This window comes from Brucella pituitosa (assembly GCF_003049685.1).
In the GTDB taxonomy this organism is placed as follows: Bacteria; Pseudomonadota; Alphaproteobacteria; order Rhizobiales; family Rhizobiaceae; genus Brucella; species Brucella pituitosa.
Genome location: NZ_PYSY02000006.1, coordinates 1 through 57,671, shown reverse-complemented (window position 1 = coordinate 57,671; position 57,671 = coordinate 1). Strand labels below are relative to the sequence as shown.

The following is a 57,671-nucleotide window of genomic DNA, read 5'->3' as shown; positions in this document are numbered from 1 at the left end:
ACATTGTCACGACTGGCCAGGGTTCGCACGGCATCTTCATCCAGAACGGTCGCCAAACCGCCAGCGGAAGCTTCGAGGATTTCCAGCGCCAGTCCGGTGCGAATATCATCGACCATACCGGCATCCTGACAGGCGGCTCTGGTAGTGGTACGGCGATCCGGGTCGAGGGCGGTGGCACGACCACCATCAACCTGCGTGCCGGTGCGATGGTGAGCGCAAGCTCTGGCAATGCTATCCAGACCTCCAGTGCCAGTGATAGCCTGACGAATGCCGGCGTTTTGATGGGTAATGTTGACCTTGCCAGTGGCGGAACTCTGGAGAAGAACACATTCAAAAACGAGAGCTCTGCGCTCTACGTCAGCCAACCGGGCAACGGCATCGTGAACCTCGGTCGCGGAGGGGAGTTCCAGAATTTTGGGGTGATTGATATCGGCGGCGCAAGCAAGCTTGGTGTTTTGAATATCAATGGTGGTGATGCTTGGCTGGCCGGTGTGGCGCGCGTAGACATCGACAGTTCTTCAGCAGGCAATCAGAAAAACGACTGGATACAGGCGAACGGTGGTGCCACGATTGACGGTTTGTCCTTCCAGCCGAATTTCATCGGTGTTCTGCCGACCCCTTACACGCTAATCTCCGGAGAACTGGTACAGCACAAACCCGCACAGTTCAGCTATAGCGCGGCCTCGCCAATCTCCTGGCAGACGCATTCATCTACCAGCAGCATTACCGTCTCGCCTTCGGCTAATTTCGCAGCCGCAGCCTCTGGGATTGCGCTGACCACGTCGGAACAGCGCTTCGTGAATTCGCTGCAGGACGTCTGGAACGCTGGCACGGGCTCCACTTATGCGTCGCGTGTGTTCGGTGGCATGGCTTCGGTATCGTCGCCGCAGGAATATGAAGCGGCACTCGCCTCTGGCTCGCCCGAAGGTCAGCAGCAGGCAGCTATCGTGCAAAGCACGATGGGTAGCCGCGCTTCGCTGAAGGGTGCCCTAAGCTGCCCAGCGTTCACCGACAACAGCGTTATGATCAACGAGACCGAATGCGCCTGGGCCAGAATCTCCAGCGCGCATTGGAACCAGTCGGAATCGGCAAGCAGCTTCGGCTATTCACAAGACAGCTTCAGTTACCGCATGGGCGCACAGTGGGAGTTTAAGCCGAACTGGTTCATAGGTGCCAGCGGCGCCTATACCTCAAGCATCGGGCATTCCGAAGACGGATACACCGAGACGGAGTCCGATAACGGTGACATCGCGATCTCCCTGAAGCATCAGATGGGTGCCTGGTACTTTGCCGGTGCCGCTCATCTCGGCTATGGTCGCGTGACCACCGACCGCATTTTCAGCATGGGCAACGATCTCTGGTTTGCAGAAGTCGACAGCGACGTGTGGACCGCCGCCTTGCGCGGACGTATCGCCTACGAATTGGCGTTCGAGCAATCATACTTGCGGCCTTACCTCGACATCGATGTCATCCACACCTATGTGCCGGGCTATGAGCTGAATGGCGATGGAGGTCGCTTGGCGGCGGACGCGTTAAATGACTGGACGTTCGCTCTCTCGCCCGCGGTCGAGTTCGGCACTAGGATCGACATCGCAAAGGGCTGGCTGCGACCCTATGGGAGCGTCGGCGTTACTTATCTCCTCGACGACCAGGTAGACCAGAATTTCGTGTTTGGCAATGAAAACGGCGACGGCTTTGAGTTCGTCTCGACATCTGCGGCGCCGGATTTATTGGTTGATGTCGGTGTCGGTCTTCAGCTTTACGTTGATGATCGTTACGAACTTCGTGGAGAGTACAATGCCCAGATCGGCAAGAATTTTCTAGGACAAGAAGGGAGCGTAAGGTTTGCTGTTAAGTTCTAATCTGTTCTTGCTGCCCTACGGTCGATGGGATGGATAATCAATCGGCGCTTTAGGGCGTTTCTCTGACTGACTGAATCGAGTGGCTTTAAGAAGCGAGGTGGTGGTGTCACGTTAAGTCTTGATGGTATTGCCAAGTTGTTTGGGCAAGGCCTTGAGCAGCTTGCATATGTGTTTTTCAAGCGGTCATTACTGTGGTGTATTCGGTCTACACGCAGAAAGCATCTGCCCTTGCATGGCGGTAGGAGATAGCGGTGAGATTGTAGCGGCGGGGACGGAAGATTGTGTTGATTTGGTCGTGGTCCGACAAAAGCCGTTGAACCTGACGCGGCGATTTAGACTGCCCCATGATTTCCCCCCGTTTTCGGCTCAGGCGATGCGAACTTTCAATTCTGTTGTTCAAGCCCTTATGAGCACGATGATCGGCATTCGGCGCGATAGACTTTATCTGCTTGACATAGCTGCCCAGCTTGTCCGTCACGACGACACGGAGCTGACCGAATTGCCTGACCAGTCTTGAGAAGAAACGCTTGGAGGCCTTGGTAAGAGGTTTGTGACATTCAATGACAAGGTAATGTTTTTGGTCATCTCATAGCGAACCATTGCATCGGCAAGCGTGTAGCCTGGTATTGGCTTATCTATGCCTGATGCGCTAGTCGATCCGGTGTATAGCACACCACCTCCAACGGTCAGTCAGTCGACGCCCAACTGAGTCACATCATAAGTCATCCAGATAGCAGCCTGATGATAGGGTGTGTCTTCACTGCGCTGGCCAAGTTCCAAATGTTCTTCACTCTTGGTGATCCGGGCATCTGTGTACGAATATGAGCCCACCATGGTCAGTTAATCAGTCAGCTCGGCTTTGGCCTCAAGCTCAAATCCACGCGCTCGCCGCTGACCGATCTGTGTGAGCTCATCAGCAAGTGTACGGGTGACGATATTGTTCTGATCAAGCTGATAGACGGCTGCGCTGAACAACATATTCGTGCCGGGCGGCTGATAACGAATGCCAGCCTCAATCTGTCCTCCCGTCATAGGCGAGAAATTCATGTCTTCGACATATTCAGATACCGAGATCGGGAAGAAGGATTGCGCATAACTGACATAGCGAGCCAGTCCATTCTCAGCTTCGTAAACCACCCCCGCGCGCCATGTTGTCTTTTCAGAGGGTTGTGTTGCAGAAATTTGATTTGAACGGAGCACGGCTACACTCTGGACATACTTATGCAGCGAGTGTTTCGAACTGTTGTTTGATAGAGAGTGCTTTTTGATATTCAAAGACGCGTTGCTGCTTACGCATCATGTGAATGAGTTCGATACCAGAGAGCGTGATCCTCGCTGCGATTTCTGCCTTGAACCCAAGAATGGAGCGTGTGCGTCGTTTGATGCGGCGATGATCCTGCTCAATCATGTTATTCATATATTTGCTGGAGCGAATGACAATCGTTTTGCCATCCTGTCTGAGCCGGTTTTCCACATCACATTGTAGAATAGCATTCCTGTTGGTCTCGCTTCCATCAATGGTAATGCACACTGGTCTTCCGTGGCGGGCCAATGCCTTGCGTATAAAGCGTTTGGCAGCGCTGAAATCACGTTTCTTGCTGAAATAGAAATCAACCGGATCGCCATTGCTATCAATCGCACGATATAAGTACAGCCACTCGCCTTTGACCTCGATCTAAGACTCGTCGAGGTTCCATTTGCGTGTGACCTGACGCTTCTTCCGATTGAAACGCGCAAGCAATTTTGGGCTGAAGCAAATGACCCAGCGATGGACGGCTGAATGGTACAGATCGATACGACGTTCCGCCATCATCTCCTTGAGATTGCGCAGGCTCAGATTGTAAGCCAGGTACCACCGGACACACAGAAGTATGACTGACTTATCGAAATGGCGACCTTTGAACATCTAAAATACTCGGCTGACTAAAAGCCGAGATACTATCAGTCCATCCGTTGATGAAAAGTTTGCAACACAACCAATAGGATCTCTTGCTTTTAGCGTTCTTCAGAAAATCGGGATCCGTACACTTGCAGCATCAGACGCGGGAGTAATTGAAGCGCAAGCACATATGGCCCATGAAACTGGCATAAAGGCGGAGCCAAGGGGAGCGTTGGCTTTGGCTGCAATTTCTGAAAGTGAACTTCCGAGGCAGTATGGCAGGCTTTGGGTGATCGTATGTGGCGGCAACGTTTGAAGTCAGCAGAATAGCGCGTTCCTTATTCGTTCGACCTAAGACCAGATGAGCGATTTTTCGCGGCAAAGCCGCTAAGTTTTCCTTGTTGAGCCAATATTGGTTTTGAAAGGAACGACCATGGAGAAAATAGTTTATGTAGGCCTCGACGTCCATGCTGATACGATTGCTGTTGCCATTGCAAATGACGGGCGGAATGGGGAGATCCGTTTTCACGGTGTGATCGACAATACCGCTGATAGTGTTCGGCGTCTTACCAAGCGCCTTGTCGCAACAAATACGCATCCCACCTTCTGCTATGAAGCCGGTCCATGCGGATATGGTTTACATCGATTGCTGACGAAGCTTGGTTTTGATTGTGCTGTCGTCTCTCCGGCCATGATACCACGACGTACTGGTGATCGGATCAAGACTGATCGGCGAGACGCCGAAATGCTGGCGCGACTGTGGCGAGCAGGCGAGTTGACCCCAGTCTGGACGCCGGATGAAGGACAGGAAGCTATGCGAGACCTGATCCGGACCCGCAAACAGTCTCTGGACGCGCTGAAGATTGCGAAACAGCAACTGCAAAGCTTCCTGTTGCGACATGGCCTTCGCTACACTCGACCGACCTACTGGACAAAAATGCATTGGCGCTGGATCAATGATTTGCGCAAATTCCGCTTTCCGCACCAGCAACTGGCTTTTGAGGAATTGAAGCGAACTATTCGGCAGATTGAAGAGCGTATTTCCACATTGGATAAAGCCATTGAAGATGCGGTAAAGGACTGGCGCTTTGGTGATCTGGTCGATGCTCTGCGATCATTGCGCGGCGTCAACACAACTATCGCTGCGACCCTGGCCGCGGAGATAGACGATATCAGTCGCTTCGAAAATCCCCGCCAGCTCATGGCCTGGCTGGGACTGGTACCCAGTGAACATTCCAGCGGCAGTACAGTCAGACGCGGCCGTATTACGAAGACGGGAAATGCGCTGGCTCGAACCATGATGGTTGAAGCAAGCTGGTCATATCGCCACCCGGCTCGAGAAGGACAGCCATACCTGAAGCGCTGCCAGCATCAACCTCAGGAGATTAAAGATATCGGATGGAAGGCACAGACGCGTTTATGCAAGAGATACCGGGACCTTTCAAAAACCGGAAAACCGCAACCTCGTGTTCTGACAGCTGTTGCACGTGAACTTGCAGGCTTCATCTGGGACATTGCGCGGCACGTACCGATCCAAGCCAGGTAATCTGCAACTTGCCAGACTTTTCTGCCTGTGCAGTATGCTGAAGATGACGACCAGAGATCAGGGAACCCTCGACGTACGTTGGGATAAACATCCGTCCTTAGAGAGAGGCAAGCCCGCATCGAATATGGTCAGGCGGTAGAATCCGCGGATGAGAGTATGATAACCATCGGTTCGGCTCGTCATCTCCAGCACCGTGCACAGGCTACTAAGTTGACCACCCTCGTGAAAACGGGGTAATTTAAACGCGGCCGGAAAACCTAAATCGCTCATGAGAACGTACAATTTTGAACTAATCTTGTAGCGACCCCTTCTGTAGTCCTTGCAGCTATGGCGATTTCAAACTTGCGATTAAATTCAGGTATCTTTTGCAGATAGGCTCTTCAAGTTCCCGAAATTTTCGTTAACGGATATCAAAATATTTATTAAAATTTCAACAAGTATAATTCATGATATAATATTAATAAAAACTATTACGTCTTTTATACAAATATTCATTTAAACTCATTAAACTTCCATATTTCCATTTAGAAGTATCGCATAATAACATTTACTCCTTTACTTTAATGTACACACCTTACAAAACTATAAATCAACTATTTAATTAAACTTCTTCCATTGGACTGAGGTTACAATCGTTGCAAACTGACTAATTTTTATGAAAATATTTGACAATACAGATTATTCATTACATTTACTCTTTATCCAAAATTTTGTCATTGTTGTTCCGTGATTTTCTACGAGGTAATTAACAAGTGAAAAGCAGACCGAGAGCCAAATTAAAAAAATCCGAAATAAACCCGAATACTATCCAGTATGCATTACGTAAGGGCAATGTACTAATTATTAAGCCTTCCAAATGCAAATGTGAAGAAATCGGTATAGAAGACGGTGAAATTTATATCGATTTCCTAGAATCCGACAACGACGAGCGCGCTATCCAAATTGCGATTTGTTGGCTACCTGTCGGTGCGCAGGAACATCAGGGCTGCATCGCAAACCTAAATTACAACGACATTGTTCGAATTTTTGGAAAGTACACACTTTTCATACAAAGATGCGAGCAAGAAAAGCTGATTGAATGGATTGCTCTGCATACGACTCATAAACCTATTTAGATAGCCATGGAAAAGCTACCCCAACTGCATCATGCCGGCGGTGAGGGTATCTGATTAAGCTGCTTCCTGCAAAAGTTTATCAAACACCTCTGCGGGTGTCTTAAATCCAAGACACTTGCGCGGGGTCGCATTGAGCTTATGGGCGAGGGCGGCTAACTGAGCCTGGCTGACCTGCGCCAGATCCGTATTGCTGGGTAAATACCGTCGGATGCGCTTGTTGATGTTCTCAATAGGGCCTTTTGGCCAGGGTGAGTTGGGATCACAAAACCAGCTTCTTGCCCCATTCCATCCTCCAAAGCCCTATAACCCATAAACTCGGAACCACGATCAAAGGTAAAACTGCGGCGTGCATGATAAGGCAGCGCTGCAAAGGCCTGAATGATTTTGTTCATGATAGGCTTTGAGTGCCGACTGCTGTTTTTAATGATGACGCAGTAACGACTTTTGCGTTCAACAAGTGTCATGACATTGGCTTCTCCGAGGTCACGATCAAAGATGATCAAATCACCCTCCCAATTGCCGAATTGCAGACGATTGCCAATAAAATCAGGACGTTGATGAATGCGAAACGCTTCTGGAATGCGGGAGCTGCGCGATCTTCTGGTGCCGCGTGGGCAGCGCTTTGTGCGCATCTCGGCCAGATGCTCATACAGCTTTAACCCATATTCTTCCTTTGAGTAAATGAAGCGATAGATCGTTTCTGCGCATAGACGTATCGCGCTCAGACCATGGCTAATCAGTCGGCCGCAGATCTGCTCTGGTGACCAGTGTGCTTCCAATTGTTCAATGACGAACTTGCGCAGCTCTGGTAACGTCTGAGCTTGCGCAACCGCGTTCTGCGGTCTTTGCTGATGTTGTCGGCAACAACACTATGATAGTAAGCGTACGCTAGTCCCCACCTTCCAATTACAGTTCTAATTGTCTCATTAGACTTTTGAGATGATCAGGACGGAGTTTCTCCATGGATACTACATTGGAGGTTCTGCGAGTTGGTGGCAGAAGCCGCGGGAACCGAAAGTGGCCGGATGAGGTGAAGGCGCGGATTGTAGCAGAAACGCTGCTGCCTGGCGCTACGGTGAGTTCTGTTGCACGTCGGCACGGTTTGCCTGCAAATCATGTATCGACGTGGCGGACTCTTGCAAAAAAGGGGCAGCTGGTGTTGCCTGCGCCAGAGGGTCCGGTGGAGTTTGCAACCTTAATGGTTGGGTCGACCACTCAGGCAGCGTGCATTGATGTTGATGTTCCCTCACGTCCGGAAATAGTCGCGGGCGCAGTGGTCATTCGTCTGGAGGCTGGCGCTTCGGCGGATCGGATCGCATCGGTGGTGCACGCCTTGGCTAACTGCCCATGATATTTCCTTCCAACCGGGTACGGATCATGGTTGCGACGAAGTCCATCGACTTCCGTAATTATGCGCTGACGATAACTATGCGGAGTCGGAGACGCCGATTGGCGCAGCGGTCGGCATTTCTACATCCATCGACTCCACATAACCATGCGCTATCGCTTAGCAAGCATAGCGATTAGTTGATCCGGCGGGCGGAATTTGCCTGGCTTGATACCAAGCGGCACCAAAGCGTCGAGCATCTCGAGTTTTTCGCTCGGATCAGCGCGCAGGTAGATCTCGGTACTCTGGAGAGAGGTGTGACCCAGCCACAGCGCTACTTTGCGAATGTCGCGCGTTGCCTGAAGCATGTGCATTGCGCAGCTGTGGCGCAGCACATGGGGCGATATCGACCTCGTCGCCAGCGTGGGCGCGACGCTGACAGCAGCGACGGCGTGCTTTTCGAGGATGTATTCGAAACCGGAGCGCGTCATCATCCTGCCAGCGTTATTCAGGAAGAGTGCCGTGTCGCCATCCTTCGGTCTAACCGCGATCCAGGCGCGGATTGCGGCGGCAGTCTCCTGCCAGAGCGGAAGCACGCGCTCGCGTCTTCCTTTGCCGATGATACGGATGCTAGCCGGTGGCCGCCCGTCGAATTGTTCGAGGGTGAGACCGACGAGTTCGGACACGCGCAGCCCGCCAGCAAAAGCCAGATGTAACATGGCCCGATCGCAAATGCCTGAGGAGGTTCGCCCATCCGGAGCATTGAGCAGCGCTTGCACTTCGGTACGCGAAAGCGAAGTGACGAGCGCCTCGTCAATCTTCTTCATCGGAATGGCGTGCACCCGAAGAGCCTGATCCAGCACCGCGGGTGCTCGATGTTCAAGATAGCGGAAGAAGGACTTCACAGCAGCCAGCCTGGCGTTGCGCGATCGGGCCTTATTGCCGCGCGTTTCTTCGATGTGCTCGAGAAAGGCGAGAATTATCGGTACGTCGATATCTTCGATCTGTAGCAGACACGGTCGCTTGCTTAATCTTCCTGCGGCGAACGTCACCAGCAGTTGGAAGCTATAGGCATAAGCATCGCAAGTGTGAACGCTTGCGCGTCGTTCCCGGGGAAGATGCTCTCGCAGGAAAGCGGTGAGGTGCTGGGCAAGCTGGGTCATGCTGTTACTCCTCGATGCAATGCCTCGCCGGCTGCCGACATATGCGCCATCAGTTCCGGCGTTGACTGAAGATACCAGTATGTATCGGTCACATGGGCATGTCCCAAATAGGCGCTCAGAGCAGTAATATGCCGCGCCACCGCCTTGGAATCGTGCGCACAGCGTTCGAAAGAGCGGACGGCGAACGTGTGGCGAAGATCGTGGATCCGCGGCCCTGGCGATCCTGCAGCGCCTCGCAAGCCGATTGATCGCACGATCTGCAGGAAGACTGTTATTACCGTCGGATAAGCGAGCGGCGTTCCCTGATGCGAAATGAAAAGCGCATCGCTCTGACTTGCAGCATTCACGCGGGTCGCGAGGTACCTGTCCAAGGCGCGTCGGGTCGTTGTGTGTAGCGGCAGCAACCGGCTCTTCTTGAACTTAGTCTGAGCAATGATCAACCCGTCGTCTGTCACGTCGGGTAATCGTATGGCGATCGCCTCCGAAACACGCATGCCGGTCGCTGCAATCATCCCGAACATAGTAGCATAGGTGAGAGATCGGATTGTATTGTCGGGGCCAAGTCGCTGAGCGGCGTCGATCAACCCCCTAATCTCTCCGGGACTATAAATATACGGCGTGCGGCGTTTGCAACTGGCGCGACCGAAAAGATCAGCAGAGGGAACTTCGTGGCGCGGATCTTCAGCATGCAGCGAGAGCGCGAAACGACGGACGGCCAACAGGCGGTTGCAACGTTGTTCGCGTGAAGGCGCCTGTAGCGCCCACTCGTGCACACTTGCTGTCGTTATAACGTTCTCACCGCGATGCTCGGCAAACGCGACGAAGTTGCGCAATAGAATGCCTGGCGTCCGAAACTTGAACCCCAGAGCCTGGTGCAGCGCCACATGATCGGCGAGGAGTTCACTCAGCATGGGAGCTCTCCTGGCCAGGGCTGGGCAACCTGCTCCAGCATCGCGACATCGACCTTAGCGTAATGTGCGGTCATATCGAGCGAACGGTGGCGCAACACCGCGCCAATAGCTTCGAGTGTGGCGCCCGAACGGAGCATTGAGGTTGCCGCGGAGTGGCGCAGCAAGCACGCTCCAGACGACGGAGAATCGGAAATGCCCGCACGTTTTAGCGCCAGCGCCACGATCGTGGAGACATGACCGGAATGCGCAAACGACCGGTAGGGGGCAATCATTGTAAGAAAAACCGCCTCTTGAGGAACGCACGGCCGTTCCTGCTCAATGTATGCTAGAAGTGCATCGCCGACGTCTTGCGGTAATGGCAGCCGGACTTGTCGGCGCGCTTTGCCGCTCAGGCGCAGCATACCAGACGTCCATTCGATATCGTCGAGCCTCAATCCTGCCACGTCCCCGGCCCGCAGTCCCAGACGAGCCAGCAGGAGCAGCACTGCACGGTCCCGCAGGCGGCCTTTAGCCAGTCGATCGCATGATGCAATGACGCGTTCGACGTCGGCGGCTGCCAGATACCGCGGCAACGACGAAAGGCGCCACTGCAATACCGGCGGAATGGCGTGATCAAGGTTGGGGCGGCACAAGCCAGCACCCGCGAGGTAGCGAAGATAACTACGCAAGGCGCTTGTTAGGGTCCTCAGATCAGCCGGCCCGGTGCGCTCGCGCCACTCTCGGACGACATCACGGATCAGGCTAGCATCATAGTCGAGGGTCGCTGTGCCGAGCAACGGCAACAGCTTATGGAGGTCGCGAAGGTGACGGGTGATCGTTCGTTCCGCCAGTCCTCGGTGGATGCGCAACCAGCTCTGATATCCATCAAGCAAGGGATATGGCGACGCGATCTTCAAAGGTGGGCATACGACACCTGCTCTTTGCAGGAAAAAAACAAACCTCCGGACACGACGCGAGTATTTTGGCGAAATCCGCGGCCACTCCCGCCCACCGGGACATCGACACCGATGTTCGGCAAAGCTACGAACGATATTATCATCGATAACGTCGATCGAGATGCCCGCTTTGCAGAGCCAAGCTGCGAAATGACGAGCCGACGCTGTGTAGCCCTCAATGGTCAGCGGCGCATATCTCTGAGCGGCAAGCTCTTCCGCGAACCGATCGATCCACGACGAAAACGGTCCGGGATCGAGGAACCGGTGATTACGATTATTGGCATCCATCATACTACGCTCTCCTCACAAGTGAACTCATAGGGAGGGAGCATAGTTATGTGGAGCGTTCGCGCGTGTTCAATTTATCTAAGTATCTGCGCAGACAACACAATCCATAAACTGGCAATGACGACTCCGCATAGTTATCGTCAGCGCATAATTACGGTTATGTGGAGCTCCTCATAACCGTAAGGGGCATGACGGGTTAGCGGCACTCGTATCATCGGTTCTGCGTGAGAACCCATTCACGGGTACCGTATTTGTGTTCCGTTCACGCCGGGCGGATCGGTTGAAGCTGCTATATTGGGACGGTACCGGGCTGGTGATGGCTTACAAACGGCTGGAGGATACGAGCTTCACCTGGCCTGCGGTCAGAGTCGGATTGATGACGTTGAACCATGCGCAGTTCGAGGCGCTTTTTTCCGGGCTCGACTGGCGCAAAGTCAAGGCTCTGGAAGCCAGAACGCCAGCTGCGGCAGAATGAATCAAGTATCTGGATTTACGTGTTTTTACGGGGTTCTGATGGTATCTTTGGCCTATGCAGATTACTCCCGACCTTGATCTTTCCGCCATTCCTGACGCGCAACGCGCGGCGGTTCTGGCATTGATGGAAGAGGTTGCGGTGCTGAAGGATATCACCCGGCGGCAAGAGCATCTGATCGCCGAACTCAACCACGCTTTGCATAGAAAACGGTCTGAAAAGCTGTCAGTAGACGAGCGGCAGTTAGCATTCGAGGATCTGTCCATCGCGCTCGCGGAAGTCGAGGCAGAGAAAGAAGCGCGCTCCAACAAAGCTAGTGACGGAACGACGAGGCCAGCTCCCAGGCGCACCATTGGCAATTTGCCTGCTACATTGCCGCGTATTGAAGAGATTATCGAACCGGACAGCCTGATTTGCCCCTGCGGGTGTGGTGTGATGCACAAGATCGGTGAAGATCGCAGCGAGCGTCTCGACATCGTGCCGGCGCAGTTACGCGTCATCGTTACTGTCCGCCCGAAATATGCCTGCCGGATTTGCACCGACGGGGTGACTCAAGCACTTGCTCCGGCGCACCTGATCACCGGTGGTCTGCCCACGGAAGCAACGCTGGCCCATGTCCTGGTCAGCAAGTATGCGGATCATTTGCCATTGTATCGCCAGAGCCAGATACTGGCACGGGCAGGCCTTGATCTGCACCGCGCCGTTCTGGCTGATTGGGTCGGCAAGGCTGCGTTCCACCTGAAACCGATGGTCGACCGACTAGCCGTTCATCTGAAGCGGTCTGGCAAGCTGTTTATGGATGAAACCACCGCCCCGGTGCTGGATCCGGGGCGTGGGACAACGAAGACCGGATATTTGTGGGCACTGGCCCGCGATGACAGGTCATGGGGCGGCGAGGACCCGCCGGGTGTAGTCTATTTCTACGCCACAGGTCGCGCGGGCGAGAATGCCGAAGTCTTCCTGAGCGGTTTTGACGGCATTCTGCAGGTCGATGGCTATCAGGGGTACAATCGGCTGACCAAACCTTCTCGAAAGGGCGGTAGTCCCATTCGGATGGCCCATTGCTGGGCGCATGCAAGGCGCAAGCTGAAGGAGGTCTTCGACCGCGACGGCTCTGAGATCGCCGCCGAAGCCCTGCGCCGGATTGCGGAGTTCTACGCTATCGAGGCTGATATACGCGGCATCTCACCCGGCCAGCGCCTGTCCGCACGCCAGACCCGCACCACGCCTTTGGTAGTCGCCTTCGGTGAATGGCTTCAGACACAGCGTTGCAACGTATCCGCCAAATCTCGTCTGGGAGAGAAGCTCACCTATATCCATAACCAATGGGAAGGCCTGCAAACCTTCTTAACGGATGGTCGCGTAGAGATCGACTCCAACAGGGTTGAAAACCTCATCCGGCCTATCGCTCTCAATCGCAAGAACGCGCTCTTTGCAGGTCACGACGAAGGCGGCATCGCTTGGGGCCGCATCGCTTCGCTGATCGAAACCTGCAAAATCAACGATGTCGAACCCTTTGCTTATCTCAAAGCAACACTCACTGCCATCGCAGCCGGACACCCCCAAAGCTGCCTCGACGACCTGCTTCCATGGAACTTCAAGACGTCAAGCTAAGACACAAGTGGTCCGCAGCGAACGCTTACCTATGATAGCCATTATAGTCTGAAATCTCGGCATCCCGAAAGCTGTTGCGCTTGATCTCGCGATAGATCGTCGAGCGATGACGGCCCATCAGCCGCGCAATATCGCCGAGAGGGAGTTTAAGCTGTTTCAGCTCAAATAACCGGCGACGTTCCGCTAAAGTGATCTGTGAGTAGCAATTTGACATCCAATTTCCTCCATGGCTAACCACATGAATTCATTGGCATGTTGCAGTTTAAAACAGAATGTACCCCCTGTGTGAGGTCATGCTGAAGCGCGACTTTTGCCGTTTGTGCTTACGCAAAACGATGTCTGTTTGCGATTAATTTTTGCCGAAAGACTTCTGCAGGTGTTTTGTAACCCAAACATTTGCGCGGCGTATTGTTGAGGCGATGACAGATGAAGGCGAGGTCTCGATCACTGAGGGTGAGCGGATCAAGATCTCGGGGAAGCCATCGTCTTGTGCGTCTGTTGGTGTTTTCAACGGTGCCTTTCTGCCAGGGTGACTGCGGATCACAGAACCATGTTTGCGACCCGATCCCATTCTGCAGATAAGCCCATTCTGTGAACTCAGTGCCACGATCAAACGTGATGGAGCGACGGGCTATTTGGGGCAGGGGTTGGAGTACCCTAATCACCCCATCCATCACTGGTCGTGACTGACGATCATTGTTGCGCAACAAAACCGTAAAGCGGCTCACCCGCTCGACTAGAGACGTCACATTGGCCTTGCCGAACCTCTTGCGAAACTGGATAAGGTCGCATTCCCAGTGTCCGAACTGCTTGCGTCTGGCAACCATGTCTGGACGATAAAGGATGCTCAGTTCTGGTGGAAAGCGGCGTCCATGATGACGCCGGGCATGACGTGGGCGTCGTTTGGCACGACGTTCCGGCAGATATTTCCAAAGCTCTTCTTTTCGACCGTCGGTCGAATACACAAACTGATAGATCGTTTCATGACTGACAGAGATTGGATGGCGTTCCAATCGCATTCTCCCTGCAATCTGTTGCGGCGACCATCCATCGCTGATGTGATCGATCACGGACTGCCGTAGCTCATCATACCGGATCAGCTTACGTTGCTTTGAACGCCGCTCGCGGGATTTCTGCTCGGCAATCGTGCAGTAATAGCCGTTTAAATCCTTGATCTCATCATCGTGAAACTGATTGCGCTTGAGTTCACGAAAAATGGTCGAGCGGTGCCTTCCAAGCTTCTCAGCAATAACGTCAACGGAGAGCTTTGCGGTGCGCCAGCGCGCTATTCTGCGGCGTTCATCCAGATCAATATGCGCGTAGGTGCGTTCCATGACAGGTTCCTTGCATTGGATAACTCATTGTTATCATTTGCAAGTCGCACTTCAAACTAGAACCCACCCCCCTACAAGAAAAAGTCAGATAAGCATAATTATGGAACTGATTGATTCCAATTTATTATTAGTGCAGAAAAGGCAAACCACAACAGGGGCTATAATATGTCACTCACAAATTTTCTTGCGAGACAAACACAGATTAAAACTTATACACCGAAGCATGATGCGACTGGATTCTTCCTACAAGAAACATTAAGATTTATATCAATCGCAGGATCATTGAAATATTCAAATATAAACCTTAATCTTTCAGCCACCGTAGATGATCGTTATTTTTCACATATACTTCTTAGATCACTGCTAGAAAACTATTTTACTAATATCTGGTTGTTTGATGATCTAACATTGACATCAAAAAAATATAATAAAGTGCTCGAAGGTTTTGCGCACGACTACATTAAACTTATTAACGACCTGAATGGCAACCCAACGTGGAAACCATTTCTCACTGGAGCGGGTTCAAAGCTGGAGCCGTTATCGTCGCTTACGGTCTCAGGTATTAAAGGAATGCCTGTAAGTAGCATGCTCGCAAATATGAAGCGTTACGCAGGCGCTCGCCCTGACTATTTGTATCCACTTTACAGGATTACGAGTTTTGATGTCCATGGCAGGTCGCTCTCTAATGTTATGGAAGCCAGTTTTAATAAAACTGGTCTCGTGTTCCCAATTTTAGACGTTGATACTGCAATCGATGCGATTGCTGTAGATTACGAAAACGTTTTAGATGACTTAATAAATAATAGCCTCATCTAAAAGAATCTCATTCTGGAAACCAAAAGCCCTACCCACAAGGGCTTTAATTCATTCAAATATATGATTTCAATATCCCTTACTCGTGACCCCCAGCCACATATAGATTACGGCACGTCGTCCAGCTCCACATCGCCCGTTCCGGCCTTCTGGAGCAAGAGACCGAGCTACGGCCGACCGAAATCATGACCGACACGAACAGATATACCAACACAATCTTCGCATGTTCTATCTACTCGGCTACCAGTTCGGCTCGCGTATCGTCGATGTCGTAGGCACCCGATTCTGGCGTATCGGTACCACGGGCGACTCCGGCATCTTCAACGATATAGCCTCGAACAGGATCAACATGTTGCTGATCACCGAGCACCGGGACGATCTGCTACGACTTGCTGGCTCCCTCAACCTTGACGTTGTTCTGGCCGCAGGCCTAACCCGTCTTGCTCTGTGAGCATTGCAGTAATGAAGTATTCAATTTCGTTCAATCTTTCTCCCCGATCCCACAACCTTCTGCGCACGTGGCGTGCAAACGAGCAAAGCACTTTTCCAATTAGAGTTTAATTCTTCCCAACGCTAACTGAAAATCTATAGTTACTGCACTCCAAACACATAATATAGTAATCGCATGTTTTAAGCGAAAACAACCTGCGTGAAACTAAGTTATGTAAACATACCGAACATGTATTATTTGCAGTTCATTAAATTCATCGTTAGGCACGAACTCAAAAATTCGAAATACAGAAAATATCGCCGTTATGATTCCCACTGCCGCCATTAAAAGAAATAGCGCTCGAAATGATCTTCCAACGGTCCATTGAGAACCAAAGTAACCCTTATACTTGTTTACTTCGTAAAATTTACTTGGCTCTTCGGTGAAGATCATTGCGCTTTTTAAATCAGAACTTTCGATAAGACAATATTTTTCCTCAGCATTTTTTACTAGAAAAGACATCCTCTGATCTAATTTCCAGAATATCCAAGATACAAGAATGAGGAGAATACCCAGCGAGCCTGAAACAAATAAGTAATTCGCCTGCGCTGATGCCCCAACGGATGCAATAATTAATCCGGCAATTGCCACAAAATAATTAAAAAGCGTCATTCTTTGCTTGGAATGAATTTCGAAATATCTCCACGCATGTTCTACCTCTATCGCTTTAATTGACAAAGCTGTTTCGCTCATTTCCGTTCTACCCGCCCGCACAATTAAGAAAGTTTCTAAGCGTCTTCCGACGAAGCTTTAGCAATCATACGTTGGATTTCCCCCCTATCGATAGTTCGATGGAGAGGTTTCAAGGCCGCCTCCGCTGCATCAAGCAAAGCAAGTCGATTCTCGGGCAGCCAATGGTTCCAAAAGACCCGCACAATGAAGTAGCTCGAAAGAGATACACGTAAAAAGGGCACGTTCGGCAAAGCAGTGACGGCTTTTATAAGTGAATTCTTCTCGCGACTAGCATCAATTTCCGCAGCCCAGATCCGCGCAATCAAATGTTCCATAGCATCTTCGGATTCAACACTGGACACACTGGATCGCAACACCGGTTGGCTTGCTAAATTTCCAAGTTGCTCCAGAACTATGCGCATTGGATATCCCAACAGCGAGAACTCATACGCATCGATGACGGCATCAATTAGAACTCTATGCTTCTCAGGCACAGGATCGTTCGCCGGAATATCAAACAAAGAGCGGATACTCTCGTCGGCCTGCATGTCAAGCTTAAGCTGATCAAATGCCTTTCGCGGGAAAGTTCGCAACATTCTGTCAATTAACAGACTGCCTACTTCCACAATTTGGCGAGACAATTTGCGTTTTGGGTCTCTATCAAGTTTCTCAGAGCCGGCGCCTAACAGAACGATAGCGACACTCCAAATCCTAAACAGCTGTCTCAAATTTGAACTGTTGGATGTTACGTCACTATCTGATTCAACGTCTCGGGTCTGCTTGACTTGTCGTGCTTCGCTTTCGATCTTTTCAGCTACATCTAAAATTCTCTGTTTCTCGGCACTATTAGGTCGATTTCCAACCACGTCCGCGACTGCTTTCTCCAATTGATCCTGAAGGGCTTTAATACGCTTGGGATTATCAATGGACGCAGGTCTAATTGAATTCGAAAGGAGGATATTCTCTTCTTCATTCAGCGAGCGCTCACGGACGAAACTGTCATGCATCCTTTCCATGATGCTATCCGCGATCTGAACGCTCACATTCAATTCGCAGTAGATATCAAACGTGGGGTAATCGAAGTCATCACTATCGACGTCAAAATATATAATTGCATCATCTGGCTTATCAGCAAGATCTTGCGCTAGCAGATAAGACTCGATGAATGGTAGTGAAATCCTTGCATATCCCTCTTCATCGAAATGAAGAATGCCTTTTTCTTGAAACGAGCCAATAAAAAGAATACTGTCTATCTCAAAATCTTTCTCTTCTGCAAATTTATTAACAAACTCTATTAAGGAGGTATTATCAAATCGCTCTTTTAGGAATTCGCTATGATAGACGAATTTTTTTAGAAATGTTTCCCTTGTTGTTCGACTCAGAACAACGTCATCCTTGTCACCCGCCACAACAAAACTAAGGAAGCCACCAACCGCGAGTTGTAACAGCTCCGAACGTCTGTTTGCTTTAAGTAGGCTAGTAAGCACGTCATTTCCGAGCGCTGCAAAGTAACTAGGATGTGCATTAAGGTCGAATTTCTTAAACATATCTTGTAGTCGAAGCGTCAAGACGCCTGCTTGCTGATCCTCCAAATTGAAGGCGCGCTTGAAGAAGGCAGATAACTCTGAGAATGAAATGGGACAAAGTTCAAATTTTTCAGCAGCCGCTCCGATTAGTAGAGGAGTGCTATCCGTCAGATTAGCGCCCTGCTTATTCAGTATAATGAAGTGCGCAGTTGGGTACTGCTCCATCTGCGAGCGAAGAAACTCTGCTCGGGTACGGGAACCAGCATCGAAATTATATATGACAAATGTTAAAGTCGAATTCTGGTCACTTATCAGGGCATTAATATCTGCGCTCGCTTGCTTCGCAAGCGAGCCAGTAGGAGGTTTAATCTGACCACCGTCTATTACGATCGGAACAACTTGCTTCTTCTCTATCTCGATAAGACTTAATTCGGCTGCGATAATCCATGGCAAACTGTTGTCCGGATATGACTTTGGAGTCGTCAAAAATAACACCGGATGCTTAGTGACGGCCTCCAGTATATTTACCGGATCGAAGTTTTTTAACTTTGGATTGACGGTCGCATTCGAAGCCGCATACTTAACCCTTGGCAAGGGAAGTCTATACCCCCTCGACTTTCCCTGATACTCCGGTGAAAGCTGGGTCAATTGCTCGTGAACTTCATCTCGCACGCTGTCCAATGCTGCAGGAACTAATTGCATTCGCGCCAGCGCATCATCATTGGCCTTGATGACGCCATTATGCGCATCCCGACGATTGGTCAGGAAGCGTATAAATTGCGAATTTTCGAACTGAACTTTTACGAAACACATCACGTTATCAATCGCGATTTGCCGTGCCTTGTTACTTGTTTGCTCTTCTAGCTTGTTCTTATTCTTATCAGCATAATCGCTGATACCTCGTATAACTACAGCTGGAACAGATTTGCGTTCGGCTGATGCAAATACCCCTCCTGCCTCGGTTTCAATTGCAAGTAGCTTGCGATCAAGCGTCGAAACATTGCTCTTATAAAGATCGCTCTTTGAGACTGAGCCACATACAATCGACCCTTCGTGCAGTTGCGGAATGCCAATTTTTTCGTTCTTGTTTCCTCTCCCAATAAACTCCCCAGAGATCAGTTCTGCTGCTCTATAGTATTGGTTTGTCTGCCACGACTCGTAGTGAGGCTTAACGTCATCGGAAAGTGAAATATACTTGAGTGAAAAAGACAGGTGAGTATCAGTTTTGTACGGAATGGTATTATAGTCAATTTTAATTTTGCCTTTGCCCCCGTCGGAAACCTTCGTGTTTTCGACAATGTCGTAAACTGGACCGCTGAAGCAAACATCCCCTATTCCAACGTCAGGAGCGAGACCACCGGCAATACCTATAAGAGCGATTATTCCGATGTTATACCGACCAAGCAACATCTCCGTGGCCCGAGTTGCTGCTGCTTTACCCATAGCGTCTTGTAATATCGCGGCCCCTGTTAGGCCATGGCCCAAATCAAGCTCCACCCAAAACTGAGTTCCGTCTACAAACTCTTGTTGCTTCTTGAAAACTGTAAGAAGGTGGTCAAACTCCTCTTTCAAAGGAATGATAAAAGCAATGTCGATATATTTCATAAAAACCCCCGCTATTTAGCTCACTATTTTGTAAGGCATCGTGATGATTCGCAACCTTCATATGCGTTTCACACTGCATTGCCGCTGTCGCTCGTGGGAAATCGCACGTACGCCGCAAAAACATACATGATAGGAGCGTTTGAGCATTGGAATAAGAAGCACCGTTACCTTCGAATTATCGTAAGAATTTCCTTAACCGCTCATGTCTGGAAGCATTTTGAGAGCTTTGAGGATTTTGCGATACTCATATCCATCGTTTGCTTAGCTGCCCTTTGCAAAGAACGCGACAGCAGACTCTGGGCAACCGGGGTGTTTTTTCCGAATATAGCGGGCGACTGCATCGAAAGAATAGCGGGACATAATCGAGCTCTAGCTTTCGACTAAAGCATGTTCAGGAAAAGTTACAAAAAGGTATCTGCTTCACTATCAGAAATTAAATGGCGGATTTTATCTCGATGTCCTTATGAATAGCCCGCCTATCGTCTTGATTTGCACTGATAGCTCGTGAACGCAGCGACAGTCGAAACTTATAATTATTGGGAGTCAGTTTTGGGCTGTCGGAGCTCAAGCACTACCAATCAAAGACTCCAGGATTCCCCATCATCTTCCGACCGCTCGGCACGTGCCTGTTCAGTGAGAGCTTCTTCCTCTTTTAGACGAGCAATTTCTTCGTTCTTGAGGAGCCGTTGTTCCTCAATATCGATCGCTTTGTTAAAGGGCTCGGTATCGTAGCCTTGAACACGAAGCGCTTCGCTGTAGGAGACCAGAACATCAAACGCCTGCCATTCATCGATAGCAAATCCTCTATCCGCGAAAACACCGCTATTTGCTCGATGAAGCTCGTCCATGCTATCTTCGCCGAGAATTAAATTCATACCTTTGACAATCTTGTCGCTAAGCTCATCAGGCAACGGCTTTCCAGCAACCGATGCCAAACTTTCCAAGAAGCCAGTCGCATCTTCCATCCATTTCTCGTGACGGTCCGATGCTTCAATGAGTGATGCCTGCAACTCTGCAGCCCTCTCGTCAGCGTCGTCCGAACCGGACGGGGTTTCGAGATCCAATCCATGGTGTTTGGCGATCGCAAGACGATCACGTGAGACCCAATGCTGCTCAAGGCCAAAAGGTAGAGTTTCAATCTTCATGCGAGCATTGAACTCATCCTGATCAATCCCGTTATCCGCGAGCGTGGAAAGGATTTTAACCGGTGTTCGGCTCGCAATCTTATGGCGATATGCGTCAGAATAAATTGAACCGCTGGAATCTTCTTTTAAAGAGCCGTTTTCCACCCCCTGCACCATACAGTGAAGTTGATCATAGTGCTTAAATGAACGTTCTTCCAAGGAGGGCCGTTCAGAAGCCTTCTCATGCGCCAGCTTTTCGATCTTGGCTTCGATCTTGGCAGCAATTGAAAATACAGTATCTGTATAGCTCTCAAAGGCGGAACGAATGGCTTCAGAAGTTGTCGGCACTTCGACCTGTCCAGGATCTACATAGTCTCGGAAACACGAAACGTCTTTACCTTGGTTTAGCGCGCTTGCTGCGCCCCTAAGGGCTACCGCCATCGAAGCGAAACCTTCTCCCGTGCTTTCAGCAAAGTTCTCATATTTGCTAATCTCGTCACTCAACAAGATCACTCTGCGCCCCAGCTTAGAGCTGTCTTCAGATGAAAAGCCCGCCGTCTCCGAGCTTTGATCGAAATCACCGTACTCTTTTCCGTTAAAACCGATCCGCCAATCATTACGATGAACCGTAATGGTTTGACCGCATTCTGTAGGAACCTGCACCGAGCGTTTGCCCTCGTGCTTGATCCGGATTGTATCGCCACGCGAGGCTCTGCTTGCCGCTAAAACGGGTGAGAGCCCGACACCCCATACCGTGCGCTCCCCGAATTTCGTATCAAGCGTGATAAAAAAGCTAAACGAGCCCTTTTCTCGACCTTTGAATGGCGCCTCACCGCAGTCTAACATTTTTCCTTCAATTCCACGCATTGCCGTGTTGCGGCTGTCCTTGGCATAAGCTGAAAAACCCCGTGACAAACGCGACGAATTATTCAGTTCAATGCCATACTTCGCGCCGTGATGTACAAGACTGTCCTTGAAGCGATCATAATTGAACTCATGATCCCGGGCGAGATAGAACCACTCTCCTTCAGCATTCCGCCGATTGACGATAATATGACCGTGCGGGTTTTTCGTATCGTTATGAACTGCAGCGATGTATTCAAAACGAGCCCGCCCCTGAGAGATCAGCTCTTCGCACGTGTCACGAATGATATATTCCACAGCACCTATATTCGTACCAGCTGGAAAGCTCGCGACCATGTGCATCGTGTGCTTTCCATCTTTCGCGGTTTTCTCGAAACCATCAGCCCAACGAGACGCGATGTCTTTTGTTGAGGCCGTATCCAGTTCACGCTGCCCATCGACCTCACCGGAAGGGTCGATGATGCGGGTGGCCTTTCCCAGTACATAATTCATCTGCGCAGACAGGCCGATAAAGCCGCTGGCGAAACCAGACTTAACCGTTTTAAACATAACCTGTGGGGTCGAACGAATATTGGCCATGTAATGAAAAACGTTTCGGCGGTAGCACCCCCCAGACTGAGCTCCACCTCCGATCGTTTTAAAATATTCGTAGCGATTGATCCCCTGGATGGCACTCACGCAGGCTCGTCCTTGTCCAGCAAGTCCTGAACCGTCGTAAGGCGTCGGCGCCCGGAACGTACGAGCAGTTGATCAACAGAACTCGCTTTGCTCATGATGAGCTTTTGCATGTCGCGGATTGCACCAACATGTTCCGAGCTGGGTTCTCCCCTGCCCTGAAGAATTGCTTCCCGGTTAATCTGATGAACCACTTGATTGAGATTGGTACCGATCTTCTTCAGTTCATTCGAGAGCTCAAGAGCTGCCGCAGCTATCTCGCGATCGGCATCAAAGAAGCCAGCAGCGCGTCGCAATACGCGCCGCGATAAAGCTGCAACGCTTTCACCTCTGTCCGAAGCCAGTGACCTGAGCGCAGAATAATCATCTGCAGATAAGCGGGAATACACCCGGACATCGCTGCTCTGCGCAGCCTTTGACGGAAGCGAACGTTCCAGCTGCCGGTAAACTGTCATGCGGGAAACGCTCAGCCTCTTGGCGATAGCTGAAACAGAGATGCCCGCACGATGATCGCCAACGATTGCCGCGATCTGAGCATCGCTTAACCGCGTTCCGTTACGGTTTGTAATGTGTAACACTGACAAGTTACATTTCCTGCTTAATAGATAATTTCTTACCACCCTTCGTAAACCAAAATTTCAATTCATGCAAAGACTTATGCCGCGCTTTGCGCGGCATTCTACTACGATGCCGGCGGCATCGCTCGTCCGCGAGCTGGAACGCGCAATTCAACAAGCGCTGTAGAGGAAGCGAGCGGACACCCACCTTGACGAAATTACGTTTGAAAAGGCCAAGATTAAACGGTGTGACAATCCGTTAAACGCAGCTCCAACAGCTCTACAGCGCTTGTTGAATTGCGCGATCTGTCTCCGCTCCGGGTCGCGAATACCGGACAAGCGTTAGAGCTGATTTGACCGGACCATTGAGGTGTCGCGTGCAATTACGCGGCGGGAAACGCACGAAAAGCCATTCCGAGCCGCCGCGCGTTAATTGGAACGGCGCATTGGATCGTCGTCTTACGAAAGCTCAAACAGTTGGGCCTGATAGTCCCCGCAATCGAGGAAAAGCTCCCACAACGCGAAAGCTGGTTTGAGTAACCGAAAGTGTTGCAAAAATGTTGGATTGTACATCTAACATGTAAACATCTAACACGTAACGATGTAACTAAATGTCTGACGGATAAATGTCTGACGGATAAATGTCTGACGGATAAATGTCTGACGGATAAATGTCTGACGGATAAATGTCTGACGGATAAATGTCTGACGGATAAATGTCTGACTATCTTTTGAAAAGTGCTTGCAGGCTATAGCATGTCAATAGCCAATTGCTGTTCAGGCTGAAATAGCGCTCTTGCTGCATCGAGCCCAGTTATAAACTGACTCCCAACCATCACCAAATTCCGCGAACTAGTCTGCCAAAATTGAAATAATAATTATGCATCGCTATCAAAAAAAAGCGGTCATCGTTCCAATATGAAATCTATTCGAATGTGATCAAACGGGCAGAAAACGAACCCGTTGTCATCTCGCTCAACAACACCCAGTTCAACCAGACCTTCAACATCGTCTGAAACCGTATCCCCGTCGATGTCGTCGCAAGTGGCTAGCTTAAGATCAGACAGTGAGCCGTTCAGCAACAGCGCATGAACAATGGCCCACTGTCTTACGCCAAAATGCGTTAGCAGCAGCTGAGGGGTTGCGAAACTGAGCGTTTCACCTTGATACGTACCGTTCGCCAAACCTGCCTTGGACGCCGATGCGGCTTCTCGCAAAGCCGACTTCCAATCATCATTCACGGTTATGGTCAGATTTCGCACGTTTTTGATCCTCTCAGCCCATGCAATGGAACTGCAATTTACCGTCGCTTCAAACGACCCTGCGTTTTCTGTAGGCTTTCTTCAAATTCAGCATGCCTGAGCTCACTGATAGGCCTCACTTCTGCGTCCAGCCGCGAAGAAATTCGCGCAAATGCGTTGCCTAACTCCTGTTGGATCACAGTATCTGTTTCTTTTCCGCAATGAGAGCCCATCTGTTCAATTTTCTTCATAAGAGCAATTGGCACGGTCACCAGCTTAAGTTGAAACGCCCTATCGTTCCTGTGCCAAAACCAGTTCCCTTCAAGGGCGTTCGCAAGCTGCATATGCCTTTGATCGTTGTGAGGTTGCCGCAGATAACCTTTTTGCAGGAGAATGCTGGATAGATGTTGACTAGCACATTCAATCGATAAATCGGCTTCAATCTCCAGTGCGATTTCCTCGAGCCTGCACAAGAGCTGGCTAAAGTATCCTTTTCCTTGTTCTGTTTCGGCAACGAATACACGGGCAAGCACCAACTCCTTACGGAATGATGTTCCGTTTCCGACCCGTCGAAAACGGAACATCGTGTCATCACGAAAAATTCTGTCTTCATAGAACATACGTCCCGACGCGGGTTGAACCTTATCGTCAGACGCACAGTCCCACTTCAACTCAGTCTCATTGATCCAATGCGTGAGTAAATGAATGATCTGGAAAATGTTAGCCGGCAGCTTTTTGTTTAGCCGGGCACGAATGCCGTCACCGGTGTTCTCAATCTTCAATTGAGGATGAAATTCAAACGTTTCAGTCATGCGTAGGCTTCCCTTTCAAAAGTGGAAAATGCTGCAACGCTCAACTACGCGTACTCTCTTACAGATCTGGGGCTTTGCTTTCCACCAATCCAAAGATGGAAATCACCAAAGTCAAGCAAATGTAGCCATAAACTCTGTCGCCATAAAGAGTGAATTTCAACATTGTGGATCTCGTGAAACGAGATCGCCCTTCCCCTTTACGTGAACGGTTAGCGCGCAATATCCGCGCGCAACGCACCGTATTGGGAATGAGCCAGGACGAATTGGCGTACCGAGCGGAAATGCATCGCACAAATGTTTCCGCGATCGAACGCGGTGTCCGAAACGTCAGTCTCGACAATCTGTATTTCCTCGCAAAGGCGTTGGAAATTTCTCCATCCAGGTTGATTGATGAAAATGCATCAGCCGATGTGTCTGCTGAAGGCAATTAACCGTTCAGAATTCTTGCCAACTATAATAACAGTAATCTCGTATCAATCCGAGCCTCGCGCCACTTAAAGTTTATCGCTTACCACACCAAGGGCGATTTCTGCATTCTTTTGCGCGATAGCTTTTGTCTTTGCAGCCGACCGGATGGTAAGACGATCCCCGTCTTTTAAGAAGGTAATGTTGACGCCGACTCTTCCGCCAGTGAGGCGGATAGTCGTCATCCTTCCAACTATCGAACCAAGGGATAATTCATCGATCTCACAAGGCAGTCCCTGCTGATTGCAAGCTTCTTCCAACTGCTGGAAATACGCCGCATCGGATCGATCTCTGTGTCCCACATCGGCATTTTGCCGATCAATCAGCAATTTGATCGTCTGACCTTGGACATCATCCGCGTTAATTGTTTTGGCTTTGATGGAAACCCTGACGTCATTTCCAAATGCTTGAGCGACCTCTTTCTCGATTTCACGAAGATCGTACGTTTTGAATCCTTCCGCGAAAGCAACACCGGTTTGAAGTGGTGCAATGAATAGTAGAGCTGTTAAAAAATACGCTGTCTGCCGCACTTCACTCTCCTTCGCATTGAATGGCTCGATCATATATCCGATGTTGCTCTGCTTTGCGGTTGCAGCTTTCTGGTCAATTCAAGCGTTAATGTGACATTGTCGCTTCAAATACATAAAACGGCGCAATACGCGGCGGGGAATAATTTTTGAGATTGCTGCTAATCATTTGCGCTCCGGATAAGTTCTATTCCAAAGGTCATATCTTATCCTATGTCTGTAGGCATAAGCCAGCTGCGCAAATTGACGCTAAATATCACTAACTTCTACCGCCTTACCCGACTTTTTCGGAAAACTCTTGCCGCAGATGTAAGGCGGCGCTTGACATTACTTATGTAAAGCATTACTTTCCATTCATGGAGATAGAGAATATTCGCCATAAGGCATTGAGAAAGTTTATCGAAACTGGAAAGCCTAAAGGTTTGCCGGGCGATTTGATTGATCGGCTGTTTAAAATGGTGAACTATATCATAGATGCTGGCTCGATCGACGAACTCGAAATTCCGCCAAATTACGGCCTTCACCAGTTGGTTGGCGATAGGGTGGGAACCTTTGCTATGACAGTTTCGCGTAACTGGCGCATGACATTTGCGTTAAACGATGACGGAGCAATCATCGATCTGGACTTGGAGGATTATCACTGATGGCAATTAAAATTCATTCTTCTTTCGCGATCCATGCCGGTGAGTGGCTCAAGTCAGAAATCGTAGAAGCTCACGGAATTAGAATTAACGATCTCGCCGAAGCTTTTGGCGTGAGCCGACAGGCCGTCAGTGGTTTGCTCAACGGCCGTTATGCTCTAACGGCAGACATGGCGATCCGGTTCGAAAACGCCTTTGGTGTAAAAGCTGAAACGCTGATGCGCATGCAGGCCCGTTATGAGCTGGCTAAAGCGCGGGAACACGAGGCTGAATTAGCTGTTAAAAGTCTTGTTGCTGCATAGCCAGTTCAAAAACTGGCACTGCAAACTCAAAATCTTCCAATCAAAGGCCACGAACGTAAGTCCACTGTGAGGCTATAGAGGTCCTTCGTGGCAATCCGCGAGCGCTGTTGGTTGTTCTGCGGTGCTCACTTTCTCAAAGGGCCAATTCCTGTGTTTCGCTAACTGCCGCCATTTTAGTGCTGGCAAGAACTGACCCGTTTCAGCATTATCGGACTAACTTGCGAGTTAGATCCAACAGATAGAAGCAAAGAAAACGTTTACCATTCTTTTGAAAGGTTTATGATCCCAGAACGGTGGCAAGGCATTTTTTCGGTGTCCAATTCTGTCCACATTCTAACCATGGACAGCGGACCACTAGACCCTGGGGTAATAAAGGAATGAACATTAAAACGACAGACGTCTCGAAGGCGACCGTGGCTACAGAAAAGGATCTTCGAAAGTCCATGGCGATCAAGAGTCTGTTGGTACAGTCTTTGGGCGTTTTACCGACTGAGATTGGTGATCCGATCCGTCCAGTCACAATCGGGTTTTTTCAGCAAGTTTGTCCTCTCCTCAAGCCTGACGCTAGTGTCACTGCCCTTCGTCGCGCTATTGGCGCTTATGTTCATTCGAAACGCTATTACCTCAGCTGCAGCAAGGCGGACGCGATGCGTCATGACCCTGACGGAAATCCCTCCGAGCGAGTTTCAGAGGCAGACAGGGTTAATGCTGCAGAGCGACTGTCCACACTCGGACAACAAACGAAAAAAGTTCCAACGTCAACGATAGTTCTCTCTGCGCAATCAGAGGCACGTAGCAAAAGAGATTTGATCCGTGCTTCTCTCCTCGGGAGAACTTGTAGCTAATGCTCACACTGGCTTGAGTTGCGTTTTTCGTTCACATTCCCCTATGCGACAAAACAGAAACTGATAAAAGGCTCCTGCATTAGTTTCGTCGGTGTGAACCGATAAGGGATGGTAAAAGTCTATATTCCATCGCCTCCTGTGCGTCATAGCTTCATTGCGATCCTGCCGATCCCAAGCTTCCATTGCTTCTCATCCCGGAAAACAGGAGCCTGCCGATGGAAAAGTCCCCTGCCCTTGCCTTTTGGGTAAGGGATCGCAGATAACCGCCAGGTGAATTGATAGTCGCCAGTTTCTGCAGAATCCAGGCAATGGCTGCCGATGCCGCTTCTGCTCCCATGAAGCTTTCAGCGTCACGATAGGCTGACTGGCTAATTCCAAGGAAGCCAGAAACGATCCGTGAAGCATCATGAAGCTCTCGCCATGTACTGATACCGTGTGTTCCATATTCGCGGATATCCGGACATGTCCGCAGCACCTGGTCGAGAGATATGGCAGGTGAAACCCGAGCGCTGCTCTTGCTTTCGAAGGTCGAAGGAACCACCGGTTTCGAAGAAGGCGCCACCAAATCAATCTTTTGGCTATACTGAGATTCAAAAAGGGATTCTGGTAGGGATTCATTATGCTGCCGCTCAAATTGAGCGACGCCGCCGCTCAACTCTGGAACAACCTTCATATTTTTCAATGCGATAGCCAATTCTTCGCCAATGACTTCCAGCTTGGTCTTGATGATTTTCACCTCATCGAGGGATGCCCGGCGAGGAATAGCATCCACAACAGCACGAAAGCGAACAAATAGCACTTCAAGACCCACGGAAGAGTCAGCGCCTGCAACCGCGTTTTCTGAAAAAGCCAAAGCGATCTCTCTTCGCATGACGGACACTTCATCGCGAAGCCGCTTCAAGGCTTTTTGTTCATTAAGGATTTTATCTGCGATACCGGCAAACTCTGACGCGCGATCAAGCAATGGTGCAAATGAAAACCCAAATGCAAGTTCAACACTCCCTTCCCTGTCCTTATGTGCATAACGCTTGCGGGTCGGGCTATCTTTCCTCGCAATGATCCCCGCCTCAACAAGTGAAGCCAGATGACGGCGCAGCGTAGATTCAGGCATGCCATGGGCACGCAGCGAGAGTTGTCGATTGGATGGAAAAACGACGAGGTTGTTTTTCTCACTCATGTCATCGTCAGGGAGAAAAGACAAAAGCGAACTGAGTACGGCAAGGCAGCGATCATTGAGATCGATTGCTGACTTGGCCACACAGAGCTGTTTGTAGATCACCCATCGGTTTACCCCCTTGCCCTGCTTGTTCTGCTGTTCAGATTTTTGGGCAAAATAAGTCCTTCGCCCACAAAATGCGGACGTAACAGTTCCCAGAATTTGCATTCCCTCTCACCTTTCTAAAGGCAAAAGAAAATCACCCGCCGAAATGACGCCAATGACTCTTGACACTGATTCTGAGAAATGCGATTCGTATCTTGCTACAGAAAAACGAAATGGCCTTCGCAGACTGACGTTTGTGGGGGCTTTTTCTTTTGCGGATTACTCTCCACTATCTAATTTAGATGATCTGAATTCCTCATAGAGGCCTTCCAGACGAGTTGATAGCCATTCACCAAAGGATCCTGCATCATAGCTCTTCAGAGAGATATCGACTTTCTTTGGTTTCCGATTCAAGGAAAAGGCAACTGAATTGTCCTTGGATCTCCAGAACTTTGCTGGCTGCTGTTTCTTACCAACATTCGCATCCTGCGCAGTGACAGGATGCGTGGCTGACTTGATGGTATCGAGAACCATCAAAAAGCGATTATCAGATGACGCTGAATAGAACTTGTCCTGGTCCGTCATCGAGTTAATGTCGGTTGCAATACCATCTTTAAATGCGACCGAAAGATCATACCATCGATCTCGACCAATACCTTTAGATGGCCCAATTTTCAGAATGAGATCAGACGGGACGTAGTTGGTCACTGACTGCATCTTTGAGAGAACTGTCTTATTGACAGCTAGTGCAGACATCACCGTTTCGTTGTCGAACTGCTCCGCGAGCTTTTTGGCGAATAGTGCCCGTTCAATGAAACTAAGATCAGCACGAGCAGTGTTTTCCTGACCTTGCGCAATAGCATGTTCGCGATCAGAGAGTGGCTTCACAGTAGCTTTGACTCTGATATTTAAAGCCTTTGCAGCTTTCGCTCTGCGATGACCAAAAACAATCTGGTATTTGCCTTCAACGGTTGGATTGGGGCGCACCAGTATAGGCGTGTCCTGTCCACGTTCACGGATTGCTGTAATAAGTTCTTGAAGGCTTGTATCGTCATCATCTTCTAAGCGATCAACGACAAAAGAAGTCTCCAGCTCATTCGGATCTAGCTCAATTATGTGGGTGCCGTTTTGAAGCCGTTTCTCGATTTCTTCAGCCGCGGCGACCTTAGAAGCCATTTCATCGGCAGCCCGTGACATCATCCCAAAAGCGCCACGGCGACCTGATGTCTCTATTGCGGCTGTGGGTGTAGGTGTTTTCGATTCAGCGTTTACGGCAGTAAACTTTACATCCTTGGTATCGTCCATCAATCCAGACATGATGCCTTTACGTGCCATCAGACTACCCTACCCCATGCTTTGTGGACGAGGTTAACGACCTCACCGTTGACACCGTGTAAGCTTTCCATAGCGCGGTCATATGTTGAACGCGTAAGCTGTGAGCGCTCGACCTCGTATAGCGTTTGCTTTGTGATGCCTGCATCCGAAATCGCGGTTGACTTTAGCATTTCATTTTTGAGAACGAAGCCGCCAAACAATGACCGCATGAAGTGAACCATTTGATTTTGCGGAATATCACCTGGTTCGTATCTAGTAACAAGATATCGCATCCAATCCAGATACATGTTGCCGCCGCCACGCTTAATCGGGTCCAAGATTTCGCCAAGCATGAGCAGAAATTGGCACATCGACATAACGTCGAGCATCTGAGGGTGCACTGTAACGAGAACAGCAGTCGCAGAAGACAATGCGGTAAGCGTCAGATACCCAAGTTGCGGAGGGCAGTCGAGAACGACCACATCGTATTGATCTTCGACTTCAGACAGAGCAGCGTCAAGGCGGGTGAAGAATGTGCGCCCCATGTCTCGGGTGCCCTTCTCGCTCAGGATCAACGGCGTATCGTATTCGAATTCCTGCAGATCAAGATTAGCAGGCACTATATCGAGACCGGGAAAATTCGTTTTCTTGATAAGTGCACTGAGAGGCTTTCTATCATCATCGTAGCGGATAGCTTCGTAGAGCGAGGGCAAATGATCGAGTTCTGGCTGAATGCCATGAAGCGCTGTCAGAGATGCTTGAGGATCGAGATCAATGGCGAGGACACGATGCCCTGTCAGTGCCAAGTGCTGTGCGAGATGAGCCGTAGTCGTAGTCTTACCTGAGCCGCCCTTAAAGTTTACGACACCGATAATTTGCAAATGCTCGTCATTCTTACGGTGAGGAACATACATACGTGAATCGGAGCGGCCATTGGCATCGAGATACTGACGCATTTCCAGCATCTGTTCTGCCGTGTAAGAACGGCGGCCAGTAGCGGTAACGGCTGGCTGTGGCCCCTTGCCATTGAGCGACAGGTTCTTAAGATGTCCTTGGCTAACACCTATATACTCTGCCGCTTCAGCAAGCTGGAATGCGCGAAGCGACTTTACCGCGTCCGGCGGGAAGTTCTCTAGGCGATGCTTTTCCAGTCGGCCCGACAATGCTGATCCCTGCTTCAGGATAAGTTGATCGAAGTCTGACAGTGGTTTGTCGGCATCAAATGCGATATTCATAGAGCGAAACCCGAAAGTGCGATTTTAGTCGCGTGAAAAGCAATTTATCGCATTTAGCTCCGATTCTCAGGGTTCTGCAAGGAGTTTTAAGTTAACGAAAGGTTAACGCAAGTCCTAGCCCCATAAGTTTACGGCCGTAAACTCAATAACTGACGGATAGTCAACGACAGCAGTCGCTTCGAAGCATGCTGGGGTCGATGTGGACGGGTAGACTAGGTGTGGCGGGCCTCAGTCATCCCGAGACATCTCAGATGACCTGCGGTGGTTTGCCGATCAATTCTGTTCCAACAATATTCGACTTAAGGCCTTCGGCTCCAGGCGTGCTACGTTGTGTCCGCAATTGAGCGAAAAGGTTGTCCAGTCCGGCTGGTGGTTCAGGCGTCGATAAAGCTCAAGGAAAGGACTTCCTTCCCAGCCATGTGCGCCTACGAATGTCTTGCGCGGAACATCTCGCCAGCGTCCAGTGAGTTTAATTGATTGGAGAAACGTTCCGATCGGATGTGGGCGGCATCTCGAGTCGAGACTGGGTGGTGGCGCGCAATTCAACCCGTCAGCCGCTGCACCTGCGACAAACATGTCCCGAAAACGGGGTGTTGTCAGCGACCACACAGAGTCTCCTGAATCGGGTACGTAGGCATCGACGTAGACCAGGGCCCGAATTGGCGTCGGATTGATGTCTGCGACGCCGCTCACGACCATCCCGCCATAGGATTGCCCGACAAGAACTAGGTCATCGCAGGTTTGCGACTGCACGAATTCGGCGACTTCACCTATGTGGCTTTCAAGGTTGGTCATGGGAGCAGGAACATTGCCCAGTCCCGAAAGCGTTACCGGCACGACGTTGTGCCCGTGCCTTGTCAATATGTCTGCTAAGTTCCGGTAGACCCACCCGCCCTGCCATCCCCCGGGTATCAGAATAAAAGTGGCCATAATATTTGTTCCATTCGTTGGTGTCGCAACGCGCTCTAGATGTAGCCTTATTTTTGTGCTTTGTTGCCGAAATGGTCGGCAGCTTTGCGCCAAATTCCTATCGCTCTCTTGTGCGTTCGACACTGTCGGCTTTTGGACCTCATTGCGACCCTTGTCGTTATGAATGAGTTTCCTTGCAATGGACACTAGGATGGCTGGAGTTGGCGCAGTTTTTTTAGGTTGACTCGTCAAGAGAGACAGGAAATTGACAGCAAAACCAAAAACTTTATACGGCCCTCAAGCACAGACGAAACGCGAAATGATACGGAAGTTGGCGGTTATCCTCAGTGCCATTATTTTGGCGTATTCGATCCCCGCAAAGGCTGATCGACTAGTTTGTTCTCAATCAGAACATCTGCGCTACATGAAAATGGTCGGTGAGGTTGGCGAGATGGGGATCGACCGTGACCCTGTGGGGGAAGATGTTGCGGCTTTCGAGAGGTTAACAGCCGCATATGAAACCCTCAACCCGAAAGGACCGAAGACCTCGCTTTTCGTGGCGTATGTTCCCACCGGTCAGATTTATAGTAAGGTATGTGCGCAAGAGCGCTGCACGATGGAAGAAATGGCAACGCCGGAGCAAGCCTGTTTGATCGATCATATGAACCAATGCAGCTATGTTGCACTTCGCTTCCGGGGCGAAGAGTTCTGCCTCCTCCGTTCGCCGCAAAATTAGTTGTTTGATCCTGCCATCTGATGGATTTCTCACCGGCATGATCGCCGAACTCCGTGCGGTATGCGGCTAACTTGTCTCGGAAATCCTGAACTTTGCATCGGGACGCGCTAACTTTGAATTCTCACGGGAACCTCTGTCGCGATAGTCGGACGTGAAAGTCCGACTTGCACGGCAGATTTTTGCGGCACTACTTGCCGCTTCTACCCTCCCTGCCTGCAAGCCGACTGACCGTTTCCCACCTCAACCCGGCCGTTTTAGTTCGTAATAGCTAAACTGGCTGGTTGTCTTTCGATCAGACACTCTCCTTTCCGATGACAGGAAACTTGCAGAGAATGGCATCGCATGAACGGATAAGTCCGGGCAGGTAGGACTGGTCTCCCTCCACGATGAAACGATGATATTGATTGATGTGATCAGCAGTAATTTCAATCACCGCTTCAACATGACCCAACTTCTGCATTGTCAGAACGACATTGATTTCCGGTTCCAAGCCCTTGAGTGTGGCTTCGCCTGCCAAAGAGGTCGCCAATACATCTAGTTGACCGCGGAATTTCCTGATGTCCGTAGTCATCAGGATTGGCCCTGCACATTCGACATGTGCGCCGTTAGCCTCCATGCGCGCGCGAACCATCAGCCAATTCCCATCCCAGAAGTCCAACACATCCGGGAACTGGCGTCCATCTATCCAAAGCGAAAAGCCGCTAAAGTGCAAATTGGGTTCATCTGTCATAGCCGCGACAATGCCATGGCGTCCGTCGGTTTTCTACTCGCCAACGAAAAGACCACCGCTCCTCTTGCCATACTTTCCCTGTACCTGAAATCCTCAAGAAGGCTTTCTTCGATTATTGCTTCGAGAGCATAGGTAAGGGCCTGCGTTTTGGCCGCACCCTGATGAATGCCATCTCCGCGTTGGGGGGTGTTTCAGAAACTCAACGGCTTTTCTTTTGTCAACAAGGGAAGGGGTCACTGTTGTGAGCACCCTTCCGGTCTGGTCTTCCTGATCGTGTCTCTATCGATTGGGCTGTCCCTGCTCCGTTTTGACGGCCTGTTCATGCATGGCCAGTCGCGCAGCCTCGATTGCCGCAGTAAAGGATTTGGCCCTAAAGCATCGGATTTTCAGTACTCCGGTAGCAAATTTGACGGTTATGGCGTCTGTAATCAGTCTGCGGTGAACTGAAATCCCGACGATGTCCTCCAAATGTATTTTAACACTCAATTCGTCAGGATGAGCATGCAATGCCCGGTTCATGTCGTTTGGGCGGAAACTCAGAGTGGCGGCTGTCAGTTCGCACTTGCCCCCTACCCACAATCCACCTTGCCTACGACGACGCTCATCAATCTGACCAGAGATTGTATCCGGCAAAAGATCGGTTTCCGACAAGCTTGCATTATCAAGGAAAGCGTTGACGAGACGGCTATCGATAACGTTTGGCGTGGCATCCTCCGGATAAAAGTCTGTTGCAACAGGTATCCAGATACTAGCGCATGGGAGAAGCTTTAGACAAATGAACCAGATTGCCTGACTTCAAAGCAGCCTTGAAAAACTGTGCCGACTGGCATTGTTGTATAGTCAAGATCGGCTGCCACTGCGCGGATCGGCACCACACTTGGTCGGCACGGCGGGGACGTAGGCTCCATCGGTGGAGCGACCATTCTCGATGTTGATCTCGGCCGTTCGTGGCCATCTTCAGCTCTCTGGAACGCGGACCTTGCTCATGACCGGTGCCGTGAGGAGTATTAGTCACATAAACCGATGCAGATTTGTCGCTTGATTGGAAATTCTTGCAGAACGTATGGAGGAAGCTATGACGGCAATATTGGAAGGAAGAAACCTTCGGCTCCGGCAAGCGTCCGTTGAGGATGTGGAAGCTCGCCTTTCCCTGGGTAATCACGCAGAAATAATAGAGATGTTTGGAGTGAGTCGGGGCCTCCAACTTCCGTTGACAAGAGACGGTGCGACGCGATGGGTCCAGAGGCTCATCGATCATCCGCATGCCTGGGTGATCGAGATTCACGGCAGACTGATCGGCGAAATCAGGCTGGATAATGTTGATTTACACGACCGGCGTGCGTCGATGGCGGTTGGAATTCTCGATCCGCAATTGCTGGGCAAAGGCTTGGGCAGCGAAGCTATTTTATTGCTTCTGCGACACGCCTTTGCTGACTTGCAGCTTCATCGAATAGGAATCCGGGTGCTTGCTTACAATCAACGTGCAATCCGAGCTTATAAAAAATGCGGATTCGTCATTGAAGGCAGGGAACGAGAGGCGGCGTTTGTAAATGGTACCTGGCACGACGACGTAATGATGGGGCTGCTTGAACACGAGTTTTTCACGCGGAACTCCTGATATTCGCGACAAGCCAGCTGTCTTTTTGGAAACCAATTCAAACGTTGCTCTTCCGCGTCCCTGCGTAGATGATCGTAGGCCGCGCGTCTTGGGGCTATTTGAAGCCGAACTGGTCGATAACTTCCGTCAAATCGACATGGCCTCGGCAAGCTCCATTGCCTGGTGATATCTCACCGTTCTCCAGCGATGTCGCATAAACGACGGCCGGATCGGCTTCGATGCGTCCTCTAAGGGCAGCAAGTTTTGGCCAGCGCGCCTTGTCGGCCACTTGATGGAAGTCGAGCCAACGGGCGACCCCGATCAGAATGCCGTCAGCTAGTGTCGGATTATCGGCGATCAGAAATCGAGAGTCTGCAATCATCTCCTCAAGCCGGTCGTGGCGTTCGATGACGCCTTCGCTGCCCCATTCTTTCAAGGCCGATTGCATCGCCGGGTTGGGGGGCTGCATTTCCATCGCAGTCCAAAGGGGGCCAAACACTCCGGTGAATCCGGTGTTGATGAACGCCATCAACTGATGCATCCGGTCGGCTTCGTGCGACAGTGGATCGAAGCTAATGCGCCGCTCGGTGTCTCGGGCCTCCAGCCACGCAGCGATAGCCATGGTTTCGGTGAGTACGTCACCTTGATCTGCTACCAACGCGGGTGTCTCAACGCGCGGATTGATCCGCTTGTAGGATGGATCACGCATCTCGCCGAGCATGTCGACGCGGCAGAGCTTATAGGGCCTGCCCATCCATTCGAGAGCGGCGACGAGTCCCATAGAGCTTCCCGCCGGAAAGCCGTATAAGAGTATGGGTTCCATGTTCTTGTTCTCCATGATTTCTTCTGATCACGCTGCGCAGCAAAGCCGAACCTTAGCAGGCGGCTTCGCCAAGTAAATTACGCACTTTTTTGTTACCATGAGTTGCTGATGAAAGACGTTATTTCCCGCTGCCCTATCGAAGAGGTCATGCTGATTCTCAGCGGTCGTTGGCCGACGTTGCTGATCTATTATCTGCAGGAAGGTACGAAGCGGTTCAGTGATCTTCGCCGGGACAATCCGACAATCTCTCACAGGATGTTGACGCTCGAACTGCGGAAGCTCGAGGATGCTGGTATTGTACGCCGTACCGAATTCGGGGGCTATCCACTTCGCGTCGAGTACGACCTGACAACTGCCGGAGAGCGACTGGTGCCGCTCATCGATGCGTTAGGCGATTGGTGGGAAGCTACCGATGGCAATATTGGAGAGCAGGGCGCGGATAACTTGGACATTCCAGATTCACAGCCCGACCTCGTTTGATCGCAAATTGAGCATCCGGCTGAGTGTTGCCACGTTCGTACGATTCTCCTTTTTCGATCGCAAAGCGGCCAGTCAGCTTTCCACCCCCGTTGCAGACATACGCAAATCAATCTTGCAATGACAGGTTGGGCCTTATTGCGGACCTTTTACAAGCCGGACGAAAATGACCTATGTCGCCCGAGGTACTCGCGCTAATCGTCTCTCCCGGGTTCGTTTGGATCGTTGGAAAACAGGGCGATCTTATTGCCCTGAGGGTCGCGTAGGTAACCGACATAAAATTTAGGACCGTATGAGTTACGGAAGCCCGGTTGGCCCTCGTCAACGCCCCCTGCGGCAAGCGCGGCGGCGTGAAGGTCACGAACCTGTTTTTGACTGCGAGCCTGGAATGCGATCATTGTACCGTTGCCAGCTGAAGCCAGGCGCCCGTTGAAGGGAGGCTTGACGTAGAAATCCGGCAGAGCGGCTGACGGGCCCGGCTGTTCGGGTAGCACGTAGCTCAGGCCTTCGGTCCCCTCAGTCAGCTCGTAATCAAGCGCTGGCAGGAACGCAGAGTAAAACCTTCTCGCGCGAGCGATATCGTCAGCGCCAACGGTTACGTAGCCTATCATGCTGCCCATTCTCCTCAGAAGATTTGGTTATTGTAACGAAATCCCTGCGCGACCGTAGCACCAACTTACAGGTCCGTTCAACGTCCGCTTCGTCGGCAATGCAGCCCTTCTATGGTGACCATCGCAACGACCGCTTCCAACACTATTCAGACATGCAGATCGTCCGCAATAATTGGAGGCAGGCGAAAGGAATGATTGTTGTTATAGCGTTGCTTTGAAGCCATTCGACCATACGATCAGCATAACATTGCTCAATATCGACGGAGTCTGCATGCGTAGGAATTGGAATCTGATAAGGAGCATGATGAATGCGGCAATTGATGTTTGCGAGTACGTCGACTTCTCCGGAAAATATTTGATATCAAATCATACGCGCGCGCCATGAAGCCGGGGAAGAATTGCATTACGTGCCGGAGACCGCCCGTTCTGTAGTTTCCATGGCTCATATCAGCGCTGAGTTGATTGTTGCAGATGCTTCCCACCCTGCAAATGAGAATATTGGTCATATGATCTCGTGGTATGATGAATTCCTGTCCAACGGTCTTAACGCAGCAGTCGCTGGCCATCGCGCTCCTCAAGGTCGATCATTGATTAAGCATCGGACATCATAGCAGCCGTGACGCCCGTCCGCTGCGCCGTTTGGCATTGTTGTAATAGTCGGATGCTTGTTGCACGGAGCGATGACGTGATTGTTCCATGGCTTCAGGCAGCGGAATGCCACGATTGGCGGCTTCGGTGAGATAGCCGGAGCGAAGACCGTGGGCGGAGAACTCTGTGGCATCCAGCCCTGCCATTTGCGCGCGCTGTTTGACGATCCGGTTGACGGCGCTAGGTTCGAGCGCTCGCGCGGACACATTGCCCCAGCGATCGACTTTTCGAAACAGGCTGCCCTTGTCGATCCTGGCTGCTTCCAGCCAGCGGGTCAGGGCTTCGACGGGTCGGCCGGTCAGATAGACGGTTTCATCGTGATGGGTACCACTGGTTTTGGTGCGACCAAGATGGATGCCGAGCGAGGGGAGGGGAGGACCATCCTCATCGGTGACCGGGGCCTGTTTGACCAGCTGTTCCACGCGCAGGCCAGCGACTTCGCTGCGCCTGCGCCCGCCTGAGGCAAAGGCTACCATCAGGATAGCCCGATCTCGCAAAGCGGTGAGATCCTCGCCGGAACAGGTTGCCAGCAGCTTGTCCAGAATATCGCCGGTAATGGCATTGGCACTCTTGCGGCCGCGCGGCCGGTTCAGGGCGCGCACCGCAAGCCGGATTGCCGATTTGACGGAAGGCGATGAAAACGATCCTTCCAGACCCCGCCAGCGGGTCAGCGTCGACCAGTTGGCCAGACGCCGGCGCACGGTTGCCGGTGCATGCGGCCCGGATACACGCAGAAAGCCTTGTCGACGCAAGTCTGCTTCCACGCTGGCTGGCATGCCGTGATCGGGTTCGATCTCGCGTTGCTGCGGTCGCCATAAATGGTGGGCGACGAATTTCAGGAGCAGGGCTTCGGGCGCCGGGAAGGGGAGGGGGCTACCGGTTGCGGCCATCGACCAGGCTTCGAGATAGGCCAGATCCGAGGTCAGCGCGCGCAGCGTGTTTTCGCCCATGCCTTCATTGACCAGATGGCGCAGTGTCTCAACATCGTCATCCGTCAATATCCCTGCCAGCCTGTCGCGCCGGTTCATCGGCAAAACGGCGGCAATCGTATCCAATTGTTGGGCACGCCATTCGATCGGTTTATCCGCGGCCATCATTATGCCGTCGACGATTCTGGGTGAAGTTTGAGGTCGGTTTGTCCGAAGTCATGACCCTTGAACAAGATCGGTGCCCTGGCAATTGATGCAACAGCGTAGGAAAAACAGTCCCCCATGTTCAGACCGGCGGGATGGCGGCCTTTGCCGAACCGTTCAAATGCTCGCTCTGCCGAGCGATAATGCGCCTGATCGAAGGCAATGGCTGTGACGTTTGGCAATTCAGCGAGTTGGTCGACAATGGCGGTGGCGTTCGAAAAGCCTTTACCGGTGAGAACCATTCGCAGTTCCAGAAGCGTCGGCCAGCCGATTATGACCGCATCGCGACGTACCAGCCGCTGGAACTGTTCAGCCTCCGGTTCGCGCAAGGCCATCGCCAGGATAACGGACGTATCGATAGCGATCATCGCGGCAGTCCGTGTTCATCATAAAGATCGTCATGTGCAGAGGTCGTGCCTTCTGGCACCGTGCGCCGTCCTTCTGCCAATAGATCCAAAAGTGCGTCCATAGGGGTGAGCGCCTGCTGTTGGCGCAGTTCCTGATCATAGCGCTCGAGCGCCCGCTCAACGAGCTTGTTGATCGGCTGGCCGGTGCGTTTGGCCAGAGAATGGGCCAGATCGCGTGCCTTGGAGCTGCGCACGGACAGTTGTGGTTCGGACATCGCCTTTTCCTCATTCAATATACCGCAATATAGCAGTTGGTGGTCAAGATGGCAATATTCTCAGCATAGATGGCTAAGCGCCGATAACCTGTACTTATCGGAGGTGATTCATCTAACCCAAGAGCATCACCAGTGCCGGACACTAACTATGCACTGGATTCCGTTTAATACTTCGTTTACTATAAATTCAATGCATTACGATCTCGACCAATTGCCCCTGAAGACCCTGTTATCGCCGCTGGCGCGGGCCAGTGACGCTTTGGCGCGGCTCGACGAGCGGCTTGCCTGTTCCCCTGCCGGCACGGGACTGATCGAACGGTTGCATTTTGCCGATGCCTGCGCCTCGCTGTGGCTCGATGGTGAACTGGTCGAAATGGAGGATCTTATCCTGCATGACGCGGCGCGCGATATCCGTTCGCCCAGTCACGCGCTGACCATTGCCCGCGATGTGTTGCAGACCCGACGGCGCATTGTCGCGCAGTCACCCGACTGGGCGCTGAGCCCAAACGGTTTGCGCCGTCTGCGGCAGGCAGAGCCTGCAGCATCTTTTGGGGATGGCGGCATCGTCGCATGCCACGAAGGTGCTGCGGTGCAAGATGCGGCGGGCGACCGGCAGGACGGGGAGGGGAGAAAACATCGTCTGGATGACGGGCTCGACCTGCCCGGCATCGATTTCGACGCCATTGACGCGGTGCTGGCACGATCCGACGACGTACTGGCAAGGGTGAAGCAGCCACAGCGGTTGCCAAAGCCGGAGACAGACCCGCTGATCCACGATCCCGATTGGGATGAGGAGGAACGCCTCAACGAATGGCGATCCGTGTTGCGTTCGATCAGCGAGCTGCCGCCGGTGTTGCAGGCCATCCTGGCACTCGATGCCTGGAACAAACTCGCAGTCTTGCAGCGCGCGCCGTGGCTGGGCCGTTTGTTGGCTGCCTCCCTGCTTCGGTGCGAAGGGCTGACCACCCACGCGCATCTTTTAGCCTTCAATGCCGGACTGAAAACCATCCGCGTCGAACGGCGGCGGCATCGCAATTTCGAAACCCGGCTCATCGCCAGTCTCGACGGGCTGATCGCCGGTATCGAGCTCGGTTTCAAGGAGCATGACCGGCTGTTGCTGGCGCGGCAGATGTTGGAACGGTGGCTGACGGGACGGCGCGCGTCTTCCAATCTGCCGGGGCTGATTGAGCTGGTGCTTGCGCGGCCACTGGTTTCGGCTGGCATGATTGCTGCGGAACTCGACATTACACCCCGCGCTGCCCTTCGTCTCGTCGAAGAGCTAAACTTGCGCGAAATGACCGGCAGGGGGCGGTTTCGGGCGTGGGGGATTTTGTAGGTCATATTTTTCATTCCGTCGCAGACAGGCCGCTCCGGAAGCAGATAGAAGCAGAGCTCATGAATTTCGCTAAGAAGGATGAGTTGGATGGACGTTCGCTCCATAACGATAGAGATGGTTCGCTCCTATGCGCAGGCGTGCGCAGATGCCCATGCTTGTATCGAACGTCTGCGGACAAGCGGATATGATCTTTTGGTTATTCCGTCGCGAGGCGCAAGCCCCTTTGTCGATGGCGCCCGGAGCTACGCTCACGCATTGCGCGACGAGAAATATGCTGACTTTGACCCGGCCGCGCCGCGTATAAAACCGATAGAGGAACTCTACGTCCCGTTTACAGCCGACATCGCGGACGATTTTCCGATCTCGTCATTAGTCATCAGGCGATATTGGTCACGCGTCGTCGCTGCGATGATAAGACGTGATGCACATGATCCGGCCCTGCAGTTTCACCTTTTTCTCCGCTCATTATCGGGAGCGCTGGCAATGGGCTCAACGAATATTGAGGGTGGCGGTTCGGGTCGCTTTATATTCATCGATACCGTTGTGTCCGGTCGAGCCGTCTGTGAAATCGCAGCTGCTTTCGCCGAACAGGGGGTGACACAGTGCCATTACATCCTGGTCATCGATGAAGCAGGATGTCGCCTCAAGGCGGAGTATCGTCAGAAAATCAACGCTCTCGTGGCCGCAGGAATGGCCACCAAAATTCTTGTCGATCGAATTTTCACTGAGGATGAGGGGCCTGCCATGAGCGGCATTTGGACCGTCACGTTTCCAGCCTTAATGCTTCAGGCTCAGAACATGATCGAAGGTCTTGAAGACGCTGTGGGCGCCGGCCTCTACTATCACGAGGTTGCCAAGCGCCAGGACAAGTCGAACTCAGCAATTACCACTTCAAACGGGATCCTTGGGACGATGCTCTTTGCCGCTGTACGTGGATGTGACGATAGTGCAGCTAGATTTCTCGATAAGTTTCAGGATCATGTCTCCGGATCTGGGTTGCAGGCCCAGAATGTGACGAAGAGGATCGCGGGTCCACTCGTCAGGGCAAATTTACCTACAGTTTCTGATACAATTGTGTCGGGGTCACATGTTCTTCGTGCACAGATGTCGGACGGCGATGCTCAGAAAATTGTCGCGTCATTCCTGGATGAGTAGACCCCATCACCCAAGCCCAAGCTTTGACGCACTTATGGTAGGATTGGATTTCTGGAGAAGACATGGACAGAGCGGGCGCCTCGCGAAAGCGCGACGTATAGGTGCTGCCTCGACATGACATTGCCCGGTCGGTCCGCATCCAAGATGATGGCATGATGAGCCTCGAGACCTTTCAACAGCAGGGTCGAGCCGACTGCCTTCGTTGGAACGACGCGCCCGGCGTGTCGTTGCTGTTCTCTCAAGGCGGCAATAGTCTCTCCGAGATCGCGGCGGGTCGCGGCGGAACTCGATAGCGCGTCAACCATAATGTTGAAGGCACTATGACGATAGACGCGCCTGTCACGATCTGCCGCCATCGCTTTTATGAAGGCAACTGCTTCGGCGTAACCCCCGCTATGCGTGAGCGCTATTGCGGCTCTTTCTGGCGGCGTCGGTAACGTCCTGTTTCTATCAGCCTCGATAGATTGCAGGCGAGCCAATAACTTGTCGCCGTAGACATTCGTCATCACCTTAACCAGAAAGCCAATGCAGGCGTGAAGCAGCGATGTTCCGCTTCGTCCATTCATGCTTGTCGCGGACCCAACAACGTCCGTAAAATCTACCGGTTCCACCACGCTCACGCCGTAAGCGCGGCTCGCATAGCTGTGCCGCGTCTCGGCAAGCTTCGAATCGCCGACAATGAGAATGCTGTCATTCGGATGCTCACGCGAGATGTCGTATTGTACCTTAATCTGCTCGGTGATCGCGCCCGCGGTAACTCCGCCGAGTGGGTGCCAGAAGACGCGGCCTGGACAGGATCTAAGGTCAATGCTCAGCCCTTGCTGAAGCAGCCCGCGCGCACCAAGCAACCAATTGCCTAGGTCGTTCGCTCCGGCATTGTTCCAACGCCACGGCGTTCCGAGATGCCCGATCCGCGGAAACGTCGAGGCAACATTGCTATTCCAGTCGGCGAGGGGATCCGCGCCGAATCCGAAAACTGCTTGCATCGGATCGCCGAACACAACTGTCGGAATGGCATTTGCAATCCCGCTGACAATTGCGTGCTGGCTGATCGAGCAATCTTGATACTCGTCGACCAAGAGCCGCCCATACGTCGCCGCTATCTCGCGCGCGATGTCTCCCGATCGACAGAGTGCGCCAACGGATGACTGAATGGCCGTATAGTCTGGTGCAGCGAGTGGGTTATGTCTGTAGCCCGCTCGTTCTGGAAACATTGCGATGATTGAAAGCGCCCAGCCGGCTATGGTGTTCAGACGATAGTTCGCCGCTGGGACATTTCCGCGCTTCAGTCGCTGGCGAAGTGCCGCCACGCCAGCCGTCGTGTGTGTAAGGATCAGGGTCGGCTTCAAGGACCCGCCGGCGACGCAGCCCGCAATGAGCTCGGTCTTCCCACATCCGGCTGGTGCCTCGATGTGACCGCGTCTTACTTCAATGATTTCGGCGACCGTGACCATGCACCTTAACCGGAATTGCGGGGTGGATTAGGCACTGGAGATATCCACTGCCAAAGTTGGTTAATCGGTCCAGTGAGCAATGAGTTTGCTTGCGTCCAAACTGGAGAGACAACTTCTCGCAGCGCTCGCTCTGCTGGCTCGATGTCCTTGAACCATTTTCCGTCGCCAGCACATTTGCCAAGGATCGGGCGCATCGCTTCCGTGAAACTGGAGCAGCAGCTCTGCAGACTATAATGGTTGCCGCTCACGTTTCGAATCTTGCTGTCGACAGAATCAGCAGTGCGCCAGTCGCAAGCAATGCCCAGAAGCGCAGGGATGTGGCTGGCCGGGATCGATGCAAACAGGGCTGCTTCCGTGGAATAGCCATCTAACCACCGGAATACGCTGACCCCGGCCGTCTGCAGCGCAGCGTAGACATCCGTTCCATAGGTCACGTCCGAATCCATTAGCAACGCGGTCCGGTATCCCATCCGCGCAAAGATATGGGCTCGTTCGATCATCGATGATCCACCACCGTCGGCCCAATGGCAACCATGCGCCAACATACTGGGAAGAGCTGTGTCCTGCCGGTGGAGATCGATGCCCCTGATCAACCCGATTTCTGTTTTTCCTTCACAGACGATAACGCTTGGAGCCAAGAAGGCCTCCGTGCAGGCGCGAAGCGTTTTTTGTGCCGACTCATCTCCTCCAAGTGTCGTCATCCAGTTTTGCGTTATCTTGCGAGCTGGATTTTCGTGCGAAATCATCTGGGTGTGTGAGCGTACGGCAAACAGCTGGACTGCGGCCAACTCTCGCAGCACGATAGGGGAATGGGTTGTTAAAAAGACCTGTTGGCTTTGGTCGTTTCGCTTGGCGCCGAGTGAATCCAGAAGCCTCACAATGCGGTAGGGCTCTAGACCGAACTCGACCTCGTCCACGATGAAGATTGACGAGCGACCAACCGCTCTCTGGAGACCAGCCACCAACAAACGTGATGAGCCTGAACCGAGATTCTTCAAAGGAATCTGGTCTTGATCGTGCAACGAAATAGCTCCGCCCGACAGCGCAACGCCTTTGGCATCGAGGAGGGCTTTAACCTCGTCGACCTTGATACCCATCTCATTTGAGATCCGTTTCGAGGCTTCGAGAATTGTGTCAATGCCTTGGCACCCCTGATCGGTAAACGCTTGTCTGGCCTGCCTGGATGCCGATGCAAGCGCGGCGGACGCCTGCGTCGCATCTGTCGACAGCTTGCAGAGAACCGATCTCGGCCCGAGCCCCATATGATGGGCGGCGATCGCGCCCAGCCGGACGGGCGAAATCTTCTGTCGGTGCTTCCACTGAAGGTTTTTCTCCCGATCCTCAGCAGCGGGGCCAGGCGAGAAAAGCAGCCACTGAGGCTCCAAGTCATCGCGGACTATCAAACGAACTGTGAGAACCGTTTCTAGCGATGCGCTTGTCTCATTGTGTAGCAGGCCGGTGGAGAAATCCCACCCTCGAAAAAAATGTCCATAGCTCTCCAGATTGCGGAGCTCGTCATCGAGGTCGCCCAACGTGACATCGATCGTTATTGGCTGCGAGATGTTGCCGAGATGGAAATCTACATCGGTGAATGCGAAGTTTTGCCGGCTGCTCAGGCAAAGATCGATCGCGTCGAGGATGGTTGACTTGCCGCTGTCTCCCGGTCCGATTAGGCAGTTGATACCGGGGTTGGGCCACCACTTCAAATAGGAGATGCGGCGAAAGTTTCTGATCTCGACCTCTCGAATTACAGCCACCGGTCTCGCCTTCCCGCTTTTACTTCTCAATCTTAAGTATCACCGGATTCGCTGAACAATGATGTAGAGAAACGCGAAATAAGGTATTTTCCAACAGAAACATTCATTGCACTAGGTCTGGAACGAAATGGTCCACTTTGATGCCGACGAGGGACCTGATCCTCGAATACGAACCCGAGTTTAACAGCCCGTAGTGGGTGAGTGACGAGCTGAAAGAAAAGGGCGAGGTCACGGTTAGTAGGGCGTTCACGTTTGTAACGCGTGACTTGCTGAATCGTCGATCGAAGCGAACGGATGAAGATTCGATCTATCGGTTCCGATTTGCGAAAAGGGAGGCCGGCTATTTTCGAATTCCTGGCTGCGTCTTAGTATGTCAACATGACGTCCTCATCTCAAGCAAGGAAGTTTCTTTCGAGAGAAATACCTTCGTGGCGGAGCGCGGTGTGGGCATCTTTCGCCGTGTTGCTCGCGTAATGGAAGCCGACGGGGAAATTGTAGTCGGCGGCGACCGAGCTGGCACCATTCCGTCCGCGGTTTTCCGTGAGCTTCTCAGCAAGTTTCCCAGCTCCATCAAGCTTGATCAGTATGCCAGTGCCCGTGCGGAAACGATCATAGGAGAGTATCTTACGAATACGTCGGACGCGCGCGAAAAATACGAACGCTATCTCAATCGCCGCGCGTCCGACGTACATGACACCCAATTGCCGCACACCGAGTTGATCGAAGCCAAAATAGGAAAGTATCAACTTTTGCGAGAAATGATTTCTGGCTGGCTTGCCAGTTCTGTGAGCTACTCCGAGAAGAATTAGGAGAGGCTGATATTAAAAGTTATCCTTTTGTTGTTTCCCAAGTACGTCGCTTTCTTGGAGAATGTGCAGATTGTCGATGCCTACTCTATTCCTGGGCAAAAGAAAAAGCGCTTTATTGATATTTGTCTCATCGATGCGGGCGGAAATATTGACGTTGCGGGGTGAAAAAGCCGTTCGATGAGGCGCTGCTGAGCAAGAGTCTTTATCGGGGCAACAGTATTCCGTCAAAGGAACTATCCGGGGCAAACATGCAGGCGGAGAAGTATCTCTTCCCTCGTTCAAAGTGGGGCATCGATGGCGAGGCTGAACTCACCAGACGCTATTCAAAGCAGGTTCCACCGGCGAGGCAGATCCGATCAAAATGCGAAAGCGCTGCTTTTATTGTCGCCACTTGCGGCAGTCCGGCCTGCCCGCCTTTTGAGCAGCAAAATTCGATCTCGAAGTCATCAAGCGCAAGTATGCGAATATGAAGGACATCTTGACCTATAATGATCTTCTTCGGCGCTTGGCCGCCACCTGTTCCATGTGCGGGATGGACATCCGTATCCTGTCCCTATTAAGGTCTACGACGAGACGATACGCCTGATGAAGTCGGCGGTCCAAAAAGGAAGATTGGGGCATCAAGAGGAGCTATTGGCCTTGCATCGACTGGACGAACAGGCGAGGCGGCTTGAGCGCTACGTCACCGGGCCTGATCTTAAAGAGATTATTGCCGGCGAGTTTCATCGATCGCATGAGTTCGGCGGTCGCTCGATATTCGGCCACGAAGAAAATTCGGACAGCGATCGCAAGTCGTAACTTTACAAAACTGTTGCGCCATCAGTAATAGACGTTGCCCTAAGCTGCGTGTCCGGGACACGATCATCTGCAAATCTGACCTCAGGCTGGGCACAGTATTTTCTATAATGACCGAAGCCCGGAGGCCCGTCGGCCGTCCTTCAATGAAAGCATAGTGATGGAAAAAGCCGCCGCGATTGATCTCTGGTCGCAGCTCTTGGAGAGGGCAAGGAACAATGAGTGGTCATCATTCGATGACCCAAATCATGTTGTGAGCGATGAAGATCGGGAAGCCCGCGTTCACGCCTATCTCGCCTCTGGATGGACACGGGAAGACGCACGGGTCTTTGAGGAGATAACGCACCAAAAAGCGATGTCCTCTCCAATCACCAGTCCGGGAGTCAATCGCAATTCCGAGGTTATGCTTCAACGGTTGGTTAAGGCCTTGCTGGCCGGATTGTCTCCGTCAGATCGACGGCTTGCCGAAACGGCCCATTTTGCGGTGGAGCCAAAGGCTGGCCCCTTGGTGTCTACGATCAATGTGATGATGACTGACCAGACCATAATTGCGATGGGAACGCATTTCACGCGGTACTGCGGCCTTGTCGCTAGAGCCTATGTGCGAACCTGCAATCTGCTCCACTGGGAGACCGGGATAAACTTCAATGAAATGGAGCTACGCCGGCAGCTGCGGCGACACCCTGATCTATTGCTTTACTGGTGGAGAATTTTTACGTCATACGCGCTGGCCGGAACGCATTCACTAACAGAATTTCGGCCGTCCACGCGTGAAGAAGTGTTGTTAATGGAGCAGATGGCGACTGCAATGGAGATCTTCGCGCTTGCTCACGAATTGGGGCATCATATCCAGTCTCACGGACGTCAAATGGGCGTTGACGCAAAAGCCGAAGAGTTCGCAGCGGACTTGTTCGCTGCTAGATTGTGTGAGCAGATCGAAGGGACCAAAGATTACCAGGAGGAGATACAGGGCTTTCGCTTCACCAATCCATATCTTTGGACGGGCGCCGGTGGAATACTGCTTCTTGGTTCGATCGAAATATTTCGAAAAGTCAAAGAGAAGATATTTCAAAATCCCCGTTTTGATACACATCCTGAATTTGCCGAAAGAGCTATAAAAATCACTCAAAGGAACGTTCTTGATACGGCAATCTTTCACACACGCGTCGAATTCTGTAGTTCGGCCAGTAATGTACTTCAATGCGTGTTGTCGGAGCTCGAGCCAATTATGAGCGTATGGCCTTTTGCTGAAATGCGAGCGCGAATTCCGGACGACTGGGAATTAGCGCAGCAGTAGCGGAAGGCGCTTACTTCTAAAACTCAAGCGTGGAAAATTGCGAAGCTATCTGTTCTAAAGTGAGCTTAATTTATTGACAGACGACTCGGGGAGCCATGTGGCCAGATTTGCCGTTTGAGTTTAACGTAATGGGAACTCCGGTCAGCTCTCAAAGTGAGCTTTCCGCACCGCGCCAGGAATGGAAAGCCAGGGTTGCAAACGCGGCCGTGGCCGCATTGCCGGAGGGAGCGTGGTCTCTCGACCAAACTCGCCTCTCGGTCACATTGTTTTATTTTCCTCAAGCACCAATGATTGGCGACGTCGATAATATCATCAAGTTAACTCTCGATGCCATGATCCCATCCGTTTATCTCGATGATAGCCTTATTGATCGGGTTGTGGTTCAAAGATTCGGGCCGGATGCAAACGCGGCTTTCGCCAACCCATCCAACAAGTTGGTAGAGGCACTAGGATCGGAAGGTCCAATCCTCTATATTCGAGTAGATTCAGTCCCTGAGGAACCAAGCTTCTAATGATTGACTTTGCCGCAGTCGAAAGAAACGCGCTGGATGACTATCTGACCCGTCTTGGTGCGCAGGGTTACAGGGTCGTGAGGAGTCCCAAAAGATCAGACCTTCCGGCGTTTCTGGCCGACTATGAAGCTGACGCTGTTGCGATTGGTCCAAAGGGCAATATCGTTGTGGAAGTTGTGGCTAAAGGCAGCCCGACGGCACAAGCAAAGATTCGAAGACTGCGGGAAATTTTGGCGGATCACCCCGACTGGAGGCTTGAGGTCGTTTATGGTGGGCAAGCTGAACGGCAGGTTCCAATTGCAAGCGTCGCCGCCATTGAACGTACCGTTGAAGCGTTGAACAAATTGACTGATCCGCGAGCCTCAATTTTGCTCGCGTGGGCATCTCTCGAAGCCATCGCTCGACACTTGGAGCCTAGTGAAACACTAAAACCACAAACCCCTGGACGTGTGGTTGAACTGCTGGCTACTGGCGGGTTTGTGACTCCAAGCCAAGCAGAGACTTTGCGAAATCTCGCCACGATACGCAATCAAATCATCCATGGGAATGTGGATCTTGAGCCTTCAGTTGACCAACTGCAGGGCCTCATAGGGATTACTCATGAGCTAGTCTCATTCTTGAAGAGTCGGAAGGCTTAGTTTCGAGACGTCGCAACGACTTAGCAGACTTGCGTCGCTGGGTTCTCGGTTCGATTCCTTTCAAGATATGTTATGACAGAGCGTGGAGATCGCGCCAAGCCGCACCACCTGTCCGCTCATTTCACTGAAAGCGCCGTGCGCGCGAGTGTCATCCAGATGAGGTTTCTTTATCCGTGCAAAACTCTGCGTCGGTCGAGTTCATTTATTCTCTCATTTTTGTTTGAAAGGCGAGGGTTGCGGCTGACAAGTCCGCCAGCGCGGTACCTACTGCTTTAAATAGCGTTATCTCTTCGTTGTTGGAGCGCCCAATAGTAGTACCTGACGTCAGATCTGCTAATTTTGCTTGAACATGACTACGATTAATTACGCGTTCCTTAATAGGCTGAACGATGTCCCCACCTTCGTGGAACACTTCTTCGGTATCGATAAAGACCTTGGCCATCGACACGCACTCATCATCACTTTCGCGCATTTCCGAAGTAAATGCGCCAATCAGATCCACATGTGTACCTGGGCGTAACCATTTGCCGCATATGAGTGGCGTATGAGAAAGTGTGGCGGACGAAATAATGTCTGCTTCTGGCACGGCGTCTTCGAGAGAGGCAGCAATCTCGCAGTTGTACCCTTTCTGCCTCAAAGCATCGACAAGTCTTTGTGCACTCTCAATGTTAATGTCCCAGATTTTGATTTTATCGATGTCACGAATAGCTTTGTAAGCATCCGGTATTAGACTGGAAATGCGTCCAGAACCCAGTACAAGAAGCGATTTCGCATCTGGACGCGCGAGATAATCAGCGGCAAGTGCTGAAACGGCCACTGTACGCAAGCCCGTGATTGTATTGCCATCCATCGCCGCAAGATGCTCACCTGTATTGCCATCAAACAAATTATACGTGGAATTTAAGGCAGGTTTCCCGGACTCGGCGTTACCTGGGAAAATATTAACCTGCTTCACCCCCATAAATCGTGTATTCCCTGAAGGAGACCATGCAGGCATCAACAGTAACGTGCCTTGCTGATTGTTTAAGCCTTCAATGGAATGATGTTCACGGGCAGGTGCGCTGCATCCAGTTGTGAATGATATCCGCAGCGCTGCAATGAGTTGCTTCATAGGAAGTAGCGTCGAAAGCTCATCCTGTGAGAGATTTACAGGCGTGATGGTCATAAAAATTTCCTATTAGTTTCGTGGTTTGACTGTATTAAATGTCGAGTACGAGATCACTTGTTGGCCGTGCCTGGCACGTCAGGCAGACATTAGGATCGTCAGGTTCTGAGCCATGCATGTGTTGGACAGTTCCAGAGACAATTCTGACAGCGCAGCTTTCACACTGGCCAACCCTGCATCCGCTGGGCAAGGCAACCCCTATCTTCTCAGCAAAATCAAGAATAGGCCCTTGCGAGGCTGACCATTCGGCGTTCTTCGACCGACCGAATTGAATCTGAAAGGATTTGCCGTCATCCATCATAGTTTCTGGCGGAGAGCGAAACACTTCACTGAAAATGTCAAACTTTGGGACACCGCGACTTTGAAGTCCTTCAGAAAATGCATGCATCATGCCCGGTGGTCCACACATATAAATTCGTGGACGCATTTTGATCAGCTCGTCACTTATCATCGAGGCGCTAATGCGCTGATTGCTGTAGTAATCCTTGCCTTCAACATCCTCGGCGAGAGGAGCGTCATAGAAGTCAAATACATGAAAGTTTGGCAGTCTGTTTTTGTGTTCGCGTATTCGACTGCGGAAGGCATGTGTTCGACTATTAAGATTGCCATAAAGCAAGCTGATTTGAATCTCGTCATTGTCGGGCAGGGATTCAAGTAGACTTATAAAAGGTGTTATACCTATACCGCCTGCAAGGAAAATAAGCGGCTTAGGCGAAAATCTTGGAATAATAAAGTTGCCTGATGGCGCTCTCAGATTAACTGTGTCGCCGTCTTTCAAGGCGTGATGAATTTGGCTGGACATCTTTCCTTCGAAGAATTTTCCATCTTTAGTCACCCCTTTTTGGTGTCTGACAGAAATGCTGTAGGTAGTCCTTGCAACGACCGCAGCTGCACCCGTCAACGAGTATGCTCTGCTTAGCTCGTTATCATCACCTATCTGGATTTGAATATGCTGTCCGGGACGAAAGTCCGGCAGTTCTTCACCATCAATGGCTTCGAATATCAGGCTTCGCACGCCATCTGCTTCGATCGCTGACTGTCTTACTCTAAATTCTTTCCATCCTTTCCAAGACCTCTGACGCAGTTCAGTTAGCGGGTCCAATTCTATATTGCATCTGAATGATCTGTGAGGGATTGATCCGCTTATCGGATCGACTGCGTCGGCGGATATCAAGCTATTTGCGTTACTGTTGTAAGGACCCTGAGCAGAAAGTTCGGCACGATCCAGTTCAGGGCAGGACTGCCACCAGCCGAATTCAGCCACGACAACGTCGTCTGCAAGACCCGGCGTGGGTTTGGCCACAAAGCGGGCTGCGCCATTTCTCGTAGAGATGCGGATCCAGTCACCGCTTTGAATGCCGCGCTCTTTCGCCAGACCTTCACCGATTTCTGCAACGGGATCGGGCGCTCGCTTTCTCAATGAGGCAAGACTACGGTGTTGACTATGGCAGTAGTATCCGTTCTTTGCTGAACTTAAGACCAGAGGAAATTTTCTGCGCAGACCTTTGTGCTCTAAGATTTCATCTTCAGCGGGGGGAATGAAAGTCGGTATCCCAGGCTGCCCGTTGCGCTGCAACAATTCCGAATACAGTTCAACACGTCCTGTTTCAGTGTCAAAGGCTCGAACCCTGTTCTGATCATCGTGATGAGGTAGACTATATTTACGCTCTCTAGAATCTATCTGTGCTTTTACGCCTTTTGGAGCAATGCGGAGCGTTTCAACAGTGTGTCCGAGGGGCTCAAGCATATAGTTCCACCCATTCTCCAGACTGCCATCGAAGAACTCTTTTGCCATTCCCATTCTAGCCGCGAGATCAAAAATGATATCGTTGTCCGAACGAGATTCTCCGCGAGGTTCGACCATTCGTTGACGCAACTGAACCAGAGACGCTGCATCATCGCTGATCTCAAAGCCGAAGCGAATACCTTCATGCTCCCAAGGCGTATTCACTGGAAGAAATATGTCGGCATACTTAGCCGCGGGTGTTTCAAATAAATCGCAGTGGACATGAAAATCGAGCTTTTTAAGTGCTTCTTCTGCGAGCGAACTGTCAGCTTGAGAAATAGGCAAATTCGTACCAAAAGCCATCATTGCTCGTATGCTGTAAGGCTCACCATGGATTATGGCTTTGTACATATCACGGGCTGTTACCCAGCCCATAGAGGCTGGACCAATAGGCCTCATTTCCGCGCCTAATGTTTTGGAAAATTGCTTTTCAGTCAGTTTTTCCAGTGCATTAACTGGCCGATAGTATGGGCCGCGGCGTACGCGGTTGCCGCCGATAAGATCGAAACTTCCTGTAAGGGCATAAAGTGTTGCAACGGCTCTTTCTGTTTGCGTTGCGTTGCTGTGCTGCCCGATACCTGTCCATGCATGGTAAGAAATACGTTTATCACTTCGGATTAATTCCGCAGCTGCTTTTAGTGCTACCGGAGATACCCCTGTAAGACGCTCGACCGTTTCAGCATCATAACTGGCCGTAGCGCATGACAACAATTCGAATACCGGTCGACAGGAAAGCACTTTTTGGGCACCAACAGCCAGCTTCACTTCCACCTTGCCCTTTAGTGCAAAGCGGTTTGTCAGCACAGAAGATGGAGATTTTATAGCGTCTACCGGGGTAGGTACGCCTGATCTGACATCCCAGGCAACATACCGGTTTTCTGTAGCATCCGGCCAGAGCGTTTGTTCCCTCAAGAACAACCCATTGTCATCGCGCACGAGCAATGGTGCATTGGTCCAGTCACGTAGAAAGCGCTCATTATAAAGCTGCTCTTGAATCATTATTCGCAGCAGTCCAAGCGCCAGTGCACCATCTGTTCCGGGCCTTACCGGAAGCCATACATCCGCCTGTTTCGCGAGAGCCGTTGGGCGAGGATCAACCACGATCAACTTAGCCCCTTTTGCACGGCCTATAGAAATTGCGCTGGCTTGTGCAAGCCAGGTGTTTGTCGGATTATGGCCCCACAAAACAATTGTATCGGAATTGGAATAATCGGCGGGGGGTATTCCGCATCCAAACGTAAATGCATGAGCGAAATCCTTATGCCAATTGCAGATTTCGGTGCCATAGCATGTGTTTGGACTGCCAAAACTTCGGATAAACCTCTCTATCCAATCGATGCTGTCGGAGAGGGGAGTGCCGCTGGGCGTTGTCACAGAAAACGCAACTGCCTCTGCACCACTTTCTTGTTTAATCAAAGAAAGACGAGCCGCTGTTTCAGACAGCGCCTCTTCCCAGCTTATACGCTCCCAGCAAGGGTCGGGTGACCCCTTGGGAGAAGTCCGGCGCATAGGATATAACTGCCGGTGGGGACTATGAACGAGTTCTGGTGCTGCGCGTCCTTTCATGCACATTGCACTGCCTGTTGGATGCGACGTGTCTGGCCGAACCGAAACAAGCTGGCCATTTTCAACAGTATTGATCGTACCGCATCTTGAGCGACACAGTGTGCAATAGCCAGAAATTTCTGTTCCCAAGGCATACCTCTTTTTGGTAGCGCATTATTGTAGCGCACTACATCGCGTTAGTTTTGGTACGCTGTCAAGCCGTTGGGTGAATGAATTAATTAAAAATAGGCGCTTGACAGACGCGCTAGTAGTGCGCCACTGTGGTGCATCACAAAGTTCGGCATAGATCGATCGTGGGGAACGTTTAGATGATGCAGAAGTCTTTTTCGTAGGAACCTACGATTAGGAAAAGGCTCGCTTTTTACCCAACGTACTGTTTCTGTGCCAAGCGTAACTATCGACTTTCTGACTGTGGTTGGACAGAGCGAGGATTCGACATGGCTGTGCTTGAGGCACAAAATATCAGCATTTCATTCAACGGATTTTACGCCGTAAAGAATGTAAATTTCACGCTGAAAAAGGGTACTATTCAAGCTGTCATTGGTCCGAACGGAGCAGGAAAGACTACGCTTTTCAATCTTTTGACCAAGTTCCTGCAACCTATGGAAGGACGGATACTGCACGATGGCACGGACGTTACTGTGCTTAAGCCGTCTGCGATTGCACGGCGCGGGGTTCTTCGTTCATTTCAGATTTCTGCTGTCTTTCAGGCGCTGACAGTGCGTGAAAATATTGAACTCGCACTCCTCCGACGCAATCGTTTGGAGTGGCGATTGCTAGGGCAAGCTAGAAACAATCGCCAATTGGTTCAAAGATCGGATGAAATTCTCGAAGAATTTGGCTTCTCCGCCGAAGCGGCGGTTCATGTAGGCCAGCTCTCATACGGTCGCAAACGAGTTCTCGAACTTGCAACCACGGTCGCCGCCGATCCCAACGTTCTCTTACTGGATGAGCCTATGGCCGGGCTCGGGCGAGAAGACATTGATCGGGTTGCTGAGCTCATCCGGAAGGCCGGACAAGGTAGAACTGTGCTGCTCGTTGAACATAATATGCAGGTTGTGTCCCGCCTCGCTGACCAAATTACAGTTATGGTTCGTGGTCAGGTTCTTGCTGAGGGCACTTATTCGGAAGTTTCAAATCGCCCCGATGTTATAGCAGCTTACACGGGAGGGGCTCATTGATGGCCGAAGTTCTGACGGTGAGCAAGCTTGAAGCTTGGTACGGTGAATCCAAGGTTCTCCACGGCATGAACTTTAGGCTTACGCAAGGAGAGGTCGTTACGTTGCTAGGACGCAATGGTGCAGGAAAGTCCACGACGCTGAAATCTTTGATGGGCCTGATGAAGTTGCGTAAAGGCTCGATACTATACAACAATGAGCAAATCATTTCCTCCCAAGCCTATGATATTGCGCGAAAAGGTATTGCGTTCTGCCCGGAAGATAGAGGAATATTTTCAAGTCTTAGCGTGCGCGAAAATTTGATGCTTCCACCTAAGATAGCTCCAAATGGAATGGAAGTTGAAGATATCCTCCAGCTGTTTCCAAACTTACGCGAACGGATTGATAGCCCGGGTACGAAACTTTCTGGTGGTGAACAGCAAATGTTAGCCTTGGCGAGAATTCTTAGAACCGGTGCAAGGATTCTTCTGCTTGATGAGCCTACCGAAGGTCTGGCACCGATCATTATCAAACAGATTGAAAACACTATTATAAAACTTAAGGCACTGGGATTTACGATACTTCTTGTCGAGCAAAATGTAGGTTTTGCACACGCCCTCGCTGACCGAAACTACATCGTAGAAACCGGTTCAATCGTGGACGAAGTTGCTGCTGCAGACTTCGAGCGTCGCCTTCCTTCCATCCAAAGTTATCTGGGCCTTTGATCTCCAGTATGTATAGGAACTAAGCATGGTCACTATATTCGGTATCCCAACTGCTCTGCTCTTTGGTCAGTTGTTACTGGGGATTATCAACGGGGCTTTTTACGCTACATTGAGCCTCGGCCTGGCTGTCATCTTTGGGATGATGAACATCGCCAATTTCGCTCATGGCGCTTTGTATATGATGGGTGCGGTACTAGCCTGGCTTTTGTTGAACTCAATGGGGATTGGGATATTGGCCGGCACTCCTACTCTGTCCTTTGATAGTGGGTGCATTTGGTATGTTGATGGAGCGCTTTATACTAAGGCGCGTAAGTCATATCGATCATCTCTACGGTATGCTTCTCACATTTGGAATGGCGCTTGTAATTCAGGGTGTGTTTCGCTTTTGGTTCGGGTCATCTGGTCTTCCATACGCGATCCCGAGTTCTTTGTCGGGTGGAGTAAATCTTGGTTTTATGTTCCTACCCTATTACCGAGCATGGGTTATCGTTGCGTCACTTGGAATCTGCTTAGTGACTTGGTTCACGATCGAGAAAACAAAGTTGGGTTCGTATCTGCGTGCAGCGACGGAGAATCCAGAACTTGTGCAGGCTTTCGGTATTAAAGTGCCATTGATGATAATGCTCGTGTATGGTGCTGGCGCAGCATTGGCAGCATTTGCTGGAGTTCTAGCCGCTCCCATTCTCCAAGTAAATCCAACTATGGGAGCTGACATCTTAATCGTCATTTTCGCTGTGGTTGTTATCGGCGGATTGGGTTCGATTAAGGGAGCTATCGTTGCCGGGTTTGCAGCAGGGATTCTTGAGGGCTTAACAAAAGCATTTTACCCGGAAGCATCGACAACAGTTGTGTTCCTTTTGATGGCACTCGTTCTTCTGGTGAAGCCCACAGGTCTGTTCGGCGCAAAAACATATACCAGCGGTGCTGTCATGGCGCTTCCAACCTTTGCTAAGGAAACGCCCCTTTTGAGGTGGGCAATGTTTGGAACAATGGCGGTGTGCTTAGCAATCGCTCCATTCTTTGTTTATCCGGCATTCTTAATGAAAGCCATGACATATGGTTTATTCGCTTGCGCTTTTAATCTTATGGCGGGTTACGGAAAACTGGTATCTTTTGGACATGCGATGTTCTTAGGTACTGCTGGATACGTGACCGCTTATGCTGCGAAAACGTGGGGGTTCTCGCCGGAATTGGCAATCCTTGCCGGAACTGGCACAGCAGCAATACTGGGGCTTGCGGCGGGTTGGCTCTGCACTCGCTCAAGTGGCGTTTATTTCGCTATGATTTCACTCGCTCTTGCGCAGATGATTTACTTTCTGGCGCTGCAATTACCTCAAACTGGAGGAGAAGATGGGATTCAAAGCGTTCCGCGTGGATTGCTTTTTGGACTTTTCGACCTGAGCGATCCAACAATGCTCTATACCTTCGTACTCGTGATATTTTTAAGCGGCTTCCTGTTCCTTTCCGGGCTCGTTCGCTCACCTTTCGGCCAGGTTCTTAAAGCTATTCGTGAACATGAGCCACGAGCCCAGTCGTTAGGATTTGCGACTGAACGATACAAATTGGCGGCATTTGTGATTTCTGCAGCGTTGTCAGGATTAGCTGGGTCGACAAAAGTCATCGTTACACAAATCGCGAGCCTCACCGACGTACATTGGACAATGTCGGGTGAAGTAATCCTCATGACGTTTCTCGGAGGCGTTGGTACGCTCTACGGGCCGGTCGTAGGCTCTTTTATTGTGGTGGCCATGCAAAATTATCTCGCTTCTCTAGGAGCTTGGGTCACCGTCATTCACGGCGCTGTATTTATTTGCTCAA

At 51.2% G+C, this 57,671-nt stretch carries 51 protein-coding genes and 7 pseudogenes (1 of these 58 running past the window's edge); 26 read left to right on the top strand and 32 right to left on the bottom strand.

Annotated features, from left to right (window positions below):
• Window positions 1-1,862, top strand: partial view of an autotransporter outer membrane beta-barrel domain-containing protein gene (locus C9380_RS24130; RefSeq protein ID WP_164844739.1) — the 3' portion only. 4,267 nt of this gene lie to the left of the window's left edge; the window shows 1,862 of its 6,129 coding nt (coding positions 4,268-6,129); its start codon lies off the left edge, out of view; its stop codon occupies window positions 1,860-1,862.
• A 205-nt stretch (window positions 1,863-2,067) separates the two neighbouring features.
• Here C9380_RS24130 and C9380_RS24125 read toward each other — a convergent pair.
• The 4 genes and pseudogenes from C9380_RS24125 to C9380_RS24110 all read right to left on the bottom strand — a co-directional run.
• Window positions 2,068-2,400, bottom strand: a pseudogene (locus C9380_RS24125) (DDE-type integrase/transposase/recombinase); the annotation flags it as partial.
• Entirely contained in the window at window positions 2,337-2,534 is a 198-nt protein-coding gene (locus tag C9380_RS24120) for a TonB-dependent receptor domain-containing protein (protein WP_164844738.1), read from the bottom strand. The gene C9380_RS24120 and the pseudogene C9380_RS24125, both read right to left, overlap by 64 nt.
• Window positions 2,535-2,702: 168 nt before the next feature.
• Window positions 2,703-3,062 (bottom strand): TonB-dependent receptor domain-containing protein, encoded by a 360-nt coding sequence (locus C9380_RS24115; protein WP_164844737.1) that lies wholly within the window; start codon window positions 3,060-3,062, stop codon window positions 2,703-2,705.
• Between the two features lie 19 nt (window positions 3,063-3,081).
• Window positions 3,082-3,768 (bottom strand): annotated as a pseudogene (locus C9380_RS24110) (IS6 family transposase).
• 406 nt (window positions 3,769-4,174) lie between these two features.
• On the opposite strand from C9380_RS24110, the gene C9380_RS24100 reads away from it, so the two are divergent.
• Both C9380_RS24100 and C9380_RS24090 read left to right on the top strand, forming a co-directional pair.
• Window positions 4,175-5,287 carry an IS110 family RNA-guided transposase gene (locus C9380_RS24100; protein WP_128094932.1) on the top strand — a complete coding sequence of 371 codons (1,113 nt, stop codon included), beginning with the start codon at window positions 4,175-4,177 and terminating at the stop codon, window positions 5,285-5,287.
• A gap of 752 nt (window positions 5,288-6,039) precedes the next feature.
• A complete protein-coding gene (locus tag C9380_RS24090) occupies window positions 6,040-6,402 on the top strand; it encodes a hypothetical protein (RefSeq protein ID WP_128094931.1) in 363 nt (120 codons plus the stop codon).
• Window positions 6,403-6,456: 54 nt separating this feature from the next.
• Here C9380_RS24090 and C9380_RS24085 read toward each other — a convergent pair.
• Window positions 6,457-7,288, bottom strand: a pseudogene (locus C9380_RS24085) (IS30 family transposase); the annotation flags it as partial.
• Window positions 7,289-7,363: 75 nt separating this feature from the next.
• On the opposite strand from C9380_RS24085, the gene tnpA reads away from it, so the two are divergent.
• Complete coding sequence (gene tnpA, locus C9380_RS28380) at window positions 7,364-7,753, top strand: IS66-like element accessory protein TnpA (RefSeq protein ID WP_128094929.1); 390 nt, start codon at window positions 7,364-7,366, stop codon at window positions 7,751-7,753.
• 149 nt (window positions 7,754-7,902) lie between these two features.
• On the opposite strand, the gene C9380_RS24075 is transcribed toward tnpA, so the two are convergent.
• From C9380_RS24075 to C9380_RS24065, 3 genes are read right to left on the bottom strand one after another with little or no spacing between them, the layout of a single operon-like run.
• A complete protein-coding gene (locus C9380_RS24075; protein ID WP_128094928.1) occupies window positions 7,903-8,892 on the bottom strand; it encodes a tyrosine-type recombinase/integrase in 990 nt (329 codons plus the stop codon).
• Complete coding sequence (locus C9380_RS24070; protein ID WP_128094927.1) at window positions 8,889-9,803, bottom strand: tyrosine-type recombinase/integrase; 915 nt, start codon at window positions 9,801-9,803, stop codon at window positions 8,889-8,891. Before C9380_RS24070 ends, C9380_RS24075 begins: the two co-directional genes overlap by 4 nt.
• On the bottom strand, window positions 9,797-11,029 hold the full coding sequence (locus C9380_RS24065; protein ID WP_247877678.1) for a tyrosine-type recombinase/integrase: 1,233 nt from the start codon (window positions 11,027-11,029) through the stop codon (window positions 9,797-9,799). The genes C9380_RS24070 and C9380_RS24065 overlap by 7 nt, the downstream gene beginning before the upstream one ends.
• A 187-nt stretch (window positions 11,030-11,216) precedes the next feature.
• Between C9380_RS24065 and tnpB the strand changes: the two are divergent.
• Window positions 11,217-11,501: pseudogene (tnpB, locus tag C9380_RS24060) on the top strand (IS66 family insertion sequence element accessory protein TnpB); the annotation flags it as partial.
• Between the two features lie 54 nt (window positions 11,502-11,555).
• Complete coding sequence (tnpC, locus tag C9380_RS24055; protein ID WP_128094925.1) at window positions 11,556-13,112, top strand: IS66 family transposase; 1,557 nt, start codon at window positions 11,556-11,558, stop codon at window positions 13,110-13,112.
• A gap of 31 nt (window positions 13,113-13,143) precedes the next feature.
• Here tnpC and C9380_RS24050 read toward each other — a convergent pair.
• Together C9380_RS24050 and C9380_RS24045 are read right to left on the bottom strand one after the other, a co-directional pair.
• A pseudogene (locus tag C9380_RS24050) lies at window positions 13,144-13,326 on the bottom strand (helix-turn-helix domain-containing protein); the annotation flags it as partial.
• A gap of 109 nt (window positions 13,327-13,435) precedes the next feature.
• Entirely contained in the window at window positions 13,436-14,446 is a 1,011-nt protein-coding gene (locus C9380_RS24045) for an IS30 family transposase (RefSeq protein ID WP_024899184.1), read from the bottom strand.
• 165 nt (window positions 14,447-14,611) lie between these two features.
• Here C9380_RS24045 and C9380_RS24040 point away from each other — a divergent pair, with 165 nt between their 5' ends.
• Together C9380_RS24040 and C9380_RS24035 are read left to right on the top strand one after the other, a co-directional pair.
• Complete coding sequence (locus tag C9380_RS24040; RefSeq protein WP_128094923.1) at window positions 14,612-15,262, top strand: hypothetical protein; 651 nt, start codon at window positions 14,612-14,614, stop codon at window positions 15,260-15,262.
• A gap of 103 nt (window positions 15,263-15,365) precedes the next feature.
• Complete coding sequence (locus C9380_RS24035) at window positions 15,366-15,710, top strand: Tn3 family transposase (RefSeq protein ID WP_151081339.1); 345 nt, start codon at window positions 15,366-15,368, stop codon at window positions 15,708-15,710.
• Window positions 15,711-15,914: 204 nt separating this feature from the next.
• Here the strand turns inward: C9380_RS24035 and C9380_RS24030 are convergent, their stop codons facing one another.
• From C9380_RS24030 to C9380_RS24005, 6 genes are all read right to left on the bottom strand, one after another.
• Entirely contained in the window at window positions 15,915-16,442 is a 528-nt protein-coding gene (locus C9380_RS24030; protein WP_128094921.1) for a hypothetical protein, read from the bottom strand.
• Between the two features lie 35 nt (window positions 16,443-16,477).
• A complete protein-coding gene (locus C9380_RS24025) occupies window positions 16,478-19,552 on the bottom strand; it encodes a phosphorylase family protein (protein ID WP_128094920.1) in 3,075 nt (1,024 codons plus the stop codon).
• 578 nt (window positions 19,553-20,130) lie between these two features.
• Window positions 20,131-22,218, bottom strand: a complete 2,088-nt coding sequence (locus C9380_RS24020) for a relaxase/mobilization nuclease domain-containing protein (protein ID WP_128094919.1) — start codon at window positions 22,216-22,218, stop codon at window positions 20,131-20,133.
• The gene (locus C9380_RS24015; RefSeq protein WP_247877679.1) at window positions 22,215-22,793 is read right to left on the bottom strand and encodes a helix-turn-helix domain-containing protein; all 579 of its coding nucleotides are present in this window, start codon (window positions 22,791-22,793) and stop codon (window positions 22,215-22,217) included. Before C9380_RS24015 ends, C9380_RS24020 begins: the two co-directional genes overlap by 4 nt.
• 884 nt (window positions 22,794-23,677) lie before the next feature.
• The gene (locus C9380_RS24010) at window positions 23,678-24,034 is read right to left on the bottom strand and encodes an HVO_A0114 family putative DNA-binding protein (protein WP_128094917.1); all 357 of its coding nucleotides are present in this window, start codon (window positions 24,032-24,034) and stop codon (window positions 23,678-23,680) included.
• Window positions 24,035-24,072: 38 nt separating this feature from the next.
• Window positions 24,073-24,825, bottom strand: a complete 753-nt coding sequence (locus C9380_RS24005) for a hypothetical protein (protein ID WP_128094916.1) — start codon at window positions 24,823-24,825, stop codon at window positions 24,073-24,075.
• A 149-nt stretch (window positions 24,826-24,974) separates the two neighbouring features.
• On the opposite strand from C9380_RS24005, the gene C9380_RS24000 reads away from it, so the two are divergent.
• Window positions 24,975-25,256 (top strand): helix-turn-helix domain-containing protein, encoded by a 282-nt coding sequence (locus tag C9380_RS24000; protein WP_353954666.1) that lies wholly within the window; start codon window positions 24,975-24,977, stop codon window positions 25,254-25,256.
• A 63-nt stretch (window positions 25,257-25,319) separates the two neighbouring features.
• Here C9380_RS24000 and C9380_RS23995 read toward each other — a convergent pair whose 3' ends face one another.
• On the bottom strand, window positions 25,320-25,853 hold the full coding sequence (locus C9380_RS23995) for a hypothetical protein (RefSeq protein ID WP_128094914.1): 534 nt from the start codon (window positions 25,851-25,853) through the stop codon (window positions 25,320-25,322).
• A 320-nt stretch (window positions 25,854-26,173) separates the two neighbouring features.
• On the opposite strand from C9380_RS23995, the gene C9380_RS23990 reads away from it, so the two are divergent.
• The 3 genes from C9380_RS23990 to C9380_RS28715 all read left to right on the top strand — a co-directional run bounded on the left by C9380_RS23990 (window position 26,174) and on the right by C9380_RS28715 (window position 27,605).
• Window positions 26,174-26,461, top strand: coding sequence for a type II toxin-antitoxin system RelE/ParE family toxin (locus C9380_RS23990; RefSeq protein ID WP_128094913.1), 288 nt, complete (start codon window positions 26,174-26,176; stop codon window positions 26,459-26,461).
• Window positions 26,461-26,760 (top strand): HigA family addiction module antitoxin, encoded by a 300-nt coding sequence (locus tag C9380_RS23985; RefSeq protein WP_128094912.1) that lies wholly within the window; start codon window positions 26,461-26,463, stop codon window positions 26,758-26,760. The genes C9380_RS23990 and C9380_RS23985 overlap by 1 nt, the downstream gene beginning before the upstream one ends.
• Window positions 26,761-27,137: 377 nt before the next feature.
• Window positions 27,138-27,605, top strand: coding sequence for a ProQ/FinO family protein (locus C9380_RS28715; protein ID WP_128094911.1), 468 nt, complete (start codon window positions 27,138-27,140; stop codon window positions 27,603-27,605).
• Window positions 27,606-27,756: 151 nt separating this feature from the next.
• On the opposite strand, the gene repC is transcribed toward C9380_RS28715, so the two are convergent.
• The 4 genes from repC to C9380_RS23960 form a co-directional block, all read right to left on the bottom strand.
• Window positions 27,757-28,989, bottom strand: coding sequence for a plasmid replication protein RepC (gene repC, locus C9380_RS23975; RefSeq protein WP_128094910.1), 1,233 nt, complete (start codon window positions 28,987-28,989; stop codon window positions 27,757-27,759).
• Window positions 28,990-29,145: 156 nt separating this feature from the next.
• On the bottom strand, window positions 29,146-30,201 hold the full coding sequence (repB, locus tag C9380_RS23970; RefSeq protein WP_128094909.1) for a plasmid partitioning protein RepB: 1,056 nt from the start codon (window positions 30,199-30,201) through the stop codon (window positions 29,146-29,148).
• The gene (repA, locus tag C9380_RS23965) at window positions 30,201-31,415 is read right to left on the bottom strand and encodes a plasmid partitioning protein RepA (RefSeq protein WP_128094908.1); all 1,215 of its coding nucleotides are present in this window, start codon (window positions 31,413-31,415) and stop codon (window positions 30,201-30,203) included. Before repA ends, repB begins: the two co-directional genes overlap by 1 nt.
• A gap of 273 nt (window positions 31,416-31,688) precedes the next feature.
• Window positions 31,689-32,345, bottom strand: a complete 657-nt coding sequence (locus tag C9380_RS23960; RefSeq protein WP_128094907.1) for an alpha/beta hydrolase — start codon at window positions 32,343-32,345, stop codon at window positions 31,689-31,691.
• Between the two features lie 244 nt (window positions 32,346-32,589).
• Between C9380_RS23960 and C9380_RS23955 the strand changes: the two genes are divergently transcribed.
• Complete coding sequence (locus C9380_RS23955) at window positions 32,590-33,060, top strand: hypothetical protein (protein WP_128094906.1); 471 nt, start codon at window positions 32,590-32,592, stop codon at window positions 33,058-33,060.
• Window positions 33,061-33,352: 292 nt separating this feature from the next.
• On the opposite strand, the gene C9380_RS23950 is transcribed toward C9380_RS23955, so the two are convergent.
• Window positions 33,353-33,790, bottom strand: coding sequence for a WapI family immunity protein (locus C9380_RS23950; RefSeq protein WP_105731549.1), 438 nt, complete (start codon window positions 33,788-33,790; stop codon window positions 33,353-33,355).
• 279 nt (window positions 33,791-34,069) lie between these two features.
• Window positions 34,070-34,441 (bottom strand): hypothetical protein, encoded by a 372-nt coding sequence (locus C9380_RS23945; protein ID WP_128094905.1) that lies wholly within the window; start codon window positions 34,439-34,441, stop codon window positions 34,070-34,072.
• 424 nt (window positions 34,442-34,865) lie between these two features.
• Between C9380_RS23945 and C9380_RS23940 the strand changes: the two genes are divergently transcribed.
• Window positions 34,866-35,408, top strand: coding sequence for a GNAT family N-acetyltransferase (locus C9380_RS23940; RefSeq protein ID WP_128094904.1), 543 nt, complete (start codon window positions 34,866-34,868; stop codon window positions 35,406-35,408).
• A 94-nt stretch (window positions 35,409-35,502) separates the two neighbouring features.
• Here the strand turns inward: C9380_RS23940 and C9380_RS23935 are convergent, their stop codons facing one another.
• Window positions 35,503-36,210, bottom strand: coding sequence for a glutathione S-transferase family protein (locus C9380_RS23935; protein ID WP_128094903.1), 708 nt, complete (start codon window positions 36,208-36,210; stop codon window positions 35,503-35,505).
• Between the two features lie 108 nt (window positions 36,211-36,318).
• Here C9380_RS23935 and C9380_RS23930 point away from each other — a divergent pair, with 108 nt between their 5' ends.
• Complete coding sequence (locus C9380_RS23930) at window positions 36,319-36,690, top strand: winged helix-turn-helix transcriptional regulator (RefSeq protein ID WP_128094902.1); 372 nt, start codon at window positions 36,319-36,321, stop codon at window positions 36,688-36,690.
• A 191-nt stretch (window positions 36,691-36,881) separates the two neighbouring features.
• Here the strand turns inward: C9380_RS23930 and C9380_RS23925 are convergent, their stop codons facing one another.
• The 4 genes from C9380_RS23925 to C9380_RS23905 all read right to left on the bottom strand — a co-directional run bounded on the left by C9380_RS23925 (window position 36,882) and on the right by C9380_RS23905 (window position 39,701).
• Window positions 36,882-37,298: a VOC family protein gene (locus C9380_RS23925; protein WP_094574735.1), complete on the bottom strand. Its 417-nt coding sequence runs from the start codon at window positions 37,296-37,298 to the stop codon at window positions 36,882-36,884.
• A gap of 605 nt (window positions 37,299-37,903) precedes the next feature.
• Window positions 37,904-39,043 (bottom strand): site-specific integrase, encoded by a 1,140-nt coding sequence (locus C9380_RS23915; RefSeq protein ID WP_128094901.1) that lies wholly within the window; start codon window positions 39,041-39,043, stop codon window positions 37,904-37,906.
• Window positions 39,043-39,447, bottom strand: a complete 405-nt coding sequence (locus C9380_RS23910) for a type II toxin-antitoxin system VapC family toxin (protein WP_128094900.1) — start codon at window positions 39,445-39,447, stop codon at window positions 39,043-39,045. The genes C9380_RS23915 and C9380_RS23910 overlap by 1 nt, the downstream gene beginning before the upstream one ends.
• The gene (locus C9380_RS23905; protein WP_128094899.1) at window positions 39,444-39,701 is read right to left on the bottom strand and encodes a type II toxin-antitoxin system VapB family antitoxin; all 258 of its coding nucleotides are present in this window, start codon (window positions 39,699-39,701) and stop codon (window positions 39,444-39,446) included. Before C9380_RS23905 ends, C9380_RS23910 begins: the two co-directional genes overlap by 4 nt.
• 181 nt (window positions 39,702-39,882) lie before the next feature.
• Between C9380_RS23905 and C9380_RS23900 the strand changes: the two genes are divergently transcribed.
• Window positions 39,883-41,037 carry an RHE_PE00001 family protein gene (locus C9380_RS23900; protein WP_128094951.1) on the top strand — a complete coding sequence of 385 codons (1,155 nt, stop codon included), beginning with the start codon at window positions 39,883-39,885 and terminating at the stop codon, window positions 41,035-41,037.
• Window positions 41,038-41,292: 255 nt separating this feature from the next.
• The gene (locus C9380_RS23895; RefSeq protein ID WP_128094898.1) at window positions 41,293-42,192 is read left to right on the top strand and encodes a hypothetical protein; all 900 of its coding nucleotides are present in this window, start codon (window positions 41,293-41,295) and stop codon (window positions 42,190-42,192) included.
• 32 nt (window positions 42,193-42,224) lie between these two features.
• On the opposite strand, the gene C9380_RS23890 is transcribed toward C9380_RS23895, so the two are convergent.
• Together C9380_RS23890 and C9380_RS23885 are read right to left on the bottom strand one after the other, a co-directional pair.
• Window positions 42,225-43,541, bottom strand: coding sequence for a UvrD-helicase domain-containing protein (locus C9380_RS23890; RefSeq protein WP_435373149.1), 1,317 nt, complete (start codon window positions 43,539-43,541; stop codon window positions 42,225-42,227).
• Window positions 43,542-43,651: 110 nt separating this feature from the next.
• Window positions 43,652-45,403, bottom strand: a complete 1,752-nt coding sequence (locus tag C9380_RS23885) for an ATP-dependent nuclease (RefSeq protein ID WP_128094896.1) — start codon at window positions 45,401-45,403, stop codon at window positions 43,652-43,654.
• A gap of 197 nt (window positions 45,404-45,600) precedes the next feature.
• Between C9380_RS23885 and C9380_RS23880 the strand changes: the two genes are divergently transcribed.
• From C9380_RS23880 to C9380_RS23860, 5 genes and pseudogenes are all read left to right on the top strand, one after another.
• The gene (locus C9380_RS23880) at window positions 45,601-46,212 is read left to right on the top strand and encodes a hypothetical protein (RefSeq protein ID WP_128094895.1); all 612 of its coding nucleotides are present in this window, start codon (window positions 45,601-45,603) and stop codon (window positions 46,210-46,212) included.
• 528 nt (window positions 46,213-46,740) lie between these two features.
• Window positions 46,741-47,010: pseudogene (locus tag C9380_RS23875) on the top strand (DUF763 domain-containing protein); the annotation flags it as partial.
• Window positions 47,011-47,167: 157 nt separating this feature from the next.
• A complete protein-coding gene (locus C9380_RS23870) occupies window positions 47,168-48,304 on the top strand; it encodes a M48 family metalloprotease (RefSeq protein ID WP_128094894.1) in 1,137 nt (378 codons plus the stop codon).
• A gap of 95 nt (window positions 48,305-48,399) precedes the next feature.
• Window positions 48,400-48,816, top strand: a complete 417-nt coding sequence (locus C9380_RS23865; protein ID WP_128094893.1) for a RusA family crossover junction endodeoxyribonuclease — start codon at window positions 48,400-48,402, stop codon at window positions 48,814-48,816.
• Window positions 48,816-49,454, top strand: a complete 639-nt coding sequence (locus tag C9380_RS23860; RefSeq protein WP_128094892.1) for a hypothetical protein — start codon at window positions 48,816-48,818, stop codon at window positions 49,452-49,454. The genes C9380_RS23865 and C9380_RS23860 overlap by 1 nt, the downstream gene beginning before the upstream one ends.
• A gap of 202 nt (window positions 49,455-49,656) precedes the next feature.
• Here the strand turns inward: C9380_RS23860 and lhpI are convergent, their stop codons facing one another.
• Both lhpI and C9380_RS23850 read right to left on the bottom strand, forming a co-directional pair.
• Window positions 49,657-50,619, bottom strand: a complete 963-nt coding sequence (gene lhpI / locus C9380_RS23855; RefSeq protein ID WP_128094891.1) for a bifunctional Delta(1)-pyrroline-2-carboxylate/Delta(1)-piperideine-2-carboxylate reductase — start codon at window positions 50,617-50,619, stop codon at window positions 49,657-49,659.
• A 34-nt stretch (window positions 50,620-50,653) separates the two neighbouring features.
• Entirely contained in the window at window positions 50,654-54,100 is a 3,447-nt protein-coding gene (locus C9380_RS23850) for a molybdopterin-dependent oxidoreductase (protein ID WP_128094890.1), read from the bottom strand.
• A gap of 308 nt (window positions 54,101-54,408) precedes the next feature.
• On the opposite strand from C9380_RS23850, the gene C9380_RS23845 reads away from it, so the two are divergent.
• The 4 genes and pseudogenes from C9380_RS23845 to C9380_RS27260 form a co-directional block, all read left to right on the top strand.
• Window positions 54,409-55,152 carry an ABC transporter ATP-binding protein gene (locus C9380_RS23845; RefSeq protein ID WP_128094889.1) on the top strand — a complete coding sequence of 248 codons (744 nt, stop codon included), beginning with the start codon at window positions 54,409-54,411 and terminating at the stop codon, window positions 55,150-55,152.
• Window positions 55,152-55,853 carry an ABC transporter ATP-binding protein gene (locus C9380_RS23840; protein WP_128094888.1) on the top strand — a complete coding sequence of 234 codons (702 nt, stop codon included), beginning with the start codon at window positions 55,152-55,154 and terminating at the stop codon, window positions 55,851-55,853. Before C9380_RS23845 ends, C9380_RS23840 begins: the two co-directional genes overlap by 1 nt.
• 25 nt (window positions 55,854-55,878) lie before the next feature.
• Window positions 55,879-56,755, top strand: a pseudogene (locus C9380_RS27265) (branched-chain amino acid ABC transporter permease); the annotation flags it as partial.
• 27 nt (window positions 56,756-56,782) lie between these two features.
• Window positions 56,783-57,671 (top strand): branched-chain amino acid ABC transporter permease (locus tag C9380_RS27260; RefSeq protein ID WP_217284126.1); only part of this gene is annotated, 889 nt, incomplete at its 3' end.

Excerpts from the sequence above, each read along its gene's own strand:
- C9380_RS24100 (WP_128094932.1), top strand. The coding sequence starts at position 4,175 with ATGGAGAAAATAGTTTATGTAGGCCTCGACGTCCATGCTGATACGATT.
- tnpA (WP_128094929.1), top strand. The coding sequence starts at position 7,364 with ATGGATACTACATTGGAGGTTCTGCGAGTTGGTGGCAGAAGCCGCGGG.
- C9380_RS24075 (WP_128094928.1), bottom strand. The coding sequence starts at position 8,892 with ATGACCCAGCTTGCCCAGCACCTCACCGCTTTCCTGCGAGAGCATCTT.
- C9380_RS24070 (WP_128094927.1), bottom strand. The coding sequence starts at position 9,803 with ATGCTGAGTGAACTCCTCGCCGATCATGTGGCGCTGCACCAGGCTCTG.
- C9380_RS24065 (WP_247877678.1), bottom strand. The coding sequence starts at position 11,029 with ATGATGGATGCCAATAATCGTAATCACCGGTTCCTCGATCCCGGACCG.
- tnpC (WP_128094925.1), top strand. The coding sequence starts at position 11,556 with ATGCAGATTACTCCCGACCTTGATCTTTCCGCCATTCCTGACGCGCAA.
- C9380_RS24045 (WP_024899184.1), bottom strand. The coding sequence starts at position 14,446 with ATGGAACGCACCTACGCGCATATTGATCTGGATGAACGCCGCAGAATA.
- C9380_RS24040 (WP_128094923.1), top strand. The coding sequence starts at position 14,612 with ATGTCACTCACAAATTTTCTTGCGAGACAAACACAGATTAAAACTTAT.
- C9380_RS24030 (WP_128094921.1), bottom strand. The coding sequence starts at position 16,442 with ATGAGCGAAACAGCTTTGTCAATTAAAGCGATAGAGGTAGAACATGCG.
- C9380_RS24025 (WP_128094920.1), bottom strand. The coding sequence starts at position 19,552 with ATGAAATATATCGACATTGCTTTTATCATTCCTTTGAAAGAGGAGTTT.
- C9380_RS24005 (WP_128094916.1), bottom strand. The coding sequence starts at position 24,825 with ATGACTGAAACGTTTGAATTTCATCCTCAATTGAAGATTGAGAACACC.
- C9380_RS23995 (WP_128094914.1), bottom strand. The coding sequence starts at position 25,853 with ATGATCGAGCCATTCAATGCGAAGGAGAGTGAAGTGCGGCAGACAGCG.
- C9380_RS23990 (WP_128094913.1), top strand. The coding sequence starts at position 26,174 with ATGGAGATAGAGAATATTCGCCATAAGGCATTGAGAAAGTTTATCGAA.
- C9380_RS23985 (WP_128094912.1), top strand. The coding sequence starts at position 26,461 with ATGGCAATTAAAATTCATTCTTCTTTCGCGATCCATGCCGGTGAGTGG.
- C9380_RS28715 (WP_128094911.1), top strand. The coding sequence starts at position 27,138 with ATGAACATTAAAACGACAGACGTCTCGAAGGCGACCGTGGCTACAGAA.
- repC (WP_128094910.1), bottom strand. The coding sequence starts at position 28,989 with ATGCAAATTCTGGGAACTGTTACGTCCGCATTTTGTGGGCGAAGGACT.
- repB (WP_128094909.1), bottom strand. The coding sequence starts at position 30,201 with ATGGCACGTAAAGGCATCATGTCTGGATTGATGGACGATACCAAGGAT.
- repA (WP_128094908.1), bottom strand. The coding sequence starts at position 31,415 with ATGAATATCGCATTTGATGCCGACAAACCACTGTCAGACTTCGATCAA.
- C9380_RS23960 (WP_128094907.1), bottom strand. The coding sequence starts at position 32,345 with ATGGCCACTTTTATTCTGATACCCGGGGGATGGCAGGGCGGGTGGGTC.
- C9380_RS23950 (WP_105731549.1), bottom strand. The coding sequence starts at position 33,790 with ATGACAGATGAACCCAATTTGCACTTTAGCGGCTTTTCGCTTTGGATA.
- C9380_RS23940 (WP_128094904.1), top strand. The coding sequence starts at position 34,866 with ATGACGGCAATATTGGAAGGAAGAAACCTTCGGCTCCGGCAAGCGTCC.
- C9380_RS23935 (WP_128094903.1), bottom strand. The coding sequence starts at position 36,210 with ATGGAACCCATACTCTTATACGGCTTTCCGGCGGGAAGCTCTATGGGA.
- C9380_RS23930 (WP_128094902.1), top strand. The coding sequence starts at position 36,319 with ATGAAAGACGTTATTTCCCGCTGCCCTATCGAAGAGGTCATGCTGATT.
- C9380_RS23925 (WP_094574735.1), bottom strand. The coding sequence starts at position 37,298 with ATGATAGGCTACGTAACCGTTGGCGCTGACGATATCGCTCGCGCGAGA.
- C9380_RS23915 (WP_128094901.1), bottom strand. The coding sequence starts at position 39,043 with ATGATGGCCGCGGATAAACCGATCGAATGGCGTGCCCAACAATTGGAT.
- C9380_RS23910 (WP_128094900.1), bottom strand. The coding sequence starts at position 39,447 with ATGATCGCTATCGATACGTCCGTTATCCTGGCGATGGCCTTGCGCGAA.
- C9380_RS23905 (WP_128094899.1), bottom strand. The coding sequence starts at position 39,701 with ATGTCCGAACCACAACTGTCCGTGCGCAGCTCCAAGGCACGCGATCTG.
- C9380_RS23870 (WP_128094894.1), top strand. The coding sequence starts at position 47,168 with ATGGAAAAAGCCGCCGCGATTGATCTCTGGTCGCAGCTCTTGGAGAGG.
- C9380_RS23865 (WP_128094893.1), top strand. The coding sequence starts at position 48,400 with ATGTGGCCAGATTTGCCGTTTGAGTTTAACGTAATGGGAACTCCGGTC.
- C9380_RS23860 (WP_128094892.1), top strand. The coding sequence starts at position 48,816 with ATGATTGACTTTGCCGCAGTCGAAAGAAACGCGCTGGATGACTATCTG.
- lhpI (WP_128094891.1), bottom strand. The coding sequence starts at position 50,619 with ATGACCATCACGCCTGTAAATCTCTCACAGGATGAGCTTTCGACGCTA.
- C9380_RS23845 (WP_128094889.1), top strand. The coding sequence starts at position 54,409 with ATGGCTGTGCTTGAGGCACAAAATATCAGCATTTCATTCAACGGATTT.
- C9380_RS23840 (WP_128094888.1), top strand. The coding sequence starts at position 55,152 with ATGGCCGAAGTTCTGACGGTGAGCAAGCTTGAAGCTTGGTACGGTGAA.